The organism is Fluviispira sanaruensis (genome assembly GCF_004295685.1).
In the GTDB taxonomy this organism is placed as follows: domain Bacteria; phylum Bdellovibrionota_B; class Oligoflexia; order Silvanigrellales; family Silvanigrellaceae; genus Silvanigrella; species Silvanigrella sanaruensis.
Map to the genome: position 1 here is coordinate 2867501 of NZ_AP019368.1, position 57671 is coordinate 2925171.

Consider the following 57671-nt stretch of genomic DNA (forward strand, 5'->3'; position numbering starts at 1 on the left):
GGTATCTAATCCTGTTTGCTCCCCACGCTTTCGTTCCTCAGCGTCAGTATTTAGCCAGGTGGTCGCCTTCGCCTCCGGTGTTCCTGCTGATCTCTACGGATGTCACTCCTACACCAGCAATTCCACCACCCTCTCTAAAACTCAAGAAAAACAGTCTCAAATGCACGTCCCAGGTTGAGCCTGGGGATTTCACACTTGACTTGTCTTCCCGCCTACGAACCCTTTACGCCCAGTAATTCCGAACAACGCTTGCACCCTTCGTATTACCGCGGCTGCTGGCACGAAGTTAGCCGGTGCTTCTTACTCTGGTACCATCAAATGTGAGACTTATTAACTCCCACACCCTTCTTCCCAGCCGAAAGAGCTTTACAACCCGAAGGCCTTCATCACTCACGCGGCGTTGCTGCGTCAGGGTTTCCCCCATTGCGCAATATTCCCCACTGCTGCCTCCCGTAGGAGTCTGGACCGTGTCTCAGTTCCAGTGTGGCTGATCGTCCTCTCAGACCAGCTACCCATCTTCGCCTTGGTGGGCCGTTACCCCGCCAACAAGCTAATGGGACATGGGCTCATCCTTTGGCAACCGGCCTTGCGGTCCCGGCTTTTCCAAAAACCTTTCGGCTTTTGCTTATGCGGTATTAGCTACAGTTTCCCGTAGTTATCCCACACCATAGGGCAGATTCCCATGCATTACTCACCCGTGCGCCACTAAGGTATTGCTACCTCCGTTCGACTTGCATGTGTTAGGCACGCCGCCAGCGTTCGTTCTGAGCCAGGATCAAACTCTTAGCTCTAATTACTTACTCCATAACTCGCGTTATGAAGATTTTTTTTCTTTTGACGGCTCGTCTTTTATCTCGAGCCCCGAAGCTTCCTTCTCTCTCGACTTGCGCCGATTGAGTCAAAGCCTCTAAGGACCCGCACTCTGTTTCTGCTCTCTTCTCTTGTCAAATAACTTTACCAGTTATACTGAGTTGTTAGACTGATTTCTCAGTTTCGCTTCCCGCTGGTAAGGGATGTAGCTACAGAAACCAGGATCACTTGTCAAACTTTTCTGAAAAGTTTTTTTTAAATAAAATTTTATTATGTATTTTCAAAGACTTAAAACTGCATCAATCCGAAGCTTTGAAAAAAGCGAAACTCGTTATATTCTCCTCACTGGTCTAGAATATGTTAATTTATAAGGACTTTTTATGTATATTGGTTTGATTGGAGCGACTGGTCGATTAGGAACTCTCACAGCTGAAATTCTCGATCAAGACAATGCATCCTATGTTAAGATTTCCCGTGCAATGCTAGCAAGCGTTGATAATTTCAGATCTTTGTTATCAGATCTTCCATCCGATTTGCTTTTGCTCGATATGAGCCTGCCAGCAGGAACATTAAATTTATGCAATATAATTAATGAATTAGATAAAAATCCCCTTGAAAAACTGTGCGCTCTCGTAGTAGGTACCACGGGCCACAACATGAAAGAAAAAGAAGCCATTCAAAAGTGCTCGGCAAAGATACCAATTTGCATGGTCTCAAATTTTTCCAAAGGTATATTCTTATTTGAACAGCTCTTAAAAGCAAAAACCTCATCAGGTCTTAGTGTAAGCGAACTTGCTCGAAGACTCGGGTTTGATCTCTCAATTCATGAGATCCATCATACGCAAAAGAGAGATGCTCCCAGCGGAACAGCTATTACCTTGGCCGATGCTTCTTCAGTGAATCATGAAAGAATTTCTTCTTCTCGGGTAGGAAAAGTTGTTGGTGAACATAGTCTTATACTCAGTCATAATAGTGAAAGTCTGCAAATCACGCACACAGCACATTCGCGCAGACTATTTGCAGAAGGAGCTCTTGAACTTTGTAAAAATATATATAAAAATCGACCAAAGCCTGGTCTCTTGAACACGGACGATTTTTTTATTTAATAGACTTGAACTTTAGAAGTCATTGCATAAAAATTTAAGCTAAACTATATCTTCGCTGGGATTATCCCAAATGACTAGATACAACAAATGCTGACTTTTAATAAAGCAATTTGTAAATCTTACACTCTCACTCATTTAAGTTGTGGTTGGTATATGGAAACATTAGTACTCATATTTAGAATTTTATTCATTGTTATTGCATCTCTTACAAGTATAATTTATATCCTATTACAGCTCTATCAAAAATTACCTAAAGTAAAACTAAACTTTGTCTTAGCTGATTATATTGTATATTCGATAGTGAGTGTTATTTTTGGTTTTGGTACCGACTCATATTATGGTCTATTGGCTTTTATTCCATTATTACTTGCAAAGATTGCTGCAAAAAGTTGGATTGTGCCAAATCGAATCAGTGGCTCTGGTTTATGGATTGAACTCGATTGGAAAAAACTAACTCCTAAAGGTTTTGATCGAAATGTTTCCAAACAAATTCTTGATGAAATAAATAAGATGCTGAGTAGCACACCAAATGACACACATTTTATTATTCCGCGCATTTATGCTCGAATTGCTATCGCTTTTATGATGCGTAAAATGAAAAAAGATAATAAAAAAATGCCCGCAGGATTAACCGCTCAACAAAAAGATATGGGTATGAATCAATTTACGACATTAGCACAAAGTATATTATCGCTTGAAGTTGGAAAGAGTGAAAAGAAAGATCTTCATATTGGTATACTTAGAATCACACGCCTTTAATTAAGATTTATCAGGTAAATCAAAAAACCATTTCTCTTGCCCGTCTTCTTTCTCAAATCCAGCAATCAAAACCGAAGGAATAACATCATTTTCAGATGAAATTGAGAGTATTTTTTCAAATTCAACACATTTATTAGCTGGGATATGGGTTCTAATCCATTCGCTCAGAGAATTAAAAGAAGTGCCGACAAGAATGATAGATGGATTTATTTCATTGCTTAGCAATTTGCTCAGATCATTAAGAGCATCTTTTAAAGTGCCAATTTCTGGTTTCGAACTCGCGTGTCTATCTAATCTTTCATCAACACAAACTGGCAGAGCAATTCTATTAGCAAGAATCTCGGTCGTTTTTAGACTTCGCATTTCATTCCCAGCTAAAAGCAAAAGCTGTGGAAATAGTCGGATCGATGCTTGTATTGCTTGTGGGAGTGATGCGGGTTCTTTGAATGATTTCCATAAAATATCCTCATTTAAAGATTTTGCTCTTGCTTCTAAGGTGGATAAGAGATCCAAATGAAGGCTATCCTTCAAAAATGTAAATATTGTTTCAGAGAGAGCTTCAGCTCCCTGTTCTCCAGTACGACTCAAATATTGGGGAGCTCCTGCTTCACCCTGAGTAAAAAATAAAAACAGTGATTTCATATAACCCTTCCTGAAAGTCAATTGCCACAAATGATCATTAGGATTTAACTCTCGCCACAGTCAAGCCTATGTAGTATGTTAGTGATGGAAATCACAATACCTTCTATAAGTTGGATTTTTGTGCAAAATAAATATAATTTCGCAATAATATGTTTGAGGTTCATTTATGAATAATAAAATTGAGTTTGAAAACCATTTTTCAGCTCGTGTTCTAGAAATATTCTTTCCAGAAGGATACCATATACATTCAGAGGAAGATATTTCAAATTTAAAAAAAGCATGGGTTGCAAATTTAAAATCATGGCATTCTCCTTATACATGTTTATTTGATCTCAGAGATTTTCATATATTTCAAGAACAAATACCTGCTTTTGAAAATATGCTTAAATTTTTTAAAAATTTTTTTATGCGTAAAATTATTGGATTTTATGATGATGAATCTAAAAAACCGAATCTTAAAATTGAAATTATATTTGGCTATGAAGAAGCTATTAAACTTACAGGATTAGCTCGAGGCAGAGGAATTCAAAAAATTAAAGGAGATTTACGCAGTGCAATTCAAATCGATAATGATTTTAATGCGCATGTAATGGAAATTAATTTTGCCGAAGCTGTTGATTTTGTCACGGCAGCTGACATTCAGGTATTAAAAGCAAAATTACAAAATATTCTAATGATGTGGCATACACCGTATAGCGTTATGTTTAATTGTGTCAACTGCACTTTTAGTCAAGATGCGTATGTTGAATTTACAAAAGTAGAACGATTCTTAAGAGGATTTTTTTGTAAATCAATAATAGGTTACGCTCCCAAAGCAGACAAAGAATCATATCCATTTATCACATTCCGATCTCGCCATCTTGCAGCAGCGTCACTTGAAAACAGCGGGATTGAATCGGGTGAAGTGGCAAACTGTTCAACACGTAAAATTGGCACATAAATTTCTGGAAAACAGGTTAAACTGAGAGCATCCTAGTTTTGCTTAAGCAAGGAGCTCAAATTATATGAATGATAATTTATCTGACAATGAAATTCTTCGTGCTTTCGTAACAAATTCAAAACAGAAGATCCAGGAACTCAATGGAGTAGCAACTATTTTAATGAAAGAGGGGCCAAAACCTGAATTTTTTGATGCAATTTATCGAGCTAGTTCAGCAATTAAAAACTTTGCTGCAACCTGCAATCAAAACCAAATTGTATATTATATCGTAAGCGTTATTGATGTTCAATTTAATCAATTACGTCTCGAACGGAAAGAAATTACAGAGACAGTTAAGCATGAAATCAAAGAAAATATTCAAAATTTAAAAGATATGATTTTAAAACTTTCAAATGATAATTCAACTAAAGAAGCAGAAGATGAAAGTTATAAAGACATAGGTGAAAATCAACTCGAAATGTTTGTTGCAATTGGTCAGTTAAGTGTCTGGAGTTTTCACGACATGATGAATGCTTTTGCAAAAATACATGGATACACGGAACTCCTCGATGATATCGTTCAACATATCCCAAAAACTTTTTCGCAAGTTCACAGCGAGCTGCATGTCGTAAAAGAAAAGCTCATTTCAAATACCGAATATATGACAGGAATTATCAATCGTATTCGTTCATTACGTGGTAAAACAAAACTTATAATGAAAGAACATAATATTCGGAGTATTGTGCAAAAAATTCAAGATTTAACTCAACAACCTCGCAAAACATTGCAATGGTCGACTTTGCAAATTCCTAGCGTAAATGTGCAAGTCGATTATATTATTTTTGAGCAAATGTGGGTTCATCTGTGGCGCCTTCTCACTGAGTGGCAGATTCCAGGAAAATTGCTCCAATCATTGTGTCTTGGAAAAATTGAAAAAAATAAACACCCAGGCAATCCTAAATTCAAAAATCAATTAAATTTATATATTTGGCTTGAATCAAACGATAATTCCAAAATAAATCCTGAAGAAATAAATTACAACAATAAAACTGAGCATTCCGATATAGCTAATATCTTTTTGTACACAGCAAAAACGGCAGAACGCATTCAATGCGAAGTTTTATATGGAAAAACATCGGAAGGCGTTCCACTATTTAAAATTTCACTTACCTGCGACGATATTTTACATGCTGTCTCCGAAGCAACGGGTAATACCGTTCCCCAACCATTGCATGCAACCGATGAAAATAAAAATTTAGTTCCATTAAAATACGTTCTTATAGTTGATGATGAAAAAGATTTACGTTCAATATTAAGTCTTAAAATTAGTAAACTTGGCTATGGTGTTTGCGCTGCTTCTACAATTCAAGAAGCTCGAGAATTAACTAAACAAAAAGACATCAAACTTATTTTATCTGATTTATATTTAAATAATGAAAGCGGAATTGAATTAATGAAAGAATTTAAACAAAGTTTTCCATCTACACCATTTATATTTATTACTGGTGCAGATGCAGATGATATACCAAATTCTATCATGGAAATTATGACAAAGTATTCTTCAGGATTTTTAGCAAAGCCAATTTCTAATCAAACTTTAAAGGACATGCTTGATAAAAATTTACCGCTCATCTAAGAAGTAAACGGTATTGTATGGAAAGGAATTAAAATGTTTTTTAAAGATAAAACCTCACAAAGAAAATTAATGTCGATACTTAGCGTATCATTTTCTTTGTTTATGTCTCATAAAATTTTTGCAAGTTCTCTCGATTATCAATTTACGGCTCAACCTTCCCAAAGTGACTACGACAATATCGTACGCCCGATTGTAAATTCTACACGTTTTCAATTTATGTCTTTTCCTGGAGCATCATCTGGTAGAATATTACCACTCTCGATCTCAGTTGGTGCAGGAGCGACTTATTTTGATGTTGCCAGTTCAACCAAAACTTCTTTAAGTAACTACACTAATGGCAGCGCTAATTTTCCCGCATCAATAGTTTATCCTCGTATAATTGCTCAATTGGGTATACCATTTGGCCTAGATGTGGCATTAAATTATGCGCAAATACCAAATAGTAACATTGAATTATCAGGGATCGCTTTACAATATGCATTTAAACCAAAACTAATACCTCTATCTTTTGCTTTGCGAGCAGGATACACACAAATTGCAAATTATGCTCCATTTACAGCATCATCTACAAATGCAGAATTATTAATTGGCTTAGCTGTTCCATTTCTGAAACCTTATCTTGGCGCTGGAGCAAATTGGTCAAACGCAAGTACAAATGCAGATTTTACAAGCAATGGTGTTACCGTTCATGTTTCACAAAGTTCTGCGTGGACAGAGTTTTATGGCATGGGTGGCCTTCATGTTACCTTTATTCCGTTTATAGGAATTGATTTTAATGCTCAAATTTCGAGCTCTCAAACAATTTATAATGCAAAACTTTCATTAGATATTTAATCCCACAAATTCTTTATAATAAAAGTCAATTCAAATAAATATAAGGCATTTCTTGCCGCATTAACTATTTAACTGATGCACCGATCAAATATGAAGCAATAAAAGAGCCCCAGCAAAGGAATCTTTTATTCCAAAGAAACAAGAAGTTTCTTTGTCTATGCCAGGAGGCAACTATTATGATCTTTTTTACGTTGCAAAAAAAATTGCGTGAACTTGTGACTTCAAATTGCACATTATTATGGCTTGAAGGAGCGAAGCATGAAAGGGTTTTGAAAATTAAATTAACAGGAAATAAAGTTATTTTAAACTTGGCAAACGAAACAACACGCGTAATAGCTTTTGAACGCTATGCTTGCACATCTGTCGGATTACAATTTTGGTTTCAAGGAAAAGCAGGAGTTTTATATAAATGGGAACAAGTACAGAAATCAGGTGGCTATGACAGCATGCATAAAGAACAAAATTTACCGGATGATGAACCACCTCCACCCAATGTTGCTGCTTAAGTAAAAAGGGTATTCTAATTTTGGGGTTTTTATGAGGTTAACTGCAAAAATACTTTCATGGATACTAGGATCAACATTAGTAGTCATGCTTACTTTTGCAAGTTTAGCTATTTATATGCTTGAAAAAAATTTGAGAGCAGAAGCATTAAATTCACACAAACTTATTTATACATTATTCCTACCATCAGTAACACGTTACCTTTGGGAATTTGATATATCAGGAATCAGAGAGACACTTTCAAATATTATCGAAAATAATTATGCTTATAAAATCTATATTTTTGATTCTGATTCTTCACTTGTAACATACTTAGGAAAGGATACAAAAAACAACAAAATAATAAGTAATTTCGATAAAAATAAAGAAAGTGAAATAAAAGAAATTATCACTCCAGAGAAAATGAAATTTTTGGAAAATAAACTCTTAAAAAGGGAAGAAAGTTTTTTATATCAAGATAATCTCCCAAATGAAACTTCGAGAATAATCGGCAGTATGATTCATCGAAAAAAAGCAAATGCGGATCCAAATGTTATCGGTTACTTTGTTTTAGATTATTCCACTTCGAATATTGCTAATGCAATTCGTGCTATGATCCGCAATGTCGTATTTCTGGCTTTAGCAATTACAGTCATGATCGTTTTTTCTATAGGACTTCTCTTAAGAAAAACTTTAATCAATTCAATTTTAAGGCTCAGCCAAGCAAGTTTAAATATATCTCGAGGAAAATTTATTAAAATTCCAGAGAGACTTGGCAGTCGCGATGAAATGAAAGATCTTGTCAAAAACTTCAATATAATGAGCTCACAAATTGAGGAAAATCAAGATAATCTCAAAAATTTAGCAGAAGAAGGTATGAAGGTTTCCAGTACCTTTTCTATAGAAGACCTTGGAAAGCAGTTGTCAGACTCTCTTGAAAAAATTGCAAAAAGAAAATTGAATACTGAGTTTTATGTTATTCATTATTTATTACAATTTACGTCTACCGAAGGTTTTCATGAAATATTAAAAGCTGAAGAAACAGGTGAAGATAATTTTTTAGCTTTAGATAATATTGAAGGAGAACCTCTCGGTAGAAAAAGATTTTATATTAAAGACAATGGTACAGGAGAAGTGAGTGCAATAATTCAAATTCATGATATTCGTCAGGTCTATCAATTCTCTTACAATGCAGCAGAATCTGTATACAGTGCTATCAGGGCTCTCCAGATTAGCGTATCAAATGCACTAGATAATATTCGATTTATAAAAGAGCAAAAGGAGCAACAAAGACTTATTGGTGAGCAAGAAACTGCTAGACTCGTTCAAAATAATCTAATGCCAAAGTATGATTTCAGAGTGATAGGAGATTTTGAATTAGCAAATCATTTTGAAGCTGCTGATAAATGCGCTGGTGATTGGTGGAATTATTATAAATTAACTAATGATAGACTGTTACTTTTATTAGGAGATGTGACTGGTCATGGAACCGCAAGTGCTCTCTTAACCGCAGTTGTTAAAGGGTACTGTGATTCCATACACACACAACCGTATATAACAACAAAAGCGATCCTATCTCAACTCGATTCTGTGGTGCGTAACAGTGGTGATGGTAATAAAGTCATGACTATGTTTGCTGCTGTACTCGATCCTGTAAACAAGACTATCGAGTTCTCGAATGCAGCACATAATTTCCCCATAACAATTAAAAAGAAAAAAGGTCAAAATACCTTGTCAAAACTCATTGCTCAAGGCAAACCTCTTGGCTTTGATATGACTCCAACAGCAGAACAATCATCTCAAATTTATGAGCAAAGAAATGTGGCACTCGAAAATGGTGATGCAATAATTATATATTCAGATGGTTTAATTGAGGCTCTAAACGATAATGGTGAAGAATTTAGTGAAAAAAGATTAAAAATGATCATATTAAACAATGCAAACAGCAATGTCACGGATATTAAAAATGAGATCATAAAAGAATTCAGAGATTTCACTTTTCCTAACAAACTTATGGATGACGTTACTTTTATAGTCTGTCGTTACAATAAAATAGAAAATACTTAATCTATTATGTCAAATCACTCAGTTTCTCTTCAATTCCAAGCCAATCTTCTTCAGCTTTAATTAATAAAGATTTAAAATTTTCATGTTGTTTATTTAAGTCTGTAAGACGTTTATAATCATTGTGATCAACACTTTCCATTTCCGAAGTAATATTCTTTATTTTCTCGCTAATATCAAGAATATCTGCATCTATTTTTTCTTTCATTTTTTCAAGCTTTAATTTTTCTTTTTTGTTTTCTTGCTGTTGTTCTCTTGAGTTATCAGAAGACTTTGCTTGAATTGGCTTTGTATATTCATCAGATATTTTTGCAACTTCTAAACTTTTATCTGGGCTTAAGATATCAGGGAAGCCAGATAATGGAGCTAATCTTTCATAATCTTCAAGTTTTCCTTCAAATAAGGCAAAGCGTCCGTCATTGGTCATAGCAAAAACATGTGTGCATATGGAGTCTATAAAGTTTCTATCATGACTCACAAAAAGTACAGTGCCTTCATAATCATCAATGGCTTGCGCTAAAATTTCAGCACTTGACATATCTAAGTGATTTGTAGGTTCATCTAATAATAAAAAATTTGCTTCTTGTAGTAAAAGGCAGGCAAGTCCCACTCGACTCTTTTCACCACCCGATAAAACTTTTACAGGTTTGAAAACATCGTCACGTCTAAACAAAAAACTTCCCAACAGACTGCGGGCACGTCTTTCTGAGACGTGAGCAGAACTTCTCATAACATTTTCTAAAATACTTAATTTTTCATCAAGAATATCTAACTGATCTTGAGCAAAAAAAGCTAAAGAAACATTGTGCCCCAATTCAAAACTACCGTCGTATGGACGAATATTTTCAGATATTGTTTTTAATAAAGTTGATTTCCCAATTCCATTTGGCCCTATAATTGCAATTTTTTGTCCTCTTGTTACTTTTAAATGAATATCTTTTGAAAGTACTTTATCATAACCTATACTGAGTTTTTCAATTGTTAATACTTCCTTACCACTTGCAATAGTTTTAGGTAAAGAAAAAGAAATTTCATCCGCAGCATTATCTAGGTCAAATGTACCTTCAAGCTCCTTCATACGTGCAAGCATTTTCACACGACTCTGCGCTTGCTTTGCTTTCGAAGCTTTTGCTTTAAAACGATCAACGAAGCGTTGAACTTCTTCCATTCTTTTTTTCAATCTATCGGCTTGCGCTGCTTCGAGTTCAAGACGATGCTCCCGTTGCTCTAAAAAAGAATCAAAATTTCCTTTGTATGGTGTTAATTTACCATTATTAAGATGCAAAGTAACAGTGGACAAACGATTTAATAGTGCACGATCATGGGAAACAAACAATAATGTTCCCTGAAAACTCTGCAAAAATTTCTCCACCCAAATGAGACTTGGTAAGTCTAGGTGGTTGGTCGGTTCGTCAAGCACTAAAAAATCTGGGTCATTCAAAAAAACTCGGGCTAATTCAAGACGCATTCTCCAACCACCCGAAAGTTCTTTCGGATTTTTGCTGAACAGAAAATCCTGAAAACCGAGACCTAATAAAATTCCTTTCGCACGTGCTTCGAGTGCATATCCACCCGCTTCTCGAAAATCATTTTCAATTTTCTCATATTTTTTATGAACTTCTTCACTATAATTTTCTTCCATTTGTTCAAGAATATGATCGAGCTGTTTTTTGAGTTCCCTTAACTTAATCGCACCATCCACACACTCTTCAAGGAGAGTTGCCTTTGGATGAGCGTTCGGCTCCTGAGGTAAATAACCTAGATTTACCTTTGCTGGTTTTAATATTTGCCCACTGTCTGCTTCATCAATTCCACAGATAATATTTAATAATGTTGATTTCCCAGCACCATTTGGCCCAACCAACGCCACTCTTTCAGCTTCTGGAAAATGATAGGTTGTATTTTGAAATAAGGTTTTTGCAGCGTAACCCTTGGTTAAGTTCTCGATCCGAATCATGAATTAAGTTCCATTTCTTTCTGATTTCAACCACTTTTTTCAATCCATTTTAAAAGATCGGATATAGCTTGTGATCGACATTGTTCTGTTTCATTAAAAATCTCGTGCCCCGCCCCTTCAATGACTTTGAATGAACTGTCATTATGAGAAAAATAGGGTACGCATTTTTTTGTCACTTCAATTTTTACGAGTTTATCATCCGAAGCGGCAACAACTGTGGCAGGGGCTCGGATGAGGCGAATTGCTTGGACAATTTTTTTTTCATCGAGAGCCCCTAGGAAAGTACTTCCCATTCTCGCAGTTATATGGGTTAAAATTAAATGATCATGCCGTGCCGCCTCATTGTTTTCGGGATTGTTGGATAAGGAATTGGGAGGAATTCCAATAGGAGCCACCAAATTGGGAAGAAACTTTGCAACTTTTGTAGCAAGAAATTTTTTCCAAACAGGAATATTTTGCTTAACCCCATAACAAGGCGAACTTAAAAAAAGCGGTGGACAAGAATCTGCCAAATGCGCTGCTGCATAAGTTGCAAGTAAAGAGCCAAAACTGTGCCCAAACAAACCAAAAAAAGAATTCTTTTGTTTTGTTAAACCAAGAATTTCCTTAACATGATTTGTCATAAATATCACGTCTAAAACCATCGCATGTAAATTTTCAGCATCCCCACGTGTTGGTCCGGATTTACCATGCCCTCGGATATCAAAAATTGCAAAGGCAAGATTTTTCGAGCAGACAGCTCTTGCGACATGCGCATAACGTCCACTGTGTTCACCAAAACCATGAACGGCAAGAACGACTCCATCCAGTTTTGACTCTCTCTGTTCTTTTTTTGCAGGAGTGTAAACACGAAAAAAGAGTTCATTTCCATCGAAACTTTTTATATTTTCTGCACGTTCTTGAAACATAATCAAAACTCCCTGCTTCAAAATTTCCTATGGTTAATTAGATAGCTGCAATGTTTTCATACGACTTTCACACTAAAACAATTTAACCTGCAAGAAGAAATAGAAATATTTTGATCCCTACAAAGGAGGCAGCTTATGCTTCGCAGTTTAAATACAGCAGCGACTGGTATGGACTCTCAACAAAGATTGATTGACACACTTTCCAACAATATGGCTAACGTCAATACAATTGGATTTAAGGGGAGTAAAGCCTATTTCCATGATCTGCTCTATCAAAATATTCGCGCTCCGGGTTTGCAAACAACGACAGGAACAATAGCACCAAGCGGGATTCAAATAGGCAATGGGTCAAAACTTGTCTCTGTTGAAAAGTCCTTTGATGAAGGTGCAATAAAAATCACAAACAAAGACACAGATATGGCAATAATGGGCAAAGGTTTTTTTAGAATCCAACTGCCTGATGGCAACATAGCATATACCCGTGATGGTACCTTTCGCCGCAGTGCGGATGGAAGAATAGTCACTTCGGAAGGATTGCCCTTGTTACCAGAAATCGTTGTACCAGCAAATACCTTGCATTTAGGCATTGCTATCGACGGAGTCGTTTCAGCAAAAGTCAGTGGAGAGTATGAGCCACGCAATTTAGGCCAAATTCAATTGGCAAATTTCATAAATCCTGCAGGTTTAAATTCTATGGGACGCAATCTTTACACTGCAACACCTGCTTCGGGAGAAGCTTTAGTGTCAATACCAGGTGAAAATGGTGTGGGCACAATTGATCAAGGTGAACTTGAAACCAGTAACGTTAATATTGTAGAAGAAATGGTGCAATTGATTGTAGGGCAACGCGCTTATGAATTGAATAGTAAAGTCATAAAAACCGGTGATGAGATGTTAGCTTCAACCAATCAAATGAAATAAAGATACTAGGTGAATTATGCTTGCATTGCCTCCACAAATCTATATTGAATATAAAAATTTAGCGAGCGATCAAATTCGTGCAGAAATTCAAAAAGATCTTATCGCGCAGGTTTTAAAAAAAAATGGCTTTGAAGAAAATGTAATTATTGAAAATCAATTACAAAAAAATCCATCGGAAAAAGATTTCATTTTAAATGTCAATTGTCTACAATGTAATTCTTTAGGATCTGAGGAAAATGAAATTATTTTTTCTTCTATTCATAAATCTAACACAAAAAACAACTATACTGTAGAATATACATTTGAAGTAAATTCAAATAAAAATAAAATTTCACTCTGGAAAATTGCTGTTACTGACAAAAAATTAATTTATTATATATCAGCAAAACAGAATCTGCAGGTAAATACAATTTTAAGCGCAAATAACATTGAAATCAAAACGTGTCTCACAGGTGATGATAAATGTTCACTTAAAATGTCATATGTAACTTCCCAAGAGGCAATCGAGCAATTAAAACTTTTTATGAATAAAAAAACGAATAAAGATTTAAAAATAGGCCAAGAGATCGAAATGAAAAATCTATCTCAAGAAATTCTTGTACATACAGGTGAAAAGACCCGAATAAGCTACAAACCTTCAAATGCGCTCACCATACAAACACATGGAAAAGCTCTCTCTAATGGTGGACTTGGAGAAATAATTCGTGTTCAAATAAGTGACTGGTTTGAGAAAAATGCTTCTTTTCGCCCTACGGGGATCATTGAAGGAACAGTGATTGCACCAGGGGAGGTTGAATATGCTATCAAATAATAACACCAAAAATTTTATTCATGATCTCGATTCTATTTGCTTACATGAAGAAGAAGGATATACAGAAACATTGAAAGTTAAAGAACATCGTAATAAAAAAACTAAAAAAGAGGATTTTATTTCTGAAAAATCTGATAAAGAAACAAATGATCAAAATGTGTGGTTTTCAACTATAGATAAATATTTAAATTCAGTAGAGTATGCTTTTGACAAAGGTAACAGTACGAGTAAAAAAGTTTCATCTGCTTTTGATAAAATACCCGAACCAACATCAAAAAAAATTGTTTTACGCCTGACAATTCTTTTTGCAATTATTGCTATGATAATCTTTTTTTCAAGCTGTGCTCCTACCAAAGTTTATGCGCAAAATTTACCCATTCGACCTTTGGTAGGAAATATAAATGGTCCGCAAAATAATATTGATGAGCTAAAAATAGAAAAAAATAATTCAGCAGAAAGTTCTCGTGGGCAAGAGCAGTTATTTATTAAAAGAGAGAATTTATCAATAAAAACAAGGGAAGCAGGATCAACATCAGGAAGTATTTGGACGGACTCCTTGCAACCCAAATCCCTCGCAACAGAATATCAACCCTCACATGTTGGTGAAACGATTACAGTGAATATTCCTGAAGATCTTCAATTTAAAGAGTCTCCTGCTCCTGCACAACCACCAGCAGGAGGTGCTCCCCCTGCCAATGCACCTGCATCGGGGCAAAAATATGATCAAGTAAAATCCATGAAATTTGAAATCGTAGGCTTTGAACCAGGCGGTGACGTTTACATAAGAGGAACAAAAAATTATATAAGTGATACAGGGGAAAGCAAAAACATATTAGTCATGGCAAAACTTCCTCAACGGAGTCTTAACAAATTTGAAGTTGATGCAAAAGAAATCACCCAAATTGCAATCAATGAAAATAGCAATGGACAAAATTCTGAATATACGGCTGCAGGCTGGGATATGACGGTCTCAAGAAAAATTTCTGGATACGCACCTGATATGAATACGACTATTGCTGCTCTTGACGGACAAAAGAAGGAACTGGAGACGCAAAGGAATGCACTGAAAGAGCAGCAAAAAGCCCTCAAAAGTGATGAGGAACGGCTAAAGAAAGACAGAGGGCGCTTGGATGCAGAGATGGCACAAGCTAAAAAGCTTTTAGACTCAGCAACAATAATTGACGGACCTGATCAACAAGGCTCAACTGATGGCAAAGGAAAAGGCAAAGCGGCAGGAAGCGCTGGTGGTAATAAACCCGCTGCAAAATGATTTTGCAGCGAGGTAAAGGAGAGTAAATTGAGAGTTTTATTAAACTTCTCTATGATAGGAAATGCTTTCTTTCTCTTTATTTCGATATTATTTCATGCTCCTTTAACAGCGCAAGAGAATGAACTTCCAGTCAGATTAAAAGATCTGGTTGAAGTCCGTGGCGTAAGAGGCAATTCCCTTTCTGGAATCGGACTTATCGTGGGACTGCAAGGAACTGGCGATAGCAAAGCGAGTCTCGCAACCAACAGAGCAACGTCCACAGTCTTTAAACGCTTGGGTATGACTGTAGAACCCACCGAAGTCATAACAAAAAATATTGCGATCGTTGTCGTAACAGCTGTTTTACCTGCTTTTGCTCGTGTAGGTGACAAACTCGATGTCCGTATTTCAAGCATGGGAGATGCGCAAAGCTTAGAAGGAGGCACTCTTTTACTGACAACTTTGAGTGCAGTGGATGGACAAGTATATGCTACTGCACAAGGAACGATCAGTCAGGGCACTTCGATGGCGGGAGCTGAAGGTGGAACAGGACAAGCTACCCGCGGTTCAACCACAAAAACTGTTTCTTTAACAAACACAGGAACTGTAGAGAAAGAGTTTTTATCCACTTTTATTAGCAATAATAATATCGAATTAAGTTTAAAAAATGCCGATTTTACAACCGCAACACGAATTGCAAAAGCTCTGAATGATACCTTTGGCGAATTCATAGCCGATCCAATCAATGCAGGACTCATTTCAGTTAAAGTTCCAAATAAAGTTACAAGAAACAATCCAAGTTTTAATCCTGTCGCATTTATGTCGATCTTAGAACAAATTAAAGTAACACCTGACTCAATGGCTTTCGTTGTCATCAATGAACGGACGGGCACAATTATTTCTGGAAGCAATGTTGTCATAGAGCCTGTCGCTATCAGCCATGGCCGATTAGAAATACAGGTTGGCAAAAAAAATTATAAAGTGGGTGAAATGCCTGCTGTTACTTCAGTCTCTGACCTCGTCCGTGCCTTAAACAATTTAGGTGCAGGTCCTAAAGATATTGTCTCAATTATTCAAACATTAGAAATTGCAAAAGCCATAAAAGCTCAAATTAAACTCATGTAAAATGGAGATTGGTTATGCGTATTGGTTCTCAAGATATCTTACAAAAAATGAAGAGCAATGCAGATCCATCAATCAATCAACCTTCTCAAACAGTAAAAGATCTATCAAAAAAAGAGCAGAAATTAAGAGATGCAGAAAATGTAGCAAAAGAATTTGAAACTCTTTATATCGATATGATGATAAAAAGTATGCGACAAACTGCAAAGCCAGAAGATGAAAGCAATGCTCACGATATTTTTCAAGGCATGCTTGATGGCGAATATGCGAAAGTTATGGCAGATGCTCAAAGTTTTGGTATACGCGACCTCATATTAAATTGGATGAAAGAAAATGATCCTGAACTCAATCCAAACATAAAATTACCAAACGATAAAGATGGGATTACAGCAACTAAGAAAGAACTCAATAAAGCTTCTGAACTCATGGATAAAATAAAAAATGATTCTTATATGTCGAAATTAGCGATTGAACAATATAAAATGGGAATGGAAAAGTAAAAGTATATTAATCTTGTTCATAGCTCATCAGGCAAATAGAGTTCTTCTCCATTAGGCATCACAGTTATTGTTACGTTCCCTTTTCTGAATATACGTGCTCCATCATCTTTAATTTCAAGTAAAACTCTATCTTTTGGATTTTTTAACCAAGCAACATATTCATGAGGAGAAAGTTCGTTATAATTTATTTCATCTTCCACATCTTTTGGAGCTATAGTTTCGTTTTTCTTAACTTCATTTTTTTGCGCATTATTGATATTCTCATTTTTTAGCAAGTTAACATCTTCGCTCTTTATATTTTCCCGTTCATTTTTTTCCTTAAATACAAAATATACAATCAAAGAAACACATATAAATGACAATAAATAAATTATTTTATTTTTAGCTTTCATTGCCCCACCCAAACTAAATTATCTGAAAAGTCCGTACTTCGAGTTAATCTAAAAACCACAAAATTTTTATAAATAGAATGAATTCCACAGTTATCACTTAAAAACTTTCCATTTAAAAAACATTTATCATGCAATAACTTTGCACTCTTTTGATAGGGGATCATTTTATAATAATCATTGATATAATCTGAGAAGTTTGGCAGTTTTCTCCGTAAGACATCTATAAATAAAAACGCCGTTTCACTTTCATTCCAACTTTCTTTAGGTGACTTTTCTATTACTTCTACAAACTCATTCACAATTTCTGCAGATGCTTGTGGTGAATACATTTGAAAGGCATCAATCCAAGCTAAAAAATTTTTCAGCTCGTTCATTGAAGAGTCTTGTGATTGCGCTGTATACGTTTTCCCGAGAATTCTTTCATATTTTTCATCCTCCGGCCGGCTGGATGCTTTTTCACTTAAGTATTGGTCCAATCCTATAAAAATATAGGTAAATGATAAATCCAAAATAGGCTTTTCAAAGCGACAGTTTTCTTTATTTATTTGGGAAAATTTTAATAAAGAATCTGCATAATATCCAATCTCGTCTCTAAGAAATGAAGTGGGTGTCTCGGGTTTAAGAAATTCCATGAGCATTAATTTATTAGGCAAATCGAGTTGCTTAAGCCACCCCCAAAAACACCCTCGCACAACACTTTGCACAGATGGGTGATAATCTAACGACACGGTTAAATCATTATATTTAAAATGTGTGCCTGTGAATATTTGTTTCAACCAAATATCTGAATATTTCACTTCTTCTGGACTTAATTTTTCATTGAAAGTTGGTAAAAAATAAATTTTATCCATTGACTGTGAAGTTCTGAAACTCCCATAAATATAATTGATTGGTAAGGAGTAAATTTTTACAGTGAATAACAAAAGTAAGATGGTAACAAAACTCTTTTTCATTGTTTCCTCGAGAAAAAAAGCTTCAGAAAATCTCTGAAGCTTTTTTAAAGAATCTTAAAGATTATCTGGTAGAATATTCCCTTCAGGTGAAGTAGGAGCATTTGTATTTCTATTTTCTCCACAACTATTAGCATCTTGTACATTAGCACAGGATTGAGATTGCCGAGCGGCCTGAGTTGCATCCGTTAAAGGTAATGCAGTTGCTTGCTCACCTTCATTGCAAGCTCTGTATGCTTTCACATGCACATTCCACACAAAGCAAATATTGGTTGGAATCGATATATTTACAGAACGTGCATTATTTGAAACAATCTCACGATGTATTTTTAATCCCGATAAAGATGCCATTTCTTGTGCATTTGTTTGCCAATAGTAATTTGGTCTTTGTGCTATTGCACTCACAGCCGACTGCGCCCAACCTGATTGTTGATAAGCTTGGAAAACATTTTGATGGCCATTGTTTTGCGCCGTTCTATCATGAATTTGTCCTTGTTGTTGTTGCATTTGCTGCCAATATTGACTTCTATCTTGCGCTGATAAATTAGATTTTTGCACTTTTAATTTAACAATTTCGCTTTCAAGAGCTTGCGTAGCTGCAATCAATGCTGCTTGAGAATCACCAGAATGAACCGTTATGCGACAATGACTTTGTGATTGAGGACCATTCATAATCATATTAGAAACAGTATTATCATTGAATACAGCGACTTGTTTATTAATAATAGAACGATCTTTAATAATTAATCCAGGACCAAAATCGCAATCAAGAGTTGCATTATATGGATTTATATTTTGCTGTAAAACACCTTTAACGCTAATTGGTGGAATGAATGGAGATAAATTTCTGGCAAATGAAACGGCACCATTCGTAGTTAAGTCAAAGTTGAAAGTTGCTCCCGTAAGAGTTCCTCCTCCTTTTAATGAAGAGAAAATTGGAATACCTGCGCGTTGGCTTTTAACCCCATTTGCATCGTATTGTAATTCAGTTAAAGATTCAAAAGATAAACTCGCAAGTGGTATAACAGAAACTTTAATATTTTGTGCATATTTCGATTTATATGTTTTTATTTTTAAAAGTTCACTATCACTAAATCCACCATAAATATTTCCAGTAATAAGACCACCATTAGAAGAATTTAAATCAACTAATTTTTGATTTAATCTATTATGTCTAGCTGTAACATTTTCGTTTTCATGGATTGGAAAGTGAATTCCTGCTGCTCCAAAAATAGTGGCAATATTATTATAAATTGAGGTTAAAATTCCTTGTGGTAGAGTTTGCTCAAACCCGCTTGCCTTTTTCTCTATTTCAGTTTTCTTTTCAATCGCTTTGTTTAAATAAGTTTGATAAACTTGGATATTTGGATCAGCGGGATTCCTTTTAATTGTTTCATTAATTATATTTTCCAAATCAATAACTGTTTTTCTTGCATTAAAATACTCTTCAGTTGTTAAACTTGAAACTTTAACACTCAAATCTGCGATAACAGACGAACTTGAAACAGCGACGTCATTTTTTAGAAATGTTGCAGATACGCCATCTGCATTTGTCGATGCTTTTAATTTTGGGACATAATAGTACTGATGAATATCTACTTGATCTTGATAAACAGGAATACCAACAACATAATCTATCGCTTGTTTGTCAATTTGTTCCATTGTTTTATCAACAGGCAAAGGAAGAGTTGTGGATTGAAGCTTTGGCATACCAGCATAACTTAGACAAGGAATCATCAGACCAACGACAGAAAGCACAGACAAATTTTTCATACTATTCTCCCTAACTAAAATTAAATAAATAAATACACAGCCCCACAGAAAACAAATTAATATTTAAAATATTTGAAATACCTAGCATATTAAAAATAAAAGATCAATAAAAACTGATTATGATTAAATCAAAAAAATGTTGTAAAATAAATTAAATAATAATAATTTATTTTCTTATTTAATCAAAATAAAAATAAGAATTATGTTAATTTTTTATTCATATTGTTTTAATCATTAAATTAATTAACATTTCAAGATATTCAAAATTTAGTATCTCAGAGAGTCAGAAAAAGAACATCCAATTGCTTTAGCTATTACGAAAAATTGAATTTTCTGATACTTTGAAGATCTGAAGATTTATGAATACTCAAAATATAAATAAGGCTTAGCTATGGCTTTAGAAAAAATTAATAACTTACTTGATAGATTTAGCTTAAAAGCTAAAGTTATCTTCACTGGCATATTTGGTATTACGATAATTGCATTTATCATAATAACAATTGCACTCATAAATAATAATATTAGAAATCAAGAAGCTATCCAAAATTATATTAATAAATCAACTTCTGCCATCGATAAATCTATCTCGGCACAGTTCTATGAACGCTATGGTGATGTTCAAGCATTTGCAGTTAATACGATTTTACAAACAAATAGAATTGATGACATGACAAAAGTATTCAATGAGTACGTTAGAATGTATGGAATATATGATTTCATTCTTTTTGTTGATACAAATGGAAACTACATTGCATCAAATAGCAAAGGGCCTAAAGATGAGATGCTCAATCTAACAAAATTATCAAAGCAAAACTTTGCTAATACAGAATGGTTTAAAAATGCTATTGATGAAAAATTTACTGTTGACAAAACAAATGGCTTTGATGGAACTTTTTTTGAAGATGCTCAGACTGATAATCTTATTGAAGAAGCCTATGGTAGAAAAGAGTTCACCACTAGCTTTAGCACTGTTGTTAAAAACACAGCGGGGAAAAAAATTGGCGTCATAACCAATCGCGCAAATTTTTCTTGGGTTGGGAGTGAAGTCTCCACCGAATTTGAGCAGGCTCGACAATTTAGCGCCATTCGACTCGATATTTTGCTGTTAAACAAAAAAGGTGACCTTCTCGCTGATTTTACCCGTGAGAGTTTCGAGAAAGGCAAAGCGCTTGATCCTAGCTATGCCTCAGAAAAAGCAAAAATGCTTATTGAATCCGACTCCGTAAAAGATGCACTTAACAATAAAAGCGGATCTTCATATTATTATGACAAATTATCAAAAAGAGATACCTATCTTGCATTTGATCATATTAAAAACAAAAAATTTATTCCCAGTATTAATTGGACACTCGTGATCAGTATTCCAGTCGATGATATTTTTGGCGCAAATAACAGACAGACTCTTTACACAGTTGTTATCATTTCATCGGTATGGCTCATTTCCTTAGTATTCGCTCTCTATCTTTCTTTAGGGCTTTCACGAAAGTTCGCCGAAGTTGCTCGCAGGCTTGGGATCACTTCAGAATCTATTTTAAAATCATCAAAAGAGCTTACAAAACTCTTTGATAAAGTAGCGGCCAATGCTGTAAAACAATCACAATCTCAGGAACAATCGTCAGCCTCCTTGACACAAATTTTAGCTATGATCAAACGCACAGTCGAAAATGTCCAAGGGTCAAAAATCACTGCCACCAATGTTTCGAATGAAGCCCAAGAAGGCAACCAAGCAATGGAAAGAATGGAGAAAGCTGTCATTAAGATAGAAGAAACCAATACTTCCCTTGAAGAAATCCGAAAAATCATCAATCAAATAAATACAAAAACCTCACTTATAAACGATATCGTAACAAAAACTGAGCTCCTATCACTCAATGCTTCCATAGAAGCAGCGCGCGCAGGAGAGTACGGAAAAGGTTTTGCTGTGGTTGCGGAAGAAGTCGGAAATCTTGCCAAAACAAGTGGAAATGCCGCAAATGAAATCGAAACACTCATTGCTTCCAGTGCATCAAAAGTTGATAGTATTATTGAAGAAACAAAACTCAAAGTGGTTGAAGGCATTGAAGCAAGTAAACTTGCAGTCACAATATTTAAAGGCATATCTGAAAAAATAGAAGAAATTAAACAGAGAGTTGATTCTATCAATGAAGCAACGAATGAACAAAAAATTGGAGTTGAAACCACCACCGAGGCAACCAACTTACTCAGCATGGTCACCAAAGAAAATAGCGATTCTGCAGATAAAGCACTTGCAACAGCTAAAACGGTTGAACAAGATAGCAATCGCATTGCCCTCAGTATGAATGAAATAAAATACTTAGTTTATGGTAAAAAATATTAAATATGCATTGTAAAACAAAAATAAATTATATTTAACTCTTCTTTTTTGCTCCTTGGATCACAAGATTTGATGTTTCAATATTGTCTTTTAAAACTTCACTGACTTTTGCGATATCTTCGGTTGCTCTTAATGATTTATCTGACTCACCACTGTTTTTTAATGCCAAATCGTTTAATTGGCTCATTGCTGTAGAAATCTGCCTTACACCAATTTCTTGCTCTTTAATAGCATCAGAAATTTGCCCCATTTGCGTGTTTATACTCAAAATTCCATTTACAATATCAGGGAAGGAATCAGAAACTGTAGATGTTCTTAGCTCTCCTTCTCCAACATTTTCAATGGTTTCCTGCAGAATTCCATCCACATCTTTCCGGCTCCGATTCAAGAGATGTTGAATTTCGTTGGAAGCCTTACCGCTCATTTGAGCTAGATTTCCCACTTCTAGAGCCACAACTGAGAAGCCTTTACCCGTATCGCCCGCTCGCGCAGCTTCTATAGATGCGTTTAAGGAAAGCAACTCGGTTTTAGCAACAATCCTCTTTATATCCTTAGTTTTAATTTCAATTTCATTAAATATTTTTTCAATATTTTTTAATTTAAAACTCGATTCTTTAATTCGCTTCATTGAGTCTTGCATGCTTTTGATAGAGTATTCACCTTGCTCAACCTTTTTCGAGATATCATTTGCCGATCTTGCTGAATCCATTGAAAACTCAGTTGTTTTAGCAATCATACTTGTTATTTCAGAAATTGCAGAAGCCGTAGATTGAATGGAAGCCTCTTGATCTTTCGAAAAACTTTGTACTCTTTGACTTGATTCACTTAAAAATTTACTTTTATGGGAGAGCGCCTCAGAGTTTTTCATCAGAATATTACTTACTTTCATCAATGGTTTTACCACAGAATTTGCAAAATAAAGCCCAAGAGAGATAAGTGCGGCAGTGCATAATATACAAGAAATTAAAAGTATCTCAATAAATTTCTTGAGAATTTCAACAACATCGTCTAAAAATAATCCAGTGCCTAAAATCCAATTCCATTCAGGTATGAGTTTTACAAATGTAAGTTTTTCAATTGCCTCGGATGAGCCTAATTTAGGTGACATATAACTAATAAATCCCTCACCTTTTGTTTTCGCAACTTCTGATATTTTAGAATATGTTTTAAAACCGGTTGAGTCTTTAAATTCAGACATATCTTTCATATAGACATCAGGTCTTGATGGATTCACGACCAAAAAACTGTTCGTAGTGGAAATAAAAATATATTCTGTTTCTGAATAGCGGATAGATTTTATATTTTCAATCATCCTCTTTTGCGCTTCTTCGCGCGATATTAAACCTTTTTTTTCTGAGTCTATGTATCCTTTTGCTAAGGTATAGCTGATATCTATGATATTTTTTAATCGCTCTTTTCGTGTATCGATAAGGACATTCCAATAAAAATTACTGAGCCAGACTAAAAAGACAAAAAATATAATGACTGATAGAAGACAATTTAATAAAATTTTAACTCTTATGCCATACCGCTCAAACATACATAATCCTTCAACATAATGATGTTCTATACTTTATCGGCAGGCACTTCATTTTTATTAAAGGAATAAATAATATTATTTTATACAACAAAATTGAATCCTTAAATACAATGAGCGCAATACTTCGTTTAATTAATTTGAATCCTCATAATAGAAAAGTCCCGAAGGATTGGAAACCAGTGCTTTGTCCTTAAACATAGAGAAACTCATAGGGAGCGACAAATGTGCAGTATTTCGAAAGACTATCGGACTTTCATTTATATCTGCTTGATATATACCATCAGAGTGAACTATATTTTTATTTTTTTCACTTATTAAATTATTTCGGAGATTATATCCACAATTTTTACAAAGAATAGATGCATAAATATAATTTCCCTGTAAAAATAAATTGTAAATTTCACTGCCTTGCAATTCTTGCTGAGGAATAAATTCTCCTTCAAGACCTTCTTTCGAAATATAAATACCATTTTTTCCACCCAAAATAATTATATTCTTAGCGACTGCGATTTCACTCACATAATTGTCTTGTAATTCATAATTATTTTTATAAAATTTTCCACTTGTTAAATCATTTGTGTAGTATAAATTTTTTTCTGTAGTTATTATAACATTATTTTCAGATATATGTAAAGAATTTATATGAATGTTAGGTATAACTATTTCTCTAAAGACCCCATTGACACCTTCTGTTGTAAAATAAAAAGAATTTTCATTTGTTACAACATAAATATTTTTACCCGAAACAGCTACCCTTGTTATTTTTTTATTTAGGATGAGTGGATCCTGCACCATTTTAAAGTTCAGATTATCATCATAAGAAGCATAATATAACCCACCACCACCACCTTCATCACGATAGCTTGCCGCATAAATAAACTCACTATCAAAGACCATATATCGCACATCATAACTCTTTATTGATTCTACCTTTTTAAAATCACTTATTAAAAAATCATTTGTGTAAAATAATCCTCCTTGACTTTTAGTTTGATAATCATATGTGGTTTTATAACCTACAGCATAGACACCATTTTCAAACGGATACACGCGATAAATAGCTTCATGTGCCAATTCTTTTATCGGATATTTAATTGAATAATCTATCTTAATATTTTTCCCTTGAATGCTATAGTCAAATTCTTTCATTCTGCCCAATTGAAGATGGATAGTTGGAGGTAAAAACAAATCACCTTTTTTAATTTTCACCCTAATGTATATTTTATCGTCCAAGTTACCTTGTGAATTTCGTAATTTTTTTATTTCCAAAAATTTATTAGAATAATATTCTGTCAAAAGATATTTGTTTTCACCATTATTTATTATATTATATTCATTATTTACATTGTTTAAAATTACATACAATTTAGTCAGAAAAATATTACAATTTGTATCACCACTGTTTAAGGAGAGAGAATGCTCATGAATTTGATTTCCCCCAAAGAGTTTCCATACTTGTCCGCGTGCGCTTTTCTTACATCCGTCTCCATAAAATCCTTCAAGCACAAAGTTATTTTTAGCAATATTTCTGATCTGCGCCTGAAACGATAATCCTACTAAAGAAAGCTCTCCGTTAGATAATTCACTATGCAAATTATTTAATTTGCATGAATTTAAAAAGAAACAAAAAAGCAAAATGACTACGTAATAAGATTTAACTTTCATTTAAAAATCCTTTAAATTTTGCGAAAAAATATTATTAGGGAAATACAAAATTATTTATATTATATTTCCCTATTATAAAAAAATTTAACAGAAAAGTTCATGTATAATACAAATTATCAATTTTCAAGTACTTTCGTACTTTTAAAAATAATTTTTATTTATATTTATTAATATTTTAATTTTATTAAAAATTAATATTAAGTTAATTATTTTTTTCTTACAAATTTACATAAGTATATATTTTATATAATAATTTATTTAATTTTATGAAAAACCTTCCCTACCCAAGACAACAAGACATTGTAACTATTGATTTTTTAATTATAAATTCATATTTTATCAATCTCATCCGATACAATTATTTAAAGAGTATAAGATTCTGATTTGCTCATGCACTGCGCTATTTTATCTAACTCTTACACAATCTATTTGGACCGACCCAGGGAGGCCTAAATGGTTAAAAAAATTGAAATACACTTAAAAGAGGACCCATTGTCCACATTAAGAATTTTTATTCTGGAAAAAAGTTTAAATAAGAATGAACTCAAGAAATTGGATAATATCGAATTTATTCATGATAAATATAATTCTCTAACATTTGATCAAAAAAATAAATTAATCGAGTTTACCGCATCTCAACTGCAAAATAAGTTCACTTTAGAAGAACCTATTTATGATCAACTTTTCTCATTTTGTCTTATCTCAAGTTTTGAAAAAGAATTTCAACATAATAATAAATTAATAGATTTACTTCTGGAAGAAGTTTCTAACATGCATTTTATTGAAAAAATATGTCAAACTTTATTTTCAATCATGGATCATGAATATGATTTTTCATCAAATAATAGCCTGATAGCTGCTCATTCTTTAGCATTAATAATTGAATTAGGCATTAAGCTCGACAAATTTCATCTTAAGAATGAATTTAACTCGGAACACACCCAGCATGTTATTAAATATATCACTTCTAATTTACTTGCAAGAAGTAATGTCAATAATGAAGAAATTCGTATCGGTCTTGTTTATTATTTAACTCGAATTGATACTAAGCCTCAATTATATCTCCAAAAAATATTATCTCGTTTTGGCGAAAGTTTACTTGAGAGTGTTTTTAACAAATACTTTATGAATCCAGAAAGAAATAAAACTGCTTTCTACTTTCTAAAAGAACATTTAACTGTTTTTCTAGGTGGATCTGCATTTATTGCTGAAATGACTCAGTCTGTTTTGCAAGCGCAGATGTTAAAAAACCCAGATGAATTTATTAAGCTCTTAAATCAATTTTTAAAATCTCCATTAAATGATCAAGATGATTATAAAAATATTACCATACATGTTTCATTTCTACTTAAAAAAGCATTTGCCATTAATCATGCTAAACTCACAACAAGCTTGATGGATATTATTTTAAATCATTTAGAATCTATAAAAAATCATAAAAAAGATATATATTTGGCAGCAGGAGACATTATAATTGATATATTAATAAGTACAAGAACAAAACAATCTCGTCAGTTTATTAGCAAAATATCTTCTCTATATAACGATATTTTAAATGATAAAAAGCAGCAAATTAAAATTAAAAAAACAAATGTTCACCCAATTAAGCTCAATATGGATGTTAAAGCTAAAATGAATTCTTCGGCGCCCTCAGTTCTAGATGAAATCTTACTTTTGGCAAGTTAAAACAAAATTACCCACATGAAATTTTTTAAATAAAAAATAATATAATATATTATAAAAAGGACTTTTTATGGAAAAAAATAAGCGTAGGCTTTTTACTAAAAAGAAGATTCTCCACTTTTTCTTAATGCCAACATCTTTTAAGACAGGTTTATTCATCTGTTTTATATGTTTGTTCCTTTTGCTTAGACACTATTCTCTACCTAAAAATGCTTTAGATCTCGTTGGACAATTGGAACGAGAACTCTACGACGTTCGTTTTAAAATCAGAGGACCGATCAAGTTAACTGGGGTAGTGGGAACATTGACAGCAGATGATAAAAGTATTGAAAAGTTTGGTCGTTGGCCATTCCCAAGGGATATTTATGAAAAAGTACTGCAAAATTTAAAAAATGCGGGAGTCAAATGGATTGGTTTTGATGTCTTTTTTAGTGAACCGCAAAGAAGGTTTCTGGATGAAAGTCTATTGAATCTAAAACAAATTTATTTAGAAAAGCATTTAAACTCTAAAGAGTATGAAAACACTTTGTACAAATTGATGAACAATAGTCCTGGTGATTTTTCGTTAGGGAGGGGTATAGAAGATTTTAAATCTATCACTCAAGGGTTTTACTTTATTGATCACAAGTCCCAACTCTTAAATTCTCAATATGATTGGCTCGCAAGTTTTAATCGTTTAAAAAATTCAGCTATCGATTTTGTCGATTTTCCAGCAGGTAAAAAAATAAATCAATATAAAGAATTAATGAGTTACGGCGTAGTCACAAACACAGAAGTTATTGCTGGCAAATCACGCTATGTTGGCTTTGCAAACAACCAATCTGAATCGGACGGCCTGATCCGAAAAGCTGCTTTGGTCAAAGCAATTGAACCCACTGATAGTAAAGGTATTTCTCACGGAAATGCCATCGTTGTTCCGAGTTTAGGACTCTCTCTTGCGGCAAATTATTTGGAAAGTGGAATTGTCGTCCACTTCGATGAGTTAGGCATTGAAAGCATTGAACTATATCCTAGCGATAGTAAGAAACCGCAAATAAAAATCCCATTATTTTATGATGGACAAGGCAAACTTCTAATCAATCACTATGGTGAGTTTGAGCAATTGCCTCAATTGTCATTACAAGATGCCTATGAAAATAAAATCCCAAAAAATGTCCCACCTATTCTCGTCTATGGAGGAACGGCTACAGGTACAAATGACAAACGCCCCTCTCCATTTGATGAAAATTTCGATGGAGTAGGCCATCACGTTACAGTTATTGAAAATATTTTAACGCAAAATTTTATGAAAAGGCCGCTCTCAGCCCCTTTTTTAGAAATTGCACTTTTAATAGTATCCGGCATTGTTTTTTCCTTTATATTAAAACATATGAGCGCGATAAAGTCAGCTATTTTTGTAGGGACTATACTTATTTCATTCTATTTAATTGATAAATACTTCTTATTTGGCAAAGGAAATTGGTTTTATGTAGGAATGTTTTATTTGCAAAGTATTTCAATTTATTTTGGTATAACTATTTTTAAGTATTTTACAGAAGAACGCGAAAAGAAAAAAGTGAGAAGTGCATTTCAATATTACTTAAATCCCGCTGTTATAAATCAGCTTATGGAGCAACCCGATAAACTCAAACTCGGTGGGGAAAAAAAGAACCTAACTGTTTTTTTCTCAGACGTAAGAGGGTTCACAACCATTAGCGAATCCCTCACCCCCGAAAAACTGACCTCTCTCTTAAATGAATATTTCACACCAATGACAAAAATAATCCTTGATTCAAATGGACTTCTTGACAAATATATAGGCGATGCTGTTATGGCCGTTTGGGGGGCTCCTATACCAATCGAAGACCATCCTGATCGGGCAGTTGTTTCAAGTCTCAAGATGCTCGATGAACTTGAGAATTTACAAAAAAAATGGGCCAGCGAAGGGCTGCCCTTTCTCGATATAGGAATTGGCCTTAATACGGGCGATATGGTAGTTGGAAACATGGGGAGCGATCAACGCTTTGACTACACTGTGCTTGGCGACGCAGTCAATTTAGGAGCTCGCCTTGAAGGGATTAATAAGAACTATGGAACACGAATTATTTGTTCGGAGTTTACAAAAAATAGTCTAAAAAATCCTGAAAAATTCCTTTTGCGAGAGCTTGATATTATTCAAGTTAAAGGGAAAAATGAGCCCGTCCGTATTTTTGAAGTCATGCGTTTTCAAGCATCAGAAAGAGAGCAGATAAAAGAACTCATTCATGCATATGAAAGCGCCTTGAGTTTATATCGTGCCCAAAAGTGGAATGAAGCAATTGCTCAATTTAAAAATGCCTTAAAAATAAAGGCTGAAGACCCTCCAAGCTTAGAATTTATCGAACGCTGCCAATATCTTAAAAAAGAAGGTGTCGATAAAAACTGGAATGGCGTATGGGTGTTTAAAACAAAGTAAAGGAAAAAAGATGAGTTCATTAAAAGAGAAACTAAAGGAAGATCTTAAAGTCGCGCTTAAAGAACAAAATAAAGAAGTTTTAGCAGTTGTTCGTATGTTGATCAGTGCTATTCAATATGGAGAAACAGCTGCAAAACCTGTTCCTGAGTTTGACTCTGTTTTGACATATCGTAAACAACTTCTAGATTCCCTTGAAATGTTCCCAAAAGGAAGTGAAAAGCAAGTCCAGATAGAAAAAGAATTGCAGATTGTCGAAAGGTATATGCCTAAAGCACCAAGTGAAGATGAATTGATAAATATTATCAAAGATAAAATAAACTCAGTGCCCAAAGAAGAAAAAATAAATATGGGTCTTATTATGAAAGATTTAAAACAAAATTTTCCCACCTGCGATGGGAAAATGGTGATGGGATTGCTTCAAAAAGAAATTGCTTTGAGAAAGTAAATTACTATTTTTAATTATCAAATGTGTATTGAAGTTTTAGGCCCATTGTCATCTTTTTAAGATCTCCGATATCAATAGAGTTTTCGGATTCACTAGGATTATTTCCATAAAAATTCGGTTTTGGCACATAGGTGAAGAGAGGCTCAGCATGAAATCCAGGTTGATCGAATTTATTTATGTGTCGATTGCCCGAACTGCAGTCTGAAAAAGAGAGTTCAATCACACCGACCATAACACCTAACCCTGCACCAATCAAAGTTGCTGTTGCTATTTTTGCAGGCACCTTGTCAGACGTTTCGCTGGCAATTAAAACCAAAGCTCCAACTCCCGCTCCAATTCCTGCACCAAAAAGGGTGTCACGAAAAAGAATGGGACCTACTTCACATTGCGCCTGCGCTGTTTGCCAACTTGGGACAAAGAAAAGGAAAGTAGATGCAAATATTGTTAAGCCTTTTTTAGAAATAAATTTCATTTTCTAACCATTTTTATAAAAATAAAAAACAAATAAACAAACCAAGAGAAGATTAACTGAGAATATTTCATATTGCAATGGTGATAATGCTATAATTAAAGAGCAATCCTATATTCTGTAAGATCAGTCACCTTCATCTGTTAATTTTTTTTGCAAAGTTCTAATAAACTCTTCATCATAATCTGCCGCAATGACACTGTCGTCTATTCCACCATTGGAAATATATTGAACAGCAAGTTGAAGAAAGTTTTTCTCTCCTCCATCGTTCAATAATTTTACAGCTTTCGGAAAAACATACCAATTTAATGGCATTTTCTCATCCAATAAATGCAATACTAATGGCAATCCGTCTTCGCTTTTTACAATAATTTCGAGTAAATATTTTGTATTCACATTCTTGTTTATATGCCAGTCAAATTTATCATGCCGTATGAGTTTATTTTTCTTAAAAATTCCTTTTAATTCATTTTTATCCAAGGAAACTTCGACAATTTTATTATCTAGCAGTGCAAACATGACCTTGAATGCACTGTCAGATAATTTTATTTTAGTAAATAAAAGCAATTTTGCTTTCATAATTTTCCTATTCTCTTCATAAATTTTATTTAGAAAATTTATTATTTGCTATAATTGCTTTTTTAAAATTCAATTTAGACAGCCAATCGTTGTCCATCAGTTTTGTCATATAATTGCGAATTCCATCTGGAAGAATGACCACAATTTTAGAGCCCTTAGGGACATCAGCAAGAATTTCATTCACACCAAATAAGGCTGTTCCTGAACTGCCACCACACAAAAAGCCTTCTTCACGAATTGCCCTACGCGCCCAAACAAAACTTGGTTCATCAGTCGTTTTTATCCATTTGTCGATCAGATTGCAATCCAAAACTTTTGGGAAAAAATCATAGCCAATACCTTCAACTTGATAAGTTCCTACTTCAGTGCCCCCCCCTAAAATACTGCCCACGGGGTCACAGCCGACAATTTGGCAACTAGGCTTTAACTCTTTAAATTTTTTAGCTATCCCAGTTATTGTTCCACCTGTTCCCGCCCCTGCTACCAAATAATCGGGCACCATGCCAAGATCATCGATAATTTCTTGTGCCGTAAATTTGTAGTGCGCATCACAATTTGATGGATTGGCATACTGATCGAGGACATGCGCATTTGGTAACTCTTTCGCCAAACGATTGGCCACCGAAATATGACTTTCTGGCGCATCATACGCAGCTTCCGTTGGTGTTCTTATTATTTCTGCACCTAGAGCTGCAAGCACAACTTGTTTTTCTTTACTCATTTTCTCTGGTAAAGTAATAATAACTTTATAACCGAGCACAGCTCCTGCCAACGCTATGCCAATACCTGTATTCCCGCTCGTAGGTTCAATTAAAATATCACCTGGTTTTATTCTTCCGGAATTTTGGGCATCCAAAACCATTTGATAACCAATTCTATCTTTTACCGACCCGCCTGGATTTAAAAACTCACATTTTGCATAGACCTCCACCCCTTCTTTTTTAAAGAGATGGTTAATTTTTACCAAAGGAGTTCTTCCAATAGCTTCAAGAATATTTTTCGTTTGCATTTTTATACCTTCCCATGCGACAACCTGTCGTCGCGTATTTTTAGAATCACCTTCTAACTCAAAAAGGGTTACAATGTCCAAACAAAGCACAAAACACCAAACGACAAAACTTAGCTTAGCAAAAGGGCTTCGCTTTCGCATTGGAGAAGATGGTAATATATATGCATCTATTTCAAGTTCATCTGGCGAATTTTATGTCGCTCCTGAAGTTTTGACATTTTTGTGTTTTTTAACGGACAACAATAAAGTAACAGATGTAGATCTCATTCCCAGCAAAATAAAGAAACAATATAATAATCTTTTAAATAATATTCCAAACAAAGAAGAATGCACTGAATTATTAAATGATCTCATTGGCGCAGGCGTTGTTATCAGCTTAAGCGCTGAGAATTCTCGTCATCTGCATGAGGATGGATTTGGTGACCCTTGGATTCAATGGGCTATGATCTCTGATAGTATGCGCTCAAACGCATATTACGATGCTATAAAGAAAGTCGTTACAAATCATTCTATCGTTCTCGATGTGGGCGCTGGCACAGGTCTGCTTTCAGCGCAAGCGCTGTCGCTTGGAGCAAAAAAAGTCATTGCAATAGAAGAAACTAAGATTGCAGAAAATATCAAACCTATCTTTACAAAACTCGGACTTGAAACAAATGCAAAGAATTTTATTTTGCACAACACAAACAGTTTCGATGTTGAAATAAATGATCCCATCACGACTGTTGTGAGCGAACTTTTTGGCAACGATCCTTTTCAGGAAGGAGTGATTCCCACTCTCAGAGAAATCGGCTCGCGTTTTGTTGGCAAACAAATTACATATATCCCAAATAAAGTCACAGTCTTTTTCGATCTGATCGAATTGAAGAGCCATCCTTCTTTGCATAGAATCAAAGCATATAATAAACTCAAAACGGTTATTGATAAGAATAATTTTACTAATAATTTTATGCACGCAGCCGCAACTAAACTCGATTTAGATTGTATTTCATTCCCCATCGCATTGAACGCACATGATTTTAAATATCTTGCAAAAACATGTGAATTGGGCGCAACCCGTCTCGATCCACCTCCAGTTTATAGTGCGGACTTAACGAAACATCCTCTCTCTGGAAAAAAAGAAATTACTATTGAAGAAGATAGTGATAATATTCTTGCTATCTTTTGGTTTAGAGTCCATTTGACCCAGTCAATCACAATTTCATCAAATCCTAAAGAAACGGATGCCTGTGAACACTGGAGCCCAATAGCAATACCACTTAAAAAACTTTTAAATAAACAAAATAAGATTGAGATTAAATATCAACTCAGTGAACAAGAAAATCTATTTTGCTGCGATATTTTTCACCATGAAGAAAAAATAGGATCAAGATGAAGATAGAAAAAGAGCAAAATATTGAAAAACAAATTAAAAAGCACATCTATGGGAAATCACAATCAGCAATTGCAACTTTTCCAGCGGGATTTGGCTCAACTGCTTTACAAGAAGTCGAAGAGATTTTAAACAGCCTTTGGTTTAAACAGAAGTTTAATAGCAAATGTACGCTCTTAAAAAATGAAATTTTAATTGAAAATGTGCATATTTTTGCCTTAAACGAAATTCTCTTACGCAGTCTTTGTCTCACCGATCTTCGCCTTTTATTGCTCGAAGAAAAAGCTGTTGGGAAAGAAGCTTTTGCTAAACATTGTCAATCCATTGCTTGGGATTATTATTTACAGAAATCAATGTCACTCAAAGTGAAAGTCGATTCTGTTGCAAGCAAAGCATTTCATGAGAGCGGCTTAAAAGAAATCTTAGCAAATATCTTAAAAGATAAATGCCTTGAAATCGTTAGCGGTGAAAATACCAACGAAACAACAGCTCTTTATGCAGAGCTGTACAAAGACAAATTAACCGTCAGTATATCCCTCTGTGGTCAGCCCCTGTATAAAAGAGGCTATCGTGGTACTTTAAGTGCCAGCGCCCCCTTACGCGAAGATGCGGCTGCCTGCACAATTACAAAAGCATTTGACTTCCTAAAGAAACACAACCCAGATCTCAAAGCGCAGACACTCATGCTCCCTTTTTCAGGAACTGGTACTTTTGTTTTTGAATATCTTTTATCACAATTTGCACACGCCCCTTGTCTACTAAATAGAGAGTACGCAATTCAAAAAATGCCTCTATTTAGAAAAGAAAACTTTTCTTTTCTTTTAAAAAAATCCCATGAGTTTTCCAAACTAGCCCTATTAAACTCAGCAGAAAATCCATTCCATATTCTCAGCATTGACAATTCAAAACAAGCAAATATTGCATTTCTAGAAAATATTGAAAATTTCAAAAACAAACTCGACACTTCACTGCAGGATTTATTTATTAATAGTTTTCATAAACACAATAATATCGACGAAAAAATATTGTGCGAAAACTTCTTAAAATTAAACATCGATGAACTTTTGCAAAATGAAAATTTCGGGAATGTTTTTCTTCCACTCAATCCCCCATATGGCATCCGTTTAAATGACAAAGGGGACTCAACTGTTTTCTATGCAAATGTAGGCAAAAAAGTTTCCGAAATAAGAGCAAAATTAAAAAATAATAATTCGCATTTATTCGGCTTTATCCTTTGCCCAAATGAAGACTCCTGGTCCGCTTTTTGCAAATGTATGCGCGGCGCAGAACTCGAAACTTATCATTTCACCCAAGGTGGTATGGATATACGTGTGTGTATGTTTTTTTAATAAATAATTTATAATTATATAAATTTATTTTTCATATTTTCAAATTTTTCTTGATCTGTTTTTTTTGATTACAAATCATCGTCTTCAGTAGCGCCCCATTCAGTTAGAACAGTATTCGATAATTGCAAGTACCATTGAAAATCAGGGTCATTTTCGTTACTAAACATTTTAATCTCCATCATAATGTTCAGCAAAGAATTAAAACAGCTTTGCATTTTTCTCAAGCAATTATTACAGTAAACTTTGCTTTTACAAAAAGCGTTCTGCAAAAAATGTGCTTTTATATTTATTTATCTCATTGAGAGTGACTTTAATATGAACCTCGCAGATAGAAATTTCTTCAAACAAAATGCCACGGAACTTGCCCCAAAACTGCTTGGCATGACGCTTTGTCATGTCAATTCTAAAGGTCTGCGCAAAACAGGAATCATCGTCGAAACGGAAGCTTATATGCCAGACGACCCTGCTTGCCACGCTTCTCGGGGTAAAACCAAGCGCACTCTTCCTATGTTTGAAGAAGGTGGTATGAGCTATGTTTATCTTATTTATGGCATGTATTATTGCTTCAATATTGTGTCAGGGGAAAAAGACAGTGGCCAAGCCGTACTTATACGTGCCCTCGAAATTCCCGATCATTCCCACGCAAAAGAAGCTGCTGGCCCTGGAAAACTCTGTCGTTACCTCGAAATCACAAAAGAACAAAATGGTATTTTGCTGGCAAAAGAAAATAATCTTTGGTTAGAAAATTCAGTTAAACTTCAACCTTTCGAAATCATCTCTGCCCCCCGCATAGGAATATCTGCAGGAAAAGAAAAACTGTGGAGATTTTATATAAAAAATAATAACTCAGTTAGTAAAAAGTAAATTCACTCAATTATGCCCTTGCTTTTTAAAACCATTCTTTTGCAAATTTTAAAAAGAACGTATATCTTTAAGTATATCAAAAGAAAGAGACATTCTTTTATTTTAAATATATTATTAAGATTGTACAGGAGAAAAAATATTGAGTGGGATATATACTATACTCATTTTCTTTACATCATTTACATTTTCTCTTCTTTTAGTCCCTTTAATGATTTATTTAGCTAAGAAAAAACAAATTTATGACTTACCCGATAAAGGCGAAATAACTGCTTCTGACTCCATCGAAAACAATATTCCATTTACAAAATCGCGCCGCATGCACACGCAACCAATCCCAAGATTAGGCGGGGTGGCAATCGTAGCTGGATTTTTTATCAGTGTTTCTATTTGGAAACTTCCATCCAACATGGCACTTATTTATTGCTGCTCATTTGTAATGTTTGCGCTCGGCCTTATCGATGATATTAAAACACTGACAGCCAAAATAAGACTCTGCATTCAAACCATAACTGCCTTGACAGTTGTCTTTTTTTCAAATCTGCAAATTCAAAATATTACTTTTTCCAGCGATATAACTTTTACCATTCCATATATTCTAGGCATTATAATCTCTACTTTTATAATAATTGGATCTATCAATTCTATTAATATGGTTGATGGACTTGATGGGCTTGCAGGTGGTGTTGTCCTCATTGGTATTTCTTTATTAAGCTATCTGCATTTTTTAAGCACTCATAATTTAAATCTCATTATTGTTTTTAGCATCCCCATCATCGGAGCTATTCTTGGCTTCTTAAAATACAACACACATCCATCATCCATTTTTATGGGCGATTCAGGCAGCAATTGGCTCGGTTTTATGGTAGGCGTCTTTTTAATACTGATACTAAATAACGAAACAGTTTCAGAGCATAATTCAAGATGGATTTTAGAAAATAGCACAAAATTAAATTATTTTCCAATTTTAAGTGTCCTGCTCTGCTTATCAATACCTATTTTTGATACGGCTCATGTGATTATTCTCAGACTCATTGAAGGAAAAAACCCGCTCAAAGCCGACACGAGACATTTTCATCACTCACTTATTAAAATGGGTTTTACCCATGCACAAAGTGTAATCATTGTTTATTTTCTAATGATATTTTTCGGTATATTAGGAATTCTTCCGATTGCCTATCCACAATATAATTTAAATTGGACTCCAATAGTTGGAGTGTTATTATCTATCTTCTGCATTGTTTTTTCTGTTAAATTAACCGATGGTTTTATCACTCAACTTTCAAGTTATAAATTTTTCCTTGTTTCAAACTCAAGCGCTGGTCCCAAAATCACTCTCTTCTTAAAATATTGGGAACATCTTAACAGATATACAATTTACCTCATTTTGCTTGCAACACCCTTTTTAGCCGGTGTCGTGCCAAAAACAATCAGTCTCGTTGCAGCATGTATGGCATTGATTATGATCTGCACAATTTTTATAAAAAAGAGCGATAGTTTTTTTGAGTCCCTTCTTATAGCCATCGCTTCTACTGTTTTACTTATAGCAAACAACTCAAACGTTATTTGGATTGAAATATTTGGCACAAAATACAATCTACAACACGCTTATAATTATCTTTTTATTTGGTTGCTATTTAGTACATTATTTTTCTTTATCTTTACCTTTAAAAGAAAATATCTCATAATTGCTCCAACAGACTTTCTTTTAGCCATTTTACCTCTTATTCTTTTACTGCTGCCCTTAGAATATCAAACTGAATATAAACTCAATATTATTGCATTAAGAAGCCTCGTTCTTTTTGCAGCGCTTAGAACTCTTTCTAAAAGACACAGTCGCTTCTTTTATAAAATTCATTTTATCTGTATCATTGCATTAGCTTGGATAGCATTGACAACATTGGCAGGACTGAGATTGGTTTATTGAATACTACAAATGAAAAATTGGAGTGAATTCTAGTTAAGGAAATGAAAACAAAATTTATGCGAAATTAGATTGCAAGCATTTAAAATATATGAGATAATTATTTTAGTTTTTTTTTAAAAAACCGAGAATATAATGAAATATAATAATTTTTTTAAAAATAAAAATGTTCTAATAACTGGGGGATATGGATTTATTGGTTCAAATCTTGCAATAAAACTTTTAGAACTCGAAGCAAAAGTAACTGTTTTTGACAAAATGCTCACTCAATATGGTGCTAATAAGTTTAATTTAGAACCTATTCATCCCAATCTGATGGTAAATATTTCTGACACTCGTGACAAAACGTCAATTGGAAACGCTATTAAAAACCAAGATATTATATTTAATCTTGCAGGTCAACTTGGACATATCGAGTCAATGCTTGACCCATGGAATGACTTAAGTATAAATGTTGAAACTTAAATAAATATTCTTGAAGCATGCAGAAAATTCAATCCTAATGTAAAAATAATATACGCGAGTACAAGACAAATATATGGAAAACCTAATTATCTGCCAGTAGACGAAGAACATCCAATATCTCCAGTAGATGTAAATGGAATCAATAAATTTTCCGCAGAAAACTATCATATTTTATATAATAATGTCTATGGAATTAAATCTGTTATATTAAGATTGACTAATACATATGGTCCTAGAGTAAGAATAAAAGATGCGAAACAGACATTTATAGATATTTGGCTACGGAATATTATAGAAAAAAAACCAATAATTATCTTTGGTGATGGCTTACAAGTGAGAGATCTAACTTACATAGATGATTTGGTAGATGCGTTTCTTTTATCAGCAATTTCAAATTCAGATAAATCTGAAATTTTTAATCTCGGTGGAGAAAAAATATCATTACTTGATTTAGCAAAAACTTTTCAAAGTATAAATCCTAATTGTAAATATGAGTTACAGCCTTTTCCCATTGATAGAAAAGCTATTGATATTGGAAACTATTATGCAGATGATTCCAAAATAAAAAAATTATTGGGTTGGGAAAGCAAAACAAATCTCTTTGAAGGATTAAAAAAATGTTTGGATTTCTATGAAGAAAATTCGCATTATTATTTATAATTATTATTTTATTACAATAAATAAAACACGTATATTTCAAATAAATTCATGTAAATTGATAATTATTTGTCAATATTTTATTATGCCAAGATAAAAATCCTCCTTCTTCGTGCGAAAGCTCTTCAACAGTTTTTTTCTTAACGTCAGATTGCGACAAACTATCATTTACTCTTTTTATATCGGCAAAAACCATTTCTTTACATAATTCTTCTACATTAATAGTTGGTTCCCAATTAAGTTCATATTTCGCTTTAGAATAATCACCCATCAAAATATCAACCTCTGTTGGGCGAAAATAATTAGGATCAATTCTAATTACTGTTTTTCCAGTTTTAATACATTTAGCAATTTCATCAATACCTGTCCCAAAAAATTCTATTTCAATACCAGCAAATTTAAAAGCCATTATTAAAAAGTCTCTCACAGGAGTTGTTCTATTCGTTGCTAGAACAAAGTCATCCGCCTGAGTGTGGTTTAATATTTTCCACATCCCTTCAACATAATCTCTTGCATGCCCCCAATCTCTTTTCGCATCAATATTACCGATATATAGGCATTCTTGTAAACCAGCTGCAATACGAGCTACAGCCATTGTTATTTTCCGAGTAACAAATGTTTCTCCACGCAGAGGGCTTTCATGATTAAATAATATGCCATTAGAAGCAAATATATTATATGCTTCTCTATAATTAATAGTTATCCAATATGCATAAATTTTAGCTGCAGCATAAGGACTTCTTGGATAAAAAGGAGTTTTTTCTGTTTGAGGTATATTATGAACTTTCCCATAAAGTTCGCTCGTAGAAGCTTGGTAAAATTTGGCTTTATTCGAAAGACCTAAAATACGAATTGCTTCTAATAAACGCAGAGTTCCTATTCCGTCCGCATTCGCAGTGTATTCAGGAGTTTCAAAGCTCACTTGCACGTGACTTTGCGCTGCAAGATTATAAATTTCATTTGGCTGTGTTTCTTGAATAATACGTATAATATTAGTACTATCAGTCAAATCACCGTAATGAAGAAAAAATTTTGCCTTTGGATTATGATGATCGATAAAGATATGATCCACTCTTTGTGTATTAAAAGAACTTGCTCTTCGTTTTATTCCATGCACAATGTAACCTTTTTTAAGTAAAAATTCAGAAAGATAAGCCCCATCCTGCCCTGTAATACCAGTAATAAGAGCTATTTTTTGCTGAGTCACACTGCCTCCTTCAGAAGGGGATCTTGAAAACATCATATTGAGTGACGCGATTTTAATTTATAAATGAATTAAAATCTATAGAATGTTTTGCAGAAGATTTTTTTCTAAGGGATGTTATTGATCGATAACGAGGTAAAGTTTATGGGACTTATGACTAAAAAAGATAAAATTTTTGTCGCAGGTCATAAAGGATTAGCCGGGAGCGCTATAGTTGAGACTTTAAGACAAAATGGTTATAATAATATTATTACAAAAACTCGAAGTGAATTAGATTTACTAAATACTTTAGATGTGAATAATTTTTTTTCAAAAGAAAAGCCTAATATTATAATATTATCTGCAGCAAAAGTTGGAGGAATTCACGCAAATAATACATATAGAGCAGATTTTATTTATCAAAATTTACAGATTCAAAATAATGTTATTTGGGCTGCCCACGAAAATAATGTTCATAGACTTATTTTTTTAGGAAGCAGTTGTATTTATCCAAAAGAGTGCCCACAACCAATTAAAGAAGAATACTTATTAACAGGGAAGCTCGAGTATACAAATCAACCTTATGCAATTGCTAAAATTGCTGGAATTGAACTCATAAATAGTTTGAGAAAACAATATGGAAGAGATTATTTTTGTGCAATGCCGACAAATCTTTTTGGCCCCCATGATAACTTTCATCCGGAAAATTCACATGTACTCCCTGCGTTAATTCGAAAATTCTGCGAGGCCAAAGAATTGAACCTATCTGAAGTTGTGGTTTGGGGTGATGGTACGCCATTGAGAGAATTTATGTATTCAATGGAATTAGGAAATGCGATCTCCTATTTAGCAAATAATATTTCTTTTGAAGAATTAGAAAATAGTATAATAGGACATCAAGGACTTTGTCACATTAATATAGGAACAGGGTATGAAATAAGTATTAAAGAACTCGCAAAAACCATTGCCTTTACCGTTGGATTTAAGGGGTGTGTTTCTTTTGATTCAAGAAAACCAAACGGCACTCCACGGAAACGAATGGATAGTTCGTTTATAAATAGTTTAGGCTGGAAGGCAAATTTAAACTTTGAGGAATGCATAAAAATTTCAGTGGATTGGTATTTAAGCAATACTTTTAAAACGTAAGCTCATTGACATGTCACTCTATAAAGCATGTTTTTTACGAGTTATGATGTCATATTTTTTAAAGACACTTTCAAACTTCATCCTTATGATTTATTATGTCAATAAATATGAAGTATTCTTTTTTAAATTTTTTTTGATGGTCATTTTGTAAAATAGCTTAAAGTGAAAGGAAAGTACCATTGATATCAACTACAGATAATATTAGCATAAGAGTAAGATTTTTTATAAAGGACTTGCTACCACCTTTTTTATTTAGATTATTAAAAAAAATTAAGCAAAAAAATACAAAATATTATGGCCTCAATAAGCTAGATGAAAAAATTGAGAAATACCTAAATTATGAAAACGGATTTTTTGTTGAATTAGGAGCTAATGACGGAATAACTCAATTTAACACAAAATACTTTGAACGATATAAAAATTGGAAAGGCATTCTAATTGAGCCTTCCCCAAATAACTATTTATTATGTAGAGAAAACAGATCATCTAAAACAAATATTTTTTGTAATGCTTGCACATCTTTTGAGTACAAAGATAAATTTGTTGAAATAGCATATTCAAATCTTATGTCATCTCCAATTGGTTTAGAGTCTGACTTAGAAAATCCATTTATGAATGCAATGAATGGGAAAAAATTTTTAAGTGCAACTGAAAATATATTTACATTTGGAGCAATAGCAACAACACTTAATAATTTATTAGTTAAAGGAAATGCTCCAAATACAATTGATTTACTTTCACTCGATGTAGAAGGAGCTGAAATTGAAGTTCTTAAAGGCATTGATCACAATAAATTTAGGTTTAAAATTTTATGCATAGAATCGCGGGATAAAGAAAAATTAATTTCATTTCTTCAAGATTATGATTATCAATTACTTGAGCAGATTAGTAACCATGATTATCTTTTTAGAGATGCGAGGAATTATAAACAATAGGATATGCTTTCAAAATTAAAAAAAAAATTCTAGAAATAAAATTATATATAATATGAAAAAAATTATCTATTTAATTGATGAGTTTTGTATAAGTAGTTCTTCACCAAATTCAAAACATGTTAAAGATATTATTGATTTCATTAATTTAGACAAGAAGAATTCGTCTAAAAACATATTTTTTTCTAAAAATTATGTACCAGGAGGATTGAGACCTAAAAGACTGTTTAATTTATTAAAATCTTTTATTTATATGTCTTTTTTCATCCCTTACATAAGTTTAAAAGAATTGAATATTCATAAATCTATTGTTATTACAACGAGTCCACCTATGCTTTATTTATACTGCCTCTTTTTGTGCAAGTTTTCAAAAATTGATTGCTATGTTTGGTTTATGGACGCACACCCTGAGATCGAAGCAAGATTCTTACAAACAAAAGGCTTTAATTTTATTGCGAGGTTCTTGAGATATATTGAAAAAAAACTATGCAATAACTCAAAAAAAATTATTTGCTTAGATGAAAGTATGAAAAAAAGAATCTGTTCAAACAATGTAAATTTAGATAATGTAATTGTTTGCCCCCCATGGGCCACATATTTAGGTTCTTCTAATTTCATTCAAAAAGTAGATATTCATCTTACTGTAAAATTTATTTATGCAGGGAATTATGGCAAAGTCCACGATTTATCCCCTATGTCGGATTTATTTTCAAAATTTACTTTAAAGGAACAGAGCAGTTTATATTTAACATTTGTCGGTATGTCTCATAAATCACAGCTAGAGATTAATAATATATTTTCCAAATTAGGCTGCACAATAGAATTTTTACCTCGGTTTGAAAGGGTTGATAACTTAATTCATTTATTTAAAGAATATCATTTTGGAATTGTAAGTCTGAGTTATGAAAGCATTGGCCTTGCATGCCCTAGCAAGGCGTACACTTATATCAGCCAAGGTTTACCAATTTATTATGTTGGACCAGATTTTACATTATCACATGATTTATGCAATCAGGGATTTGGTGTCAGTCAAACTGATATTCCAAATATTTTTTCAGATTGGATACATAACTTAAAAAATTATTATTCAAGTAATTCTGGAAAAATATTTCATAACCCTAAGCATGAATCATTAAGAAAATTTAAAAATATTTTAGATGAAAGAATTTAACAAAAAAATGAAAAGATATATTTGTCAATATCATAATCCACATTTAGAAAGAATTGGTCGAATATTTGATTTTATCTTTTTAAAATTGATGTTTAAAAAGAACTTAAAAGATTTACATGAAGAATTATTTTCAAAAATTCTTATTTTTGAGTCCCATCTCATTGGCGATTGTGTCATGACGACTGCATTAATTAAAAACATAAGAAATCAATATCCATATGCACAAATCGACATTTTATCTAATTCATGGATGTTACAAATAGTAAATCCTGAAGTAATAAATAATATATATTCTGTAAATGTTCCATGGAGTCGCTATAATTATTCTATTAAAAATATTTTCCATTTTTTCTTCACTATAATTAAACTAAGAAAAAAAAATTATGACCTAGCTATAGAGACAAGAGGAGAGATTAGGAATAATTTCGTTTTATTTTTGACTGCTGCAAAAAGAAGATTAGGAATAGATATGGCAGGAGGTACTTTTCTTCTAACTGATTCAATTACTCTAGACTTAAAGCCTACCTTAGCCGAAAAAAGAATGTTTCTTTTAAAAAAATTAGGCATAACTTATGAAGAATTTATGCCCGATATTTTTATTCCTAAAAATGATTTAATAAAAGTTACACAATTTTTATCTGAAAATAAAATATTTGAAAATGATTATATTCTGTTTCATCCTGGAGGAAGCAATCCTCAGAAATCATTTTTAGTAAATGAAATTATAGACTTAAGAAAGCGATTTTCAAATTATAACTTCGTAATAGCTTATGGACCAAATGAAAGGGAAACAATAAAATTATTGTCGCAAGAATTAAAACCACAAATATATAATGGGAAAACGTTATTTTTTTCAAATACCATATCTGCTTTTGCAGAAATGGCTAGAAAGTCCCTTGTAACTATAACAATGGAAAGCGGCCCAGCACATATTTCTTCAGCACTGGAGGCAAAATGTTTTGTTATCTTTGCCCACGACAAACCTGATTACGTCAAACCACTTGGAAAAAGAGTGACTATGGTTGATTTTGAAAATTTAGATATCCTAGAAAGTTTAATTAAAAATTCCCATTAACATCATTTCTGTGCAGCATTTACAATTCTATGAAAGGATTTGGAATAGGAATCTATCCCGAATTTTTTTGATAATTCCAGTGATTTATTATGAAAATGATAAAGTTTATTTTCATTATCGAGTGACTCTATTTTATGCATCAATTGCTCTAATATATTGGGAATATTCTTATGCACAAGAAAACCATTTTTACCCTGTTCTAACAAGTCTTCGTGTGCCCCAACAGCTCTTGACAAAAGCAAAGGCAAACCGCATCGGGTTGCTTCGTGGACAACTGTTGCCCAGTGATCATCTCGTGATGGTAATACAAAGCACTTTGAGTTTGACATTTCTATCGATATTTCTTCTGGCTGTAAAAATGGGGAATAAATAATGTTTTTATCTAAAAATCCATATTGATTGTCCCACGACTTACCACCAATTATTCTTAAACTCCATTTACCATTATTTTGCTTATAATTTTGAAAACTTTTTATTAGAATATCGATACCTTTTCTATGAATCAATTGTCCAACAAAAATAAATTGACTTTTTCTTTCGCTAAAAATTTTCTTATTAAAAAAAATATTTTCATCACAGCCATATAGTCCAGTAAAAATAGCATTTTTTTTCATACCTAAAAATTTCATCAATTTAATACCTGACTCACCAGGGACAAAGACATGATCAAATATTGGCCTTAAAAATAATCTAAAATAAAAAGCACCAATGAATTGTCTAAAATTTAATTTAAATCTATTATCTACTGAAACACATATTTTCGCTCCACTTTTTTTCATGTATTTATCAAACTTTAACCATTTTTTCCAACACCAGCCTGTATGAATAATGATTTCATGATCTAAAAATTCATCCTTTCTTATCCAAATCTCATTTGGGTGAGATAACCATATTATATTTTTTCCAATTTTTTCTTCTAATTTTTCAAAAGGGACATCTGGCTTTGTTGCAATAAATGTAAGATTTTCACCAAAATCTTCAACAATTTTCTTGGTAATTAAGGCACACGCTGGTAGGCCTTCCCAAAAAAGGAGAACTTTTATTTCACATTTCATTGCTTCGTCCAATGCAGTGATATTCCCATCCAAGTTGTGTCATTTTTTCTGGCTCAAACTGATTTCTACCATCAAAAATTATATTTCTCTTCATATTTAGTTTCATTAATTCGAAATCTGGATTTCGATACTGACTCCATTCTGTAGCAATCACTAAAGCTTCAGAGTCTTTTAAAGATAGATATTTATCTTTAAAAAGAGATATCGATTCTAAATTACGTAAGCAAAGATTGGAATACTTTAAAGCTTCAGGATCGCTGACATTTACATGAGCTCCTGCATCAGTTAACATATTAATTAAATGAGCAGCAGGAGATTCTCTGATATCATCTGTTTTTGGTTTAAACGAAAGCCCCCAAACTGTAAAAGTTTTTCCAACTATATTATTTTCAAATCTTGTTATAATTTTTTTTAAAAAACGAATTCTTTGTTCTTTATTTATACTTTCTACTGCATTTAAAAGGTTTGGATTTAAATGAAAATCTTTCATAGTTTTAGATAGGGCTTGTACATCTTTTGGAAAACAACTTCCTCCATATCCCAAACCACTATATAAAAAAGACATACCTATACGTTTATCAGTGCCTATTCCAATTCTTATTTTCTCTATATCAGCACCTATAATATCACAAAGTGAAGATAATTCATTCATAAAACTAATTCGTGTCGCTAACATCGCATTTGAAGCATATTTAGTCAGTTCAGCTGATTTAATGTCCATAAAAATGATAGGATTTCCATTTTTTACAAAATGAAAATAAAGCTCTTTCATAAGTTCTTCAGAGTCTTTTCTTTCCACACCAATTATAATTCTATCTGGGCGCATAAAATCGTTAATTGCATCACCTTCTTTTAAAAATTCAGGATTAGATACGATGTCAAAATCAATATTATCTATTCGTCTTTTTTGTATTTCACTGATTATAATATTTTTAACATTTTTTGCAGTACCAACAGGTACTGTTGATTTATTCACTATGATTTTAAATGAATTTATTTCTCTGCCAATGATTTCAGCAACGGATAAGACATGTCTTAGATCAGCAGAGCCATCTTCATCTTGAGGAGTTCCAACAGCAATAAATATAAATAAGCTTTCTTTAATTGCCTCTGAAATATTTTCTGTAAAATAAAGTCTGCCAGCTTCAACATTTATGTTCATAAGTTCTAATAAACCTGGTTCATATATAGGAACAATTCCCTGGTTTAATAGTGATATTTTATGTTCGTCTTTATCAACACAAATAACATTATGACCCATTTCAGCAAAACAAACAGCGCTCACTAGGCCAACATATCCAGCCCCAATAAGACAGATATTCACAGTTTTACCCTTTCTTTAAATTCCTTTATCATTAAAGATATTCCTTCTTGAATACCTACTTGAGGTTCCCAATCCAAGTATTTTTTAGCATTCGTAATATCTGGCCTTCTTTGTTTAGGATCATCCGATGGGAGTGGTTTAAAAGTTAGTTTGATATCTGGATTTATTATGGATTTGACTATTTCAGCAATTTCTATAATTCTTATTTCAAATTGAGATCCCAAATTTATAGGCATATTAATATTAGAATCCATCAATTTTAGCAGTCCTTTTATAAGATCAGTACAAAAGCAAAGAGATCTTGTTTGGCTGCCATCACCATAGATAGTAAGGTTTTCGCCTCTCAGAGCTTGAGTAATAAAATTAGTTAAAACTCTGCCATCATTTAAGGACATCTTAGGGCCATAGGTATTGAATATGCGCACAATTTTAACGTCAATTCCTTTTTTCAAGTAAATAAAAGAGAGTGTTTCTGACACACGTTTGCCTTCATCATAACAACTCCGCAGACCAAAACTATTGACATTCCCCCAATAATTTTCAGGTTGTGGGTGGACAGTTGGGTCTCCATAAATTTCGCTTGTTGATGCAAGCAGGATTTTTGAATTTTTAATTCTAGCAATTTCAAGAATATTTCGAGTGCCTATGTAACAAGTATCAAGAGTATGAAGAGGATCTATTTGATAGATTGGTGGCGAAGCTGGACAAGCCAAATGATATATTTGATCAATTTTTATGTCATAAATAAATTTATTTAGTTTTTCAAAATCTATGAGATCAAATTCTTTAAATACAAAATTATTTGGATATAAAATATTTAATCTTTCAATATTTTCCTTTTGCCCACTTATAAAATTATCAAAACCATATATAGTATGGTTTTGCTCTAATAGCGTAAATATAAGGTGATATGCAATAAAACCAGCGCATCCTGTGACTAATATATTCATGAATATTTATTCTTTCTTTCATTTAACTTTTTTACTATTTCTTCTTTATATTTGTCTGCTAGAAATTTTCTATCGAATTTATTTAATATTTCAAAATTTCTTTTTAAATCTAATCTAAAATTATTATTAGAAATATCTAAGATTGTTTCTTTTAATCTATCTAAATTTTGATAAAAAGCAATACCAAAACCATTATCAACTATAAGTTTAGATGCAGAGCTTTCTTCATAACCTCCTATACTCAATATTGGGGTTCCAGAGTTAATATATTCAAAAATTTTTCCTGACAACACACCAGTTTGGGCAGGATCATTCCAATCTAAAAACAAGAGATAGTCTGATTCAGCTTGAATCTTTAATGAAGATTCTCTAGAAATCATACTATGAATTTTTATGCTATTTAATATGTTATATTTTTTTGCAAGATATAAGATGTCATTTACATCTGGGGAATAAAAACTAAATTGTATATGCATAGAATTATTTCCAGATATAATATTTTGCAATGCTTTGAAAAGAAGTTCAGGGGTTCTTAATGGATGAATTATTTTACCAAGATAAGTAATTTTTTTTATTTTATTTTCTTTAATAAAAGGACTACTAAATAAAATTTTATCCTCAATATCAAAACCATTTTCAATAACAACTGAATTAATATTAAAATAGTTATCTTGTAATATTTTATTTCCATTGGACACAACAACTACCAATATTGCTCTTTTTACAATAATTCTTTCCAATAAATTTTCAAATACTTTAGATGTTTTGCTTTTATATTTTGTAAATGAGGTATCTGCTGAGCAGAGATCTCTATAGTCTAAAACCAATGGTTTTTTAGTAACTATGCTTAATAAAAATCCTATTATAAATGAATGATATATTGGATATGAAGCAACAATAACATCATAATTATTTTTTTTAATTACAAAAAAACCTATAAAAAAACCTGTAAAAATCCAAAAAAACCTAATATCTATAAACGAAGGTAAAAAGTTTTTTATTGATAAAAATAATGACTTTCTTTTTTCATTCACTTCAATTGAGAACGGATTCTTTTCTTTTCTGTCCATAAAATCTGGAATATATTTTGTTTCTAAAATATCATAAATTAGTTTTTTTCCCATTTTTTCTTCAAGAAAACCATCAAATCTTTTTGTTTTTTTAGTTGTTAAAACTGTTACTTTTAATCCATCAATTGCCCAGTATTTAGCTAATGACTTGATTCTTTGCACGGCAATGTTATTTTGAGGTTCAAAAAAATTTGAAATAAGCAATATTTTCATTTTATACCCATAATATGACTCATATTATTTTTATTGAGACAATATAAATTCACATATTTTTTTTGCTGCATTTCCATCACCATAAAAATTTTCTTCTCTATTAAAAGCTTCAATCTTGAAATCAAGAATTTTTTTATAAAATTCAGATTCTGAGGGTAATACTAATCTATTCCATCCTATTTTTATGAGCTCAAGCCATTCTGTTTCACTTCGTAGAACATAAGCTTGAGTACCTAAAAAGTAGCCTTCCTTTTGCATTCCACCCGAGTCCGTAATTATCAAATTTGCATTTCTCATGAGATGGAGCATTTCAATATAACCAACAGGGTTAATGAATAATATATTGGATAAGTTTAAAATATTTTTATTTTCAATTAACTTTCTTGTTCTTGGATGCATTGGAAAAATTATTTTTTTGTGCTTAGATATATTAAAAAGGTTTCGTATAATATTTTCGAAAATTTCTAAATTATCTGTATTTTCAGCCCTATGAAGAGTACAAAGAATATAATTCTTCTCTTTAATTGAATACTTTTTTAATATATCATCTATGATATATTTTTCTTGAATAAACTCATTACATGCATCATACATAACATCACCAACATTAACTATTTTTCTATTACCTAAACCTTCACGGTTTAAATTTTTAATTGCATCTTCTGTCGGAGTAAAAAGATACTCTGAAAGGTGGTCTGTAACAATACGATTTACTTCTTCAGGCATATTTCTATTGAATGATCTCAAACCGGCTTCAATATGTATAATTGGTATATTCAGTTTTGAAGCGGCTAATGCGCCGGCCAATGTAGAGTTTGTATCGCCATAGACAAGAAGAAAATCCGGCTTTTCCTTGATAAGAATTTTTTCAATACCATTCAGCATTTTGCCGGTTTGTTCTCCATGCGAGGCTGAACCAACTTCTAAATTATAAAGAGGCTGCTTTATTTTTAGTTCTTGAAAGAAAATATCAGACATTGCTGCATCATAATGCTGACCTGTATGGACAATAATTTCATTAATTTTTTTTGATTTTTCAAATACTTTTGATACAGGAGCAGCTTTTATGAACTGAGGTCTTGCACCAATCACTGTCAATATTTTTTTCACACTCAGTCCTTTTTTTAAGTACTTTGCTTTATAACTGAAGAAATAATAAATTCAATTTCATCTTCCAAAAGATATGGATGAAAAGGGAGACTCACAACTTCACTTGCAACCTTTTCTGATATGGGCAAACTTTTGTGAGGATATTTCGGATCAAAAAATGCTGGCTGAAGATGCGCTGGCGTAGGATAATGAATAGCAGTTGGAATACCTATTTCTTTTAAATTATGCATAAATTGACTTCTATTTCCTACTCTTAAAGTATATTGAGCATATACAGATGTATTTTGTTTTTCTATATATGGAGTCATATAATAATCTTTGAGTAGTGCATTAAATTTATCGCCCAGTTTATTTCTAAGAATAACTTCTTCTTCAAATATTTCAAGTTTTGCGATCAATATTGCAGCCTGGAGAGTATCCATTCTTCCATTGATTCCAATTTGAGTGTGATGATATCTTTCTTTTTGTCCATGCACCCGAATGGAACGCATTCTTTCTGCAATTTCGTTATCATCTGTAAAACAAGCACCTCCATCACCATAACATCCCAAGGGTTTAGAAGGAAAAAAACTTGTGCAACCTATTTTAGAAAGGGAACATGATTTTTTATCATAATGCGTTGCACCAAAGCTTTGTGCTCCATCTTCAATTACGGGAATATTATATTTTTTTGCAATTTCATTTATTTCATTCATATTTGCGCATTGACCATAAATACTGATTGGTATAATTGCTTTTGTTCTTTCAGTGATAGCTTTTTCTATTTGAGAAGGATCGATATTATATGTCTGTTCATGGATATCAACGTAAATGGGTTTAGCACCTAATAGTGCAATCATTTCTGAAGTTGCAATAAACGTAAAAGGTGATGTAATTATCTCATCGTTTGCTTTGATATCTAAAGCAAGCATAGCTATAAGCAAGGCATCTGTCCCATTTGCAACACTCACGCAATGCTTGACTCCAACATAATTGGCAAGCATGTTCTCTAATTCTTTCACTTCAGGGCCCATAATATATTGGCCGTGATCAAGTACATTTTTTATTTTTTGCTCTAAAGAATCTCGGATCCTATGTTGCTGCCTGCTGAGATCAATAAATGGCATCATCTTTGTCATGAATATACTCTTTCATGAGAGGAGTTGGCAAAATTCATTCTTCAATATATATTTTTTTTTACAATGTATGCACTCTGTATAATCATACTTAAAAGAAATTTTTTCACCACATTGGCAAACCCAGCCAATTTGTCGTGCAGGCACTCCAACAATTAGTGCGTATGGTTTTACATTTTTAGTCACAACTGATCCCGCCCCAACCATTGAATATTCTCCAATTTCATTTCCACAAACGATTGTAGCATTTGCTCCAATTGTAGATCCTTTTCGTAAAATTGTTCTTTTATACTCATTTTTTCTTGTAACATGACTTCTTGGATTAATAACATTTGTAAAAACCATACTGGGTCCACAAAAAACGTCATCCTCTAAAGTGACAGAATCATAAATCGAAACATTATTTTGAACTTTAACATTTGAACCAATGATCACATCATTTGCTATGAATACATTTTGTCCAAATGAACAATACTCACCAATTTTTGCTCCTGAGCATATATGTGCAAAATGCCAGATTTTTGTTCCTTTACCAATTTTTGCTCCCTCATCGACAATTGCAGAAGAGTGTATTGTTATTTCCATATTTATGAAATACTCCTAGAAAAAGGCAGTGAAATAGGTTTAACTTCTTTTGCTGATTGATACATTGCACAAATTAATTCAAGTGATTTTAATCCTTCTGCACCATCCGTATCTGCTAAACATTTTTCGTGGAGAACATCTATCACATTTTTATAATACAGTGGATGCCCATGACCATAAACTGATTGTGTTGAATAATTTGCATTAAAAATATCTTGATCATACTCTTTTAAATCTTTAAATTTCCAAACTTGAATTTCATTAACAGCAACTCCGCCAATTTTTACTGTTCCCTTTTCTCCAATTATTGTTATTGATCCTTCAAGATTATTCGGATAGGTCAACATTGAAACATTTAATGTGCCCAATGCCCCATTTTTCCATTTTAAAGAGACGGAAGCAGAATCTTCAACTTCTATTTTTCTTGCCAAAGTAGAGCAAAATGCAAAAACTTGATCGACTTCTCCAATGAGCCAAGCTAGTAAATCAACATAATGACTAGCTTGATTCATAAGGGCACCACCATCAAAGGCCCATGTCCCGCGCCATTTTGCCGAATCATAATATGCTTGAGGCCGAGTCCAAAACACATTTATAGCGACATTATATATTTTACCAAACCTTTCCTCTTGAATGGCTTGTTTTAATAATTTTAAAGTATCGTTCTTGCGATTTTGTTTTACGACAAATAGTTTTACTTTAGCTTCGTTGCAAGCATTTATCATTTTTAAACCATCTATCCAATTGGTAGCCATAGGCTTTTCTGTGATAATATGTTTGTTTTTTTTAGCTATTTCTATTGTTTGTGCGGAATGCATTCCGCTCGGTGTACATAAAGATATCACTTCAATATCTTTATTATTTAAAAGTTCAGACAGAGAAGAATAACCAATAGCACCCGTTTTTTGGACGGCTAAATCAAGGGCGTTTGGATCTATATCACATACAGCAATTAATTTTGCTTGACCAGAACAACTCTTTATTGCATCGAAATGATTATTTGATATTCTCCCACATCCAACAATTGCAAAATTTATTTCTTTCACACTCGACATTCCTTCTAAATTTCATGACAGTTATGCTTTTACTATTTTATCTGTTTTTTCTTTATACTTTCCTCGAGTATCTATTATTAAATTCGAATTATTTTTTATGAGTTCATAATTAAATGCATCATGATCGGTTGCTAAAAGTATGCAGTCAAATGATTTAATAGAATCTGAATTTAAATGAATACTTTTTAAGTCAAATATATGCTCTCGCATTTTTGGAAAAATAGGAACATGTGGATCGCTATAGGATAGAATGGCTCCTTTGTTTCGCAATAATTCCATCATTCTAACTGAAGGAGACTCTCGCATGTCATCAATATTCTTCTTATATGAAATTCCTAATACAAGAATTTTGCTCCCTTTGAGCGATTTTTCTCTTTCATTTAATGCATCGCTCAGTTTAGAAATAACCCATTCTGGCATAGAATTATTCACTTCGCCTGCAAGTTCTATGAAGCGAGTATGAATTCCATACTCGCGCGCTTTCCAAGTTAAATAAAAGGGATCAATTGGTATGCAATGCCCTCCTAGGCCCGGCCCTGGATAGAAAGGTGTAAATCCGAAAGGTTTTGTAGCGGCAGCATTGATCACTTCATGTATATCTATTCCCATTTTGTCTGCTACTATTTTCATTTCATTCACTAAACCGATATTAACTGCTCTGTGAATATTTTCGAGTAACTTTGTCATTTCTGCAGTACGGGTTGAACTTACAGGAACGACAGAAGATATGACTTTTTCATAAAGTGTCATACCAACTTCAAGGCATGTCTTCGTGATTCCACCTATAATTTTGGGAATGCTTTTCGTACTATATAATATATTTCCTGGATCTTCTCGTTCTGGTGAAAAAACCAAAGAAATATCTGTGCCAATAATTAGACCAATTGACTCTATTTTCGGCTTTAAAATTTCTTCCGTAGTACCAGGATAAGTTGTGCTTTCAAGAGATAATAATTGGTTTTTATGGAGGTACGGTAATATAGTTTCTATTGTATTTAAAATATAAGTTAAATCTGGTTCTCTTTGTTTAGAAAGAGGAGTGGGAACGCAAATTATGAGAATATCTGTGTCCATTATTTTAGCATAATTTGAAGTTGCTATAAAAGACTTTTCAATTGCATTTGAAATTAAAGAAGATGAAATATGCTCTATGTAACTTTTTCCATTATTAAGATTATTTATTTTATCTTCATCAATATCAAAACCAATGACACTAAAATTTTCTTCAACAAACCTTAAAGCAAGTGGGAGACCGACATAACCTAAACCAATAATTCCAATGACAGCTTTATTCTCATTTATTTTATCAATTAATATTCTCATATTCATATATTAATCCTTTAAGAAAATGAAGCCTGATTGATTTCAACCCAACGTATTATATTTAATATTTTCCAAAGCGAAGGATCAAAAGGTCTTATTCCATTAAGAAAATCATTTCGCATGGATATTACAATTTTGTGATTTAGAGCTGGAATTGATTCAATACTTTTGTTGTTTAGTCTAGTAGAAACCCATGGTCTTAAGCTGCTAAACCATTTTTGCTCTGGGACATGGAAACCTATTTTATCTTTTCTCTCAAGAATTTGATGTGGGACAATTCCTCTCATAGCCTCGCGAAAAATATATTTTGTTGTTCCTTGCTCATTTATAAGATATTTTTCTGGCAAAGAGAAAACAAATTCTGCTAATTCATGCGTTAAAAACGGGACTCTACTTTCTATAGAACAAGCCATTGAATTTCTGTCTTCATACCGCAATAAATTTGGTAAACTGGTTTTTGTCATTGTTTGAATAAGCTCATCTCTTAAAACATACTTACTATGAGATTTATTAAAAGAAGATTGAATATGAACATTTCGTTCTAAAAACCATTTTCTATTCAACCACTCTGGAAAAGTTTTTTTCCCTGCTAAAAGCCTAAGAGTTGGTATTAAAAATTTCATCTGTATAGGAATGAGATATTCACAGACTTGCGCCCATGATGTTCTTCTATTTGGTAAAGAGATGAGTTTTCGTTTAAAACGTGAGGCGCTTAGAAAATGAAATTGTTTAATGAGTGAAGCAATACGCGCAGTCGAATAGGGGTTGTAGCCTGCGAATATTTCATCCGCTCCTTGACCATCGAGCATGACCTTAATGCCATTTTGTTGTGCCATATTCATAACTTTTCTTTGGGCAAAAATTGAAGCACTCCCAAAGGGAAGTTCTTGACTATGAATTAGAATATCAAGCTCCTCGGCTAGATCAAAAGAAGAAGGAGATATCTTGTGCATATTTGTCTTTGCCGCGTCACCAATAATATCTACCCATTTCTCTTCAGAGGTTAATTCATCCTCAGAAATAAAACTAAAAGTGTGTAAATCGCTTTTAGGATTCAGATATCGCATAGCCATAACGATAGCAGAGGAATCAATTCCTCCAGATAATGCAGCTCCAATTGATACATCACTTCTCATATGTAGCATGATATTTTCTAAAAATAGTTCTCTCACACGTTTTTTAGCATCATTAAAATCGATTTCAATAGGATCAATTTTATTAATATGCCAGTATTTTATTGGTGATAACTTTTGATAATAATTTGCATCCGAAATATCAATGTCAAGATAGTGAGCTGAGGGCAGTTGGATAATATTTTGATATAAAGTTTTTTCAGAAATATCGGTTGAACCAAATTTTAAAAACTCAGAAAGCACATCTGAATTGATATCTTTTTTTATTTTTTCCATTTCAAATAGTGGATTAATTTCCGATGAAAATACAAAGAATTCTTTATTAAATGAAAAATAGAGTGGTTTTATGCCAAAAAAATCCCGAGCTAAAAATATTTTTTTGTCTTGCGAATCAAATACACAGAAAGCAAACATTCCTGTTAATTTGTTTAAACACTCTTTGCCCCATTGAATGAATGCATTCAGAAGAACTTCAGTATCTGTATGAGAATAAAATTGATGCCCAATTTTTTCAAGCTCATTTCGCAATTCAAGATAGTTATATATTTCTCCATTAAAAATAATAAAATATCTATTATCTCGAGTTCTCATGGGCTGCCAACCCGCATCAGAGAGATCTAAAATAGAAAGTCTAACATGTCCCAAAAAAAGCTTGTGCGGAAAGTCATTGTCAATTTCTTTTGTCAATTTTGAATTTTGAGGGTTCCAATAATAAAAGCCTTGATCATCAGGCCCCCTGTGCTTGATTTTTTTAATAGCATTTTGATAATTTCTAGATTTGCTTTCATTTAAAAAAGAAACATAGCCTAATAGACCGCACATGAATTTTCCTTAATTATTTTTTGTTACATCTAAGTAACATGCCATAATTTTATTGCACACAGCAATTTCAGAATATTTTTCCATAAATTCGTTTCTTATATCGTTTTGATTATATAAGTGATACTTATTTATCATTGAAATTATACCGTTGGCAAGATCTTCTATCGATTTATTTTTGACTAATATTCCATTATTTTCATTAACTATATCCTCAGGTCCTCCACAAATAGTAGATAATATTGGAATTCCTGTTGCTAATGCTTCTATGCATGCAATACTAAAAGATTCAATTTCACTCGGCTGTATAAATGCATCTGCATTTCTATATAACTCTGCGGTTTCAAGTCTATTTCTAATCCCGTAAAAAGTTATAAAATTCTCTATGTTTAGTGTTTTTGCCAAGTACATATAATTTTGCATTTTAATTCCATTTCCAATGATATTAAAATGTATGGCACTCATTTCTAAGGTAGATCTTTTAATTGCGTAAAATAAGTTATCGATACCTTTTTCTTTAGACAAACTACTACAAACAACTATAAAAGTAAAATTTTTATTATTTATTCTTTTTTCTTTAGGATAAAAAACACTCTCATTGCACATGTTTGGAATAACAATACTGTCTCTATGCACTTTTTTAATTATTTCATTCCTCATATAGTGACTGATAGAAATAACTCTATTGGATTCATGGAGCGATTTTTTAATATACCTTTCGAACAAATCTTTTTTATTATCAAAAACTGCAAAAGGAAATGGTCCCATATGTTCAGTAATAACAAAAGGAATATTAAACTCTTCTTTTAATTTATAGCAATTGAACCCTGAAGGAAAAGAGACATGAGCATGTAATAAAGATATCTTTCCATAATCCATTTCTATTATATTTATATTTTTTTTTAAAATACAATAAAAATATAATTCTCTTAATTTTTTAAAGTGCAAAAATGACCAATTAATATGATTCTTACGATAAATCAATAAATTACTATTTAACCTATCAATAGATATATTTTTACTTGAAAAAGTAAATTTAATTAGATTATAAATAGATTTATAAAGAAACCTTGGTGAAAGTAAAAAATCATTCGAATTTATTTCAATAAAGTGAAAATTAACTTGAGGATATTGCCTTGCCAATCCAATAGCTTGCTCTCTAAAAAAGAGACCTGCGAGTGGATTATTTTTATCAGGATGCCAGCTTGGTAAAATAACTATATTCATATATAATTGTTCTTTACATCTGAAAGAGATTAAATTTTAATCTAGTCCATAATTTCTTATTTATAAGATCAAATTCTTAAACAAAAGTATTTTTTATGATTTTTTTTCTCCTTCTTTTTAATTTAGGATATCAATAATTATATAATTTTTTTTAATACATTTTTTACCTCATTTATATCCCATAAGCATAAAGATTTATCAGTATATTTATTATCTCCCTCTGTACAACCTTCAACTATAATTTTTATAGGTTTTGGAAAATTAAAAGGAGCATTTTCAAAATTAATAGCTCTCCATTGCCCAGTCAAAATATCATAATTATTAGCATGATCTTTAAAAGAAGTCAGTAATAGATATTTTGAACCACTATTGCAAATATTTCTGAGAGCAGAAAAAATGTTTTTATATGAAAAGTGAACTAAGCAATCTCTGCATAAAATCAAATCTACTTTTGGTAATTGATCTGAAATTAAATCAATTTTTTTGAATGATATATTATTTTTTTCATAAATTTTATTATTATTAATTAATTCCTCTACAATATCAGCTCCCATGTATTTAATAT

The 57671-nt window shown here is 32.7% G+C and carries 48 protein-coding genes, 1 rRNA gene and 1 pseudogene (2 of these 50 running past the window's edge); 25 read left to right on the forward strand and 25 right to left on the reverse strand.

Annotation, left to right across the window (positions count from 1 at the left end):
• Positions 1-791, reverse strand: a 16S ribosomal RNA gene (locus EZS29_RS11995) (it extends 746 nt beyond the left edge of the window).
• A 399-nt stretch (positions 792-1190) separates the two neighbouring features.
• Between EZS29_RS11995 and EZS29_RS12000 the strand changes: the two genes are divergently transcribed.
• Positions 1191-1916, forward strand: a complete 726-nt coding sequence (locus EZS29_RS12000; protein ID WP_130610965.1) for a 4-hydroxy-tetrahydrodipicolinate reductase — start codon at positions 1191-1193, stop codon at positions 1914-1916.
• A gap of 153 nt (positions 1917-2069) precedes the next feature.
• Positions 2070-2675, forward strand: coding sequence for a hypothetical protein (locus EZS29_RS12005; protein ID WP_130610968.1), 606 nt, complete (start codon positions 2070-2072; stop codon positions 2673-2675).
• On the opposite strand, the gene EZS29_RS12010 is transcribed toward EZS29_RS12005, so the two are convergent.
• Positions 2676-3317 carry a hypothetical protein gene (locus EZS29_RS12010; RefSeq protein ID WP_130610971.1) on the reverse strand — a complete coding sequence of 214 codons (642 nt, stop codon included), beginning with the start codon at positions 3315-3317 and terminating at the stop codon, positions 2676-2678.
• Positions 3318-3483: 166 nt separating this feature from the next.
• On the opposite strand from EZS29_RS12010, the gene EZS29_RS12015 reads away from it, so the two are divergent.
• The 5 genes from EZS29_RS12015 to EZS29_RS12035 all read left to right on the forward strand — a co-directional run bounded on the left by EZS29_RS12015 (position 3484) and on the right by EZS29_RS12035 (position 9256).
• Positions 3484-4257 carry a hypothetical protein gene (locus EZS29_RS12015; RefSeq protein WP_130610974.1) on the forward strand — a complete coding sequence of 258 codons (774 nt, stop codon included), beginning with the start codon at positions 3484-3486 and terminating at the stop codon, positions 4255-4257.
• A 64-nt stretch (positions 4258-4321) separates the two neighbouring features.
• Complete coding sequence (locus EZS29_RS12020) at positions 4322-5872, forward strand: response regulator (protein ID WP_130610977.1); 1551 nt, start codon at positions 4322-4324, stop codon at positions 5870-5872.
• Positions 5873-5905: 33 nt separating this feature from the next.
• Positions 5906-6706 (forward strand): DUF6588 family protein, encoded by an 801-nt coding sequence (locus EZS29_RS12025; protein ID WP_130610980.1) that lies wholly within the window; start codon positions 5906-5908, stop codon positions 6704-6706.
• 176 nt (positions 6707-6882) lie between these two features.
• The gene (locus tag EZS29_RS12030; RefSeq protein ID WP_130610983.1) at positions 6883-7212 is read left to right on the forward strand and encodes a hypothetical protein; all 330 of its coding nucleotides are present in this window, start codon (positions 6883-6885) and stop codon (positions 7210-7212) included.
• 31 nt (positions 7213-7243) lie between these two features.
• Positions 7244-9256, forward strand: coding sequence for a SpoIIE family protein phosphatase (locus EZS29_RS12035; protein ID WP_130610986.1), 2013 nt, complete (start codon positions 7244-7246; stop codon positions 9254-9256).
• 4 nt (positions 9257-9260) lie between these two features.
• Here the strand turns inward: EZS29_RS12035 and abc-f are convergent, their stop codons facing one another.
• Both abc-f and EZS29_RS12045 read right to left on the reverse strand, forming a co-directional pair.
• The gene (gene abc-f / locus EZS29_RS12040) at positions 9261-11210 is read right to left on the reverse strand and encodes a ribosomal protection-like ABC-F family protein (protein ID WP_130610989.1); all 1950 of its coding nucleotides are present in this window, start codon (positions 11208-11210) and stop codon (positions 9261-9263) included.
• 26 nt (positions 11211-11236) lie between these two features.
• Positions 11237-12118 (reverse strand): alpha/beta fold hydrolase, encoded by an 882-nt coding sequence (locus tag EZS29_RS12045; protein ID WP_130610992.1) that lies wholly within the window; start codon positions 12116-12118, stop codon positions 11237-11239.
• A 135-nt stretch (positions 12119-12253) separates the two neighbouring features.
• On the opposite strand from EZS29_RS12045, the gene flgG reads away from it, so the two are divergent.
• The 5 genes from flgG to EZS29_RS12070 are packed head-to-tail and all read left to right on the forward strand — an operon-like array spanning position 12254 to position 16721.
• On the forward strand, positions 12254-13039 hold the full coding sequence (flgG, locus tag EZS29_RS12050) for a flagellar basal-body rod protein FlgG (protein ID WP_130610995.1): 786 nt from the start codon (positions 12254-12256) through the stop codon (positions 13037-13039).
• Positions 13040-13055: 16 nt separating this feature from the next.
• Positions 13056-13850 carry a flagella basal body P-ring formation protein FlgA gene (locus tag EZS29_RS12055; RefSeq protein ID WP_130610998.1) on the forward strand — a complete coding sequence of 265 codons (795 nt, stop codon included), beginning with the start codon at positions 13056-13058 and terminating at the stop codon, positions 13848-13850.
• On the forward strand, positions 13837-15120 hold the full coding sequence (locus tag EZS29_RS12060) for a hypothetical protein (RefSeq protein WP_130611001.1): 1284 nt from the start codon (positions 13837-13839) through the stop codon (positions 15118-15120). Before EZS29_RS12055 ends, EZS29_RS12060 begins: the two co-directional genes overlap by 14 nt.
• A 27-nt stretch (positions 15121-15147) precedes the next feature.
• Positions 15148-16224, forward strand: a complete 1077-nt coding sequence (locus EZS29_RS12065; RefSeq protein ID WP_130611004.1) for a flagellar basal body P-ring protein FlgI — start codon at positions 15148-15150, stop codon at positions 16222-16224.
• 14 nt (positions 16225-16238) lie between these two features.
• A complete protein-coding gene (locus tag EZS29_RS12070; protein ID WP_130611007.1) occupies positions 16239-16721 on the forward strand; it encodes a rod-binding protein in 483 nt (160 codons plus the stop codon).
• Positions 16722-16738: 17 nt separating this feature from the next.
• Here the strand turns inward: EZS29_RS12070 and EZS29_RS12075 are convergent, their stop codons facing one another.
• From EZS29_RS12075 to EZS29_RS12085, 3 genes are read right to left on the reverse strand one after another with little or no spacing between them, the layout of a single operon-like run.
• Positions 16739-17113: a hypothetical protein gene (locus EZS29_RS12075; RefSeq protein ID WP_130611009.1), complete on the reverse strand. Its 375-nt coding sequence runs from the start codon at positions 17111-17113 to the stop codon at positions 16739-16741.
• Entirely contained in the window at positions 17110-18066 is a 957-nt protein-coding gene (locus tag EZS29_RS12080; protein ID WP_130611012.1) for a hypothetical protein, read from the reverse strand. The genes EZS29_RS12075 and EZS29_RS12080 overlap by 4 nt, the downstream gene beginning before the upstream one ends.
• Positions 18067-18120: 54 nt before the next feature.
• The gene (locus tag EZS29_RS12085; RefSeq protein ID WP_130611015.1) at positions 18121-19836 is read right to left on the reverse strand and encodes a hypothetical protein; all 1716 of its coding nucleotides are present in this window, start codon (positions 19834-19836) and stop codon (positions 18121-18123) included.
• A 391-nt stretch (positions 19837-20227) separates the two neighbouring features.
• On the opposite strand from EZS29_RS12085, the gene EZS29_RS12090 reads away from it, so the two are divergent.
• Positions 20228-22174: a methyl-accepting chemotaxis protein gene (locus EZS29_RS12090; protein ID WP_130611018.1), complete on the forward strand. Its 1947-nt coding sequence runs from the start codon at positions 20228-20230 to the stop codon at positions 22172-22174.
• A 31-nt stretch (positions 22175-22205) separates the two neighbouring features.
• Here EZS29_RS12090 and EZS29_RS12095 read toward each other — a convergent pair whose 3' ends face one another.
• Both EZS29_RS12095 and EZS29_RS12100 read right to left on the reverse strand, forming a co-directional pair.
• The gene (locus tag EZS29_RS12095; RefSeq protein WP_130611021.1) at positions 22206-23711 is read right to left on the reverse strand and encodes a methyl-accepting chemotaxis protein; all 1506 of its coding nucleotides are present in this window, start codon (positions 23709-23711) and stop codon (positions 22206-22208) included.
• A gap of 132 nt (positions 23712-23843) precedes the next feature.
• The gene (locus EZS29_RS12100) at positions 23844-25376 is read right to left on the reverse strand and encodes a beta propeller repeat protein (RefSeq protein WP_130611024.1); all 1533 of its coding nucleotides are present in this window, start codon (positions 25374-25376) and stop codon (positions 23844-23846) included.
• A gap of 453 nt (positions 25377-25829) precedes the next feature.
• Here EZS29_RS12100 and EZS29_RS12105 point away from each other — a divergent pair, with 453 nt between their 5' ends.
• The 3 genes from EZS29_RS12105 (at position 25830) to EZS29_RS12115 (ending at position 29938) form a co-directional block, all read left to right on the forward strand.
• Positions 25830-27062 carry a thiaminase II/PqqC family protein gene (locus tag EZS29_RS12105; RefSeq protein WP_130611027.1) on the forward strand — a complete coding sequence of 411 codons (1233 nt, stop codon included), beginning with the start codon at positions 25830-25832 and terminating at the stop codon, positions 27060-27062.
• Positions 27063-27129: 67 nt separating this feature from the next.
• A complete protein-coding gene (locus EZS29_RS12110; protein ID WP_130611030.1) occupies positions 27130-29493 on the forward strand; it encodes an adenylate/guanylate cyclase domain-containing protein in 2364 nt (787 codons plus the stop codon).
• Between the two features lie 10 nt (positions 29494-29503).
• The gene (locus tag EZS29_RS12115) at positions 29504-29938 is read left to right on the forward strand and encodes a GatB/YqeY domain-containing protein (RefSeq protein ID WP_172603927.1); all 435 of its coding nucleotides are present in this window, start codon (positions 29504-29506) and stop codon (positions 29936-29938) included.
• Positions 29939-29948: 10 nt separating this feature from the next.
• Here EZS29_RS12115 and EZS29_RS12120 read toward each other — a convergent pair whose 3' ends face one another.
• The 3 genes from EZS29_RS12120 to EZS29_RS12130 all read right to left on the reverse strand — a co-directional run bounded on the left by EZS29_RS12120 (position 29949) and on the right by EZS29_RS12130 (position 31995).
• Positions 29949-30410, reverse strand: coding sequence for a hypothetical protein (locus EZS29_RS12120; protein ID WP_130611036.1), 462 nt, complete (start codon positions 30408-30410; stop codon positions 29949-29951).
• 123 nt (positions 30411-30533) lie between these two features.
• Positions 30534-30986 (reverse strand): hypothetical protein, encoded by a 453-nt coding sequence (locus tag EZS29_RS12125; protein ID WP_130611039.1) that lies wholly within the window; start codon positions 30984-30986, stop codon positions 30534-30536.
• Positions 30987-31011: 25 nt separating this feature from the next.
• Entirely contained in the window at positions 31012-31995 is a 984-nt protein-coding gene (locus EZS29_RS12130) for a pyridoxal-phosphate dependent enzyme (protein ID WP_130611042.1), read from the reverse strand.
• A gap of 73 nt (positions 31996-32068) precedes the next feature.
• Here EZS29_RS12130 and EZS29_RS12135 point away from each other — a divergent pair, with 73 nt between their 5' ends.
• The 5 genes and pseudogenes from EZS29_RS12135 to EZS29_RS12155 all read left to right on the forward strand — a co-directional run bounded on the left by EZS29_RS12135 (position 32069) and on the right by EZS29_RS12155 (position 38623).
• Positions 32069-33367: an RsmD family RNA methyltransferase gene (locus tag EZS29_RS12135; protein ID WP_130611045.1), complete on the forward strand. Its 1299-nt coding sequence runs from the start codon at positions 32069-32071 to the stop codon at positions 33365-33367.
• Positions 33364-34713, forward strand: a complete 1350-nt coding sequence (locus tag EZS29_RS12140; protein ID WP_130611048.1) for a THUMP domain-containing protein — start codon at positions 33364-33366, stop codon at positions 34711-34713. The genes EZS29_RS12135 and EZS29_RS12140 overlap by 4 nt, the downstream gene beginning before the upstream one ends.
• Before the next feature lie 315 nt (positions 34714-35028).
• A complete protein-coding gene (locus EZS29_RS12145) occupies positions 35029-35577 on the forward strand; it encodes a DNA-3-methyladenine glycosylase (RefSeq protein ID WP_130611051.1) in 549 nt (182 codons plus the stop codon).
• A 139-nt stretch (positions 35578-35716) separates the two neighbouring features.
• Positions 35717-37501: a glycosyltransferase family 4 protein gene (locus tag EZS29_RS12150; RefSeq protein WP_130611054.1), complete on the forward strand. Its 1785-nt coding sequence runs from the start codon at positions 35717-35719 to the stop codon at positions 37499-37501.
• 132 nt (positions 37502-37633) lie between these two features.
• A pseudogene (locus EZS29_RS12155) lies at positions 37634-38623 on the forward strand (NAD-dependent epimerase/dehydratase family protein).
• Positions 38624-38669: 46 nt separating this feature from the next.
• Here EZS29_RS12155 and gmd read toward each other — a convergent pair.
• The gene (gene gmd / locus EZS29_RS12160; protein ID WP_246035200.1) at positions 38670-39827 is read right to left on the reverse strand and encodes a GDP-mannose 4,6-dehydratase; all 1158 of its coding nucleotides are present in this window, start codon (positions 39825-39827) and stop codon (positions 38670-38672) included.
• Between the two features lie 150 nt (positions 39828-39977).
• Between gmd and EZS29_RS12165 the strand changes: the two genes are divergently transcribed.
• The 4 genes from EZS29_RS12165 (at position 39978) to EZS29_RS12180 (ending at position 44127) form a co-directional block, all read left to right on the forward strand.
• Complete coding sequence (locus tag EZS29_RS12165; protein ID WP_130612885.1) at positions 39978-40949, forward strand: NAD-dependent epimerase/dehydratase family protein; 972 nt, start codon at positions 39978-39980, stop codon at positions 40947-40949.
• A 179-nt stretch (positions 40950-41128) separates the two neighbouring features.
• Positions 41129-41884 carry an FkbM family methyltransferase gene (locus EZS29_RS12170; RefSeq protein ID WP_130611057.1) on the forward strand — a complete coding sequence of 252 codons (756 nt, stop codon included), beginning with the start codon at positions 41129-41131 and terminating at the stop codon, positions 41882-41884.
• A gap of 52 nt (positions 41885-41936) precedes the next feature.
• Positions 41937-43052: a glycosyltransferase family protein gene (locus EZS29_RS16005; protein ID WP_130611060.1), complete on the forward strand. Its 1116-nt coding sequence runs from the start codon at positions 41937-41939 to the stop codon at positions 43050-43052.
• 7 nt (positions 43053-43059) lie between these two features.
• Complete coding sequence (locus tag EZS29_RS12180) at positions 43060-44127, forward strand: glycosyltransferase family 9 protein (RefSeq protein ID WP_172603928.1); 1068 nt, start codon at positions 43060-43062, stop codon at positions 44125-44127.
• Positions 44128-44129: 2 nt separating this feature from the next.
• On the opposite strand, the gene EZS29_RS12185 is transcribed toward EZS29_RS12180, so the two are convergent.
• The 12 genes from EZS29_RS12185 to EZS29_RS12240 form a co-directional block, all read right to left on the reverse strand.
• Positions 44130-45182: a glycosyltransferase gene (locus EZS29_RS12185; protein WP_130611066.1), complete on the reverse strand. Its 1053-nt coding sequence runs from the start codon at positions 45180-45182 to the stop codon at positions 44130-44132.
• On the reverse strand, positions 45172-46506 hold the full coding sequence (locus tag EZS29_RS12190) for a UDP-glucose dehydrogenase family protein (RefSeq protein WP_130611069.1): 1335 nt from the start codon (positions 46504-46506) through the stop codon (positions 45172-45174). Before EZS29_RS12190 ends, EZS29_RS12185 begins: the two co-directional genes overlap by 11 nt.
• Entirely contained in the window at positions 46503-47456 is a 954-nt protein-coding gene (locus tag EZS29_RS12195; RefSeq protein ID WP_130611072.1) for a GDP-mannose 4,6-dehydratase, read from the reverse strand. The genes EZS29_RS12190 and EZS29_RS12195 overlap by 4 nt, the downstream gene beginning before the upstream one ends.
• Positions 47453-48739: a glycosyltransferase family protein gene (locus EZS29_RS12200; protein WP_130611075.1), complete on the reverse strand. Its 1287-nt coding sequence runs from the start codon at positions 48737-48739 to the stop codon at positions 47453-47455. The genes EZS29_RS12195 and EZS29_RS12200 overlap by 4 nt, the downstream gene beginning before the upstream one ends.
• A 30-nt stretch (positions 48740-48769) precedes the next feature.
• Complete coding sequence (wecB, locus tag EZS29_RS12205; RefSeq protein ID WP_130611078.1) at positions 48770-49849, reverse strand: non-hydrolyzing UDP-N-acetylglucosamine 2-epimerase; 1080 nt, start codon at positions 49847-49849, stop codon at positions 48770-48772.
• Positions 49850-49863: 14 nt separating this feature from the next.
• A complete protein-coding gene (locus EZS29_RS12210; protein WP_281276266.1) occupies positions 49864-50967 on the reverse strand; it encodes a DegT/DnrJ/EryC1/StrS family aminotransferase in 1104 nt (367 codons plus the stop codon).
• 12 nt (positions 50968-50979) lie between these two features.
• A complete protein-coding gene (locus EZS29_RS12215) occupies positions 50980-51549 on the reverse strand; it encodes an acyltransferase (protein WP_130611080.1) in 570 nt (189 codons plus the stop codon).
• A gap of 2 nt (positions 51550-51551) precedes the next feature.
• A complete protein-coding gene (locus EZS29_RS12220) occupies positions 51552-52604 on the reverse strand; it encodes a Gfo/Idh/MocA family protein (protein ID WP_130611083.1) in 1053 nt (350 codons plus the stop codon).
• 21 nt (positions 52605-52625) lie between these two features.
• Positions 52626-53933: a nucleotide sugar dehydrogenase gene (locus EZS29_RS12225; protein ID WP_130611086.1), complete on the reverse strand. Its 1308-nt coding sequence runs from the start codon at positions 53931-53933 to the stop codon at positions 52626-52628.
• Between the two features lie 11 nt (positions 53934-53944).
• Complete coding sequence (gene asnB / locus EZS29_RS12230; protein ID WP_130611089.1) at positions 53945-55882, reverse strand: asparagine synthase (glutamine-hydrolyzing); 1938 nt, start codon at positions 55880-55882, stop codon at positions 53945-53947.
• A gap of 9 nt (positions 55883-55891) precedes the next feature.
• Positions 55892-57106, reverse strand: a complete 1215-nt coding sequence (locus tag EZS29_RS12235; RefSeq protein WP_130611092.1) for a glycosyltransferase — start codon at positions 57104-57106, stop codon at positions 55892-55894.
• A gap of 137 nt (positions 57107-57243) precedes the next feature.
• Positions 57244-57671: the 3' portion of a class I SAM-dependent methyltransferase gene (locus tag EZS29_RS12240; RefSeq protein WP_130611095.1), read on the reverse strand. 379 nt of this gene lie beyond the right edge of the window; the window shows 428 of its 807 coding nt (coding positions 380-807); the start codon falls outside the window, past its right edge; its stop codon occupies positions 57244-57246.

Coding starts and splice junctions, on each gene's coding strand:
- EZS29_RS12085 (WP_130611015.1), bottom strand. CDS start 19,836: ATGAAAAATTTGTCTGTGCTTTCTGTCGTTGGTCTGATGATTCCTTGT.
- EZS29_RS12125 (WP_130611039.1), bottom strand. CDS start 30,986: ATGAAAGCAAAATTGCTTTTATTTACTAAAATAAAATTATCTGACAGT.
- EZS29_RS12100 (WP_130611024.1), bottom strand. CDS start 25,376: ATGAAAGTTAAATCTTATTACGTAGTCATTTTGCTTTTTTGTTTCTTT.
- EZS29_RS12070 (WP_130611007.1), top strand. CDS start 16,239: ATGCGTATTGGTTCTCAAGATATCTTACAAAAAATGAAGAGCAATGCA.
- EZS29_RS12020 (WP_130610977.1), top strand. CDS start 4,322: ATGAATGATAATTTATCTGACAATGAAATTCTTCGTGCTTTCGTAACA.
- EZS29_RS12080 (WP_130611012.1), bottom strand. CDS start 18,066: ATGAAAAAGAGTTTTGTTACCATCTTACTTTTGTTATTCACTGTAAAA.
- EZS29_RS12220 (WP_130611083.1), bottom strand. CDS start 52,604: ATGTCGAGTGTGAAAGAAATAAATTTTGCAATTGTTGGATGTGGGAGA.
- EZS29_RS12200 (WP_130611075.1), bottom strand. CDS start 48,739: ATGAAAATATTGCTTATTTCAAATTTTTTTGAACCTCAAAATAACATT.
- EZS29_RS12210 (WP_281276266.1), bottom strand. CDS start 50,967: ATGACAAAGATGATGCCATTTATTGATCTCAGCAGGCAGCAACATAGG.
- EZS29_RS12005 (WP_130610968.1), top strand. CDS start 2,070: ATGGAAACATTAGTACTCATATTTAGAATTTTATTCATTGTTATTGCA.
- EZS29_RS12115 (WP_172603927.1), top strand. CDS start 29,504: ATGAGTTCATTAAAAGAGAAACTAAAGGAAGATCTTAAAGTCGCGCTT.
- EZS29_RS12135 (WP_130611045.1), top strand. CDS start 32,069: ATGTCCAAACAAAGCACAAAACACCAAACGACAAAACTTAGCTTAGCA.
- EZS29_RS12215 (WP_130611080.1), bottom strand. CDS start 51,549: ATGGAAATAACAATACACTCTTCTGCAATTGTCGATGAGGGAGCAAAA.
- EZS29_RS12030 (WP_130610983.1), top strand. CDS start 6,883: ATGATCTTTTTTACGTTGCAAAAAAAATTGCGTGAACTTGTGACTTCA.
- EZS29_RS12015 (WP_130610974.1), top strand. CDS start 3,484: ATGAATAATAAAATTGAGTTTGAAAACCATTTTTCAGCTCGTGTTCTA.
- EZS29_RS12185 (WP_130611066.1), bottom strand. CDS start 45,182: ATGAAATGTGAAATAAAAGTTCTCCTTTTTTGGGAAGGCCTACCAGCG.
- EZS29_RS12000 (WP_130610965.1), top strand. CDS start 1,191: ATGTATATTGGTTTGATTGGAGCGACTGGTCGATTAGGAACTCTCACA.
- EZS29_RS12195 (WP_130611072.1), bottom strand. CDS start 47,456: ATGAATATATTAGTCACAGGATGCGCTGGTTTTATTGCATATCACCTT.
- EZS29_RS12010 (WP_130610971.1), bottom strand. CDS start 3,317: ATGAAATCACTGTTTTTATTTTTTACTCAGGGTGAAGCAGGAGCTCCC.
- EZS29_RS12075 (WP_130611009.1), bottom strand. CDS start 17,113: ATGAAAGCTAAAAATAAAATAATTTATTTATTGTCATTTATATGTGTT.
- EZS29_RS12105 (WP_130611027.1), top strand. CDS start 25,830: ATGGTTAAAAAAATTGAAATACACTTAAAAGAGGACCCATTGTCCACA.
- EZS29_RS12165 (WP_130612885.1), top strand. CDS start 39,978: ATGACTAAAAAAGATAAAATTTTTGTCGCAGGTCATAAAGGATTAGCC.
- EZS29_RS12025 (WP_130610980.1), top strand. CDS start 5,906: ATGTTTTTTAAAGATAAAACCTCACAAAGAAAATTAATGTCGATACTT.
- flgG (WP_130610995.1), top strand. CDS start 12,254: ATGCTTCGCAGTTTAAATACAGCAGCGACTGGTATGGACTCTCAACAA.
- abc-f (WP_130610989.1), bottom strand. CDS start 11,210: ATGATTCGGATCGAGAACTTAACCAAGGGTTACGCTGCAAAAACCTTA.
- asnB (WP_130611089.1), bottom strand. CDS start 55,882: ATGTGCGGTCTATTAGGCTATGTTTCTTTTTTAAATGAAAGCAAATCT.
- EZS29_RS12225 (WP_130611086.1), bottom strand. CDS start 53,933: ATGAATATGAGAATATTAATTGATAAAATAAATGAGAATAAAGCTGTC.
- EZS29_RS12095 (WP_130611021.1), bottom strand. CDS start 23,711: ATGTTTGAGCGGTATGGCATAAGAGTTAAAATTTTATTAAATTGTCTT.
- EZS29_RS12045 (WP_130610992.1), bottom strand. CDS start 12,118: ATGTTTCAAGAACGTGCAGAAAATATAAAAAGTTTCGATGGAAATGAA.
- EZS29_RS12145 (WP_130611051.1), top strand. CDS start 35,029: ATGAACCTCGCAGATAGAAATTTCTTCAAACAAAATGCCACGGAACTT.
- EZS29_RS12035 (WP_130610986.1), top strand. CDS start 7,244: ATGAGGTTAACTGCAAAAATACTTTCATGGATACTAGGATCAACATTA.
- EZS29_RS12140 (WP_130611048.1), top strand. CDS start 33,364: ATGAAGATAGAAAAAGAGCAAAATATTGAAAAACAAATTAAAAAGCAC.
- EZS29_RS12055 (WP_130610998.1), top strand. CDS start 13,056: ATGCTTGCATTGCCTCCACAAATCTATATTGAATATAAAAATTTAGCG.
- EZS29_RS12120 (WP_130611036.1), bottom strand. CDS start 30,410: ATGAAATTTATTTCTAAAAAAGGCTTAACAATATTTGCATCTACTTTC.
- EZS29_RS12130 (WP_130611042.1), bottom strand. CDS start 31,995: ATGCAAACGAAAAATATTCTTGAAGCTATTGGAAGAACTCCTTTGGTA.
- EZS29_RS12060 (WP_130611001.1), top strand. CDS start 13,837: ATGCTATCAAATAATAACACCAAAAATTTTATTCATGATCTCGATTCT.
- EZS29_RS12180 (WP_172603928.1), top strand. CDS start 43,060: ATGAAAAGATATATTTGTCAATATCATAATCCACATTTAGAAAGAATT.
- EZS29_RS12235 (WP_130611092.1), bottom strand. CDS start 57,106: ATGAATATAGTTATTTTACCAAGCTGGCATCCTGATAAAAATAATCCA.
- EZS29_RS12110 (WP_130611030.1), top strand. CDS start 27,130: ATGGAAAAAAATAAGCGTAGGCTTTTTACTAAAAAGAAGATTCTCCAC.
- EZS29_RS12090 (WP_130611018.1), top strand. CDS start 20,228: ATGGCTTTAGAAAAAATTAATAACTTACTTGATAGATTTAGCTTAAAA.
- EZS29_RS16005 (WP_130611060.1), top strand. CDS start 41,937: ATGAAAAAAATTATCTATTTAATTGATGAGTTTTGTATAAGTAGTTCT.